The sequence below is a fragment of the Streptomyces zinciresistens K42 genome (assembly GCF_000225525.1).
Classification (GTDB): Bacteria; Actinomycetota; Actinomycetes; order Streptomycetales; family Streptomycetaceae; genus Streptomyces; species Streptomyces zinciresistens.
In genome coordinates this window covers 1-56,781 of the sequence record NZ_AGBF01000018.1, presented here as the reverse complement: position 1 = coordinate 56,781, position 56,781 = coordinate 1, and the positions used below count along the sequence as shown (strand labels likewise).

Annotated in this window: 51 protein-coding genes, 7 tRNA genes and 1 riboswitch (1 of these 59 only partly in view); of the genes, 27 read left to right on the top strand and 31 right to left on the bottom strand. The window is 71.8% G+C overall.

The features are described 5' to 3' along the window. The 7 genes from purL to purM all read left to right on the top strand — a co-directional run. On the top strand, positions 1-1,755 hold the 3' portion of the coding sequence (gene purL / locus SZN_RS09000) for a phosphoribosylformylglycinamidine synthase subunit PurL (RefSeq protein ID WP_007493506.1). 504 nt of this gene lie to the left of the window's left edge; 1,755 of the gene's 2,259 nt are visible here — the last part of the coding sequence; its start codon lies off the left edge, out of view; the stop codon is at positions 1,753-1,755. A gap of 131 nt (positions 1,756-1,886) precedes the next feature. Then, a complete protein-coding gene (locus SZN_RS08995) occupies positions 1,887-2,387 on the top strand; it encodes an ArsR/SmtB family transcription factor (protein ID WP_007493504.1) in 501 nt (166 codons plus the stop codon). Positions 2,388-2,409: 22 nt separating this feature from the next. Then, complete coding sequence (locus tag SZN_RS08990; RefSeq protein ID WP_007493502.1) at positions 2,410-3,243, top strand: M23 family metallopeptidase; 834 nt, start codon at positions 2,410-2,412, stop codon at positions 3,241-3,243. Positions 3,244-3,253: 10 nt separating this feature from the next. Continuing rightward, on the top strand, positions 3,254-4,051 hold the full coding sequence (locus SZN_RS08985; protein ID WP_007493500.1) for a maleylpyruvate isomerase family mycothiol-dependent enzyme: 798 nt from the start codon (positions 3,254-3,256) through the stop codon (positions 4,049-4,051). A gap of 66 nt (positions 4,052-4,117) precedes the next feature. Further along, positions 4,118-4,912, top strand: coding sequence for an META domain-containing protein (locus SZN_RS08980; protein ID WP_007493499.1), 795 nt, complete (start codon positions 4,118-4,120; stop codon positions 4,910-4,912). Positions 4,913-4,973: 61 nt separating this feature from the next. Beyond that, positions 4,974-6,503 carry an amidophosphoribosyltransferase gene (gene purF, locus SZN_RS08975; protein ID WP_007493498.1) on the top strand — a complete coding sequence of 510 codons (1,530 nt, stop codon included), beginning with the start codon at positions 4,974-4,976 and terminating at the stop codon, positions 6,501-6,503. A gap of 31 nt (positions 6,504-6,534) precedes the next feature. Beyond that, the gene (gene purM / locus SZN_RS08970) at positions 6,535-7,611 is read left to right on the top strand and encodes a phosphoribosylformylglycinamidine cyclo-ligase (protein ID WP_043729423.1); all 1,077 of its coding nucleotides are present in this window, start codon (positions 6,535-6,537) and stop codon (positions 7,609-7,611) included. Positions 7,612-7,697: 86 nt separating this feature from the next. Here purM and SZN_RS08965 read toward each other — a convergent pair whose 3' ends face one another. Together SZN_RS08965 and SZN_RS08960 are read right to left on the bottom strand one after the other, a co-directional pair. Continuing rightward, positions 7,698-7,955: a DUF3073 domain-containing protein gene (locus tag SZN_RS08965; protein WP_007493496.1), complete on the bottom strand. Its 258-nt coding sequence runs from the start codon at positions 7,953-7,955 to the stop codon at positions 7,698-7,700. A gap of 317 nt (positions 7,956-8,272) precedes the next feature. Continuing rightward, positions 8,273-9,361 carry a Leu/Phe/Val dehydrogenase gene (locus SZN_RS08960; protein ID WP_007493495.1) on the bottom strand — a complete coding sequence of 363 codons (1,089 nt, stop codon included), beginning with the start codon at positions 9,359-9,361 and terminating at the stop codon, positions 8,273-8,275. Between the two features lie 221 nt (positions 9,362-9,582). Here SZN_RS08960 and SZN_RS08955 point away from each other — a divergent pair, with 221 nt between their 5' ends. Both SZN_RS08955 and bldC read left to right on the top strand, forming a co-directional pair. Then, positions 9,583-10,425 (top strand): DUF8083 family protein, encoded by an 843-nt coding sequence (locus SZN_RS08955; protein WP_007493494.1) that lies wholly within the window; start codon positions 9,583-9,585, stop codon positions 10,423-10,425. A 565-nt stretch (positions 10,426-10,990) separates the two neighbouring features. Further along, the gene (bldC, locus tag SZN_RS08950) at positions 10,991-11,197 is read left to right on the top strand and encodes a developmental transcriptional regulator BldC (RefSeq protein ID WP_003949541.1); all 207 of its coding nucleotides are present in this window, start codon (positions 10,991-10,993) and stop codon (positions 11,195-11,197) included. 528 nt (positions 11,198-11,725) lie between these two features. On the opposite strand, the gene SZN_RS38390 is transcribed toward bldC, so the two are convergent. From SZN_RS38390 to SZN_RS08915, 7 genes are all read right to left on the bottom strand, one after another. After that, positions 11,726-11,920, bottom strand: a complete 195-nt coding sequence (locus SZN_RS38390) for a DUF6274 family protein (RefSeq protein ID WP_078508508.1) — start codon at positions 11,918-11,920, stop codon at positions 11,726-11,728. Positions 11,921-12,148: 228 nt separating this feature from the next. Then, a tRNA-Asp gene (locus tag SZN_RS08940) sits at positions 12,149-12,223 on the bottom strand. 93 nt (positions 12,224-12,316) lie between these two features. Next, positions 12,317-16,294, bottom strand: coding sequence for an ATP-dependent RNA helicase HrpA (hrpA, locus tag SZN_RS08935; protein ID WP_007493492.1), 3,978 nt, complete (start codon positions 16,292-16,294; stop codon positions 12,317-12,319). A gap of 163 nt (positions 16,295-16,457) precedes the next feature. After that, positions 16,458-16,531: transfer RNA gene (locus SZN_RS08930), tRNA-Phe, on the bottom strand. Positions 16,532-16,556: 25 nt separating this feature from the next. After that, positions 16,557-16,631 (bottom strand) — tRNA-Asp (locus SZN_RS08925). Between the two features lie 37 nt (positions 16,632-16,668). Further along, a tRNA-Glu gene (locus SZN_RS08920) sits at positions 16,669-16,741 on the bottom strand. A gap of 80 nt (positions 16,742-16,821) precedes the next feature. After that, a complete protein-coding gene (locus SZN_RS08915) occupies positions 16,822-18,384 on the bottom strand; it encodes a metallophosphoesterase family protein (RefSeq protein ID WP_043729418.1) in 1,563 nt (520 codons plus the stop codon). Positions 18,385-18,466: 82 nt separating this feature from the next. Between SZN_RS08915 and SZN_RS08910 the strand changes: the two genes are divergently transcribed. The 4 genes from SZN_RS08910 (at position 18,467) to SZN_RS08895 (ending at position 22,308) form a co-directional block, all read left to right on the top strand. After that, complete coding sequence (locus SZN_RS08910; protein WP_007493488.1) at positions 18,467-18,817, top strand: metallopeptidase family protein; 351 nt, start codon at positions 18,467-18,469, stop codon at positions 18,815-18,817. A 146-nt stretch (positions 18,818-18,963) separates the two neighbouring features. Further along, positions 18,964-19,494: a hypothetical protein gene (locus tag SZN_RS08905; RefSeq protein WP_043729415.1), complete on the top strand. Its 531-nt coding sequence runs from the start codon at positions 18,964-18,966 to the stop codon at positions 19,492-19,494. Positions 19,495-19,825: 331 nt separating this feature from the next. Then, positions 19,826-22,045 carry a DEAD/DEAH box helicase gene (locus SZN_RS08900; protein WP_043729412.1) on the top strand — a complete coding sequence of 740 codons (2,220 nt, stop codon included), beginning with the start codon at positions 19,826-19,828 and terminating at the stop codon, positions 22,043-22,045. Positions 22,046-22,235: 190 nt separating this feature from the next. Next, a tRNA-Lys gene (locus SZN_RS08895) sits at positions 22,236-22,308 on the top strand. Positions 22,309-22,476: 168 nt separating this feature from the next. Here the strand turns inward: SZN_RS08895 and SZN_RS08890 are convergent. From SZN_RS08890 to SZN_RS08860, 7 genes are all read right to left on the bottom strand, one after another. Continuing rightward, on the bottom strand, positions 22,477-22,575 hold the full coding sequence (locus SZN_RS08890) for a hypothetical protein (protein ID WP_007493483.1): 99 nt from the start codon (positions 22,573-22,575) through the stop codon (positions 22,477-22,479). Positions 22,576-22,884: 309 nt separating this feature from the next. After that, positions 22,885-23,259: a hypothetical protein gene (locus SZN_RS08885; protein ID WP_007493480.1), complete on the bottom strand. Its 375-nt coding sequence runs from the start codon at positions 23,257-23,259 to the stop codon at positions 22,885-22,887. Between the two features lie 19 nt (positions 23,260-23,278). Further along, complete coding sequence (locus tag SZN_RS08880) at positions 23,279-23,866, bottom strand: class IV adenylate cyclase (protein ID WP_007493478.1); 588 nt, start codon at positions 23,864-23,866, stop codon at positions 23,279-23,281. An 11-nt stretch (positions 23,867-23,877) separates the two neighbouring features. Beyond that, positions 23,878-24,540: a class I SAM-dependent methyltransferase gene (locus tag SZN_RS08875; RefSeq protein ID WP_007493476.1), complete on the bottom strand. Its 663-nt coding sequence runs from the start codon at positions 24,538-24,540 to the stop codon at positions 23,878-23,880. After that, complete coding sequence (locus tag SZN_RS08870; RefSeq protein WP_007493474.1) at positions 24,458-25,030, bottom strand: P-loop nucleotide/nucleoside kinase family protein; 573 nt, start codon at positions 25,028-25,030, stop codon at positions 24,458-24,460. The genes SZN_RS08875 and SZN_RS08870 overlap by 83 nt, the downstream gene beginning before the upstream one ends. A gap of 61 nt (positions 25,031-25,091) precedes the next feature. Then, positions 25,092-25,994 carry a radical SAM protein gene (locus SZN_RS08865; protein ID WP_007493470.1) on the bottom strand — a complete coding sequence of 301 codons (903 nt, stop codon included), beginning with the start codon at positions 25,992-25,994 and terminating at the stop codon, positions 25,092-25,094. Between the two features lie 105 nt (positions 25,995-26,099). Beyond that, positions 26,100-26,792 (bottom strand): HAD family hydrolase, encoded by a 693-nt coding sequence (locus SZN_RS08860; protein ID WP_007493468.1) that lies wholly within the window; start codon positions 26,790-26,792, stop codon positions 26,100-26,102. Positions 26,793-26,888: 96 nt separating this feature from the next. Here SZN_RS08860 and SZN_RS08855 point away from each other — a divergent pair, with 96 nt between their 5' ends. Next, entirely contained in the window at positions 26,889-27,662 is a 774-nt protein-coding gene (locus SZN_RS08855) for a helix-turn-helix transcriptional regulator (protein WP_208865775.1), read from the top strand. Beyond that, positions 27,649-28,116 (top strand): NUDIX hydrolase, encoded by a 468-nt coding sequence (locus SZN_RS08850; RefSeq protein ID WP_007493464.1) that lies wholly within the window; start codon positions 27,649-27,651, stop codon positions 28,114-28,116. Before SZN_RS08855 ends, SZN_RS08850 begins: the two co-directional genes overlap by 14 nt. Here SZN_RS08850 and SZN_RS08845 read toward each other — a convergent pair. Further along, the gene (locus SZN_RS08845) at positions 28,104-28,667 is read right to left on the bottom strand and encodes an HD domain-containing protein (RefSeq protein ID WP_043729447.1); all 564 of its coding nucleotides are present in this window, start codon (positions 28,665-28,667) and stop codon (positions 28,104-28,106) included. The two genes, SZN_RS08850 and SZN_RS08845, sit on opposite strands and share 13 nt — an antisense overlap. 191 nt (positions 28,668-28,858) lie before the next feature. Here SZN_RS08845 and SZN_RS08840 point away from each other — a divergent pair. From SZN_RS08840 to SZN_RS08820, 5 genes are all read left to right on the top strand, one after another. Next, positions 28,859-28,932, top strand: a tRNA-Met gene (locus tag SZN_RS08840). A gap of 172 nt (positions 28,933-29,104) precedes the next feature. Continuing rightward, positions 29,105-29,383, top strand: coding sequence for a hypothetical protein (locus SZN_RS41295; protein ID WP_167546295.1), 279 nt, complete (start codon positions 29,105-29,107; stop codon positions 29,381-29,383). Positions 29,384-29,957: 574 nt separating this feature from the next. Next, positions 29,958-31,331, top strand: coding sequence for a hypothetical protein (locus SZN_RS08830; RefSeq protein WP_007493458.1), 1,374 nt, complete (start codon positions 29,958-29,960; stop codon positions 31,329-31,331). Further along, a complete protein-coding gene (locus SZN_RS08825; protein WP_007493456.1) occupies positions 31,328-31,912 on the top strand; it encodes a hypothetical protein in 585 nt (194 codons plus the stop codon). Before SZN_RS08830 ends, SZN_RS08825 begins: the two co-directional genes overlap by 4 nt. Positions 31,913-31,926: 14 nt before the next feature. Beyond that, positions 31,927-32,673: an ABC transporter ATP-binding protein gene (locus tag SZN_RS08820; RefSeq protein ID WP_007493454.1), complete on the top strand. Its 747-nt coding sequence runs from the start codon at positions 31,927-31,929 to the stop codon at positions 32,671-32,673. Positions 32,674-32,740: 67 nt separating this feature from the next. Here SZN_RS08820 and SZN_RS08815 read toward each other — a convergent pair whose 3' ends face one another. Together SZN_RS08815 and SZN_RS08810 are read right to left on the bottom strand one after the other, a co-directional pair. Next, the gene (locus tag SZN_RS08815; RefSeq protein WP_007493452.1) at positions 32,741-33,382 is read right to left on the bottom strand and encodes a GTP cyclohydrolase II; all 642 of its coding nucleotides are present in this window, start codon (positions 33,380-33,382) and stop codon (positions 32,741-32,743) included. 135 nt (positions 33,383-33,517) lie between these two features. Continuing rightward, positions 33,518-34,033: a MarR family winged helix-turn-helix transcriptional regulator gene (locus SZN_RS08810; protein ID WP_007493450.1), complete on the bottom strand. Its 516-nt coding sequence runs from the start codon at positions 34,031-34,033 to the stop codon at positions 33,518-33,520. 66 nt (positions 34,034-34,099) lie between these two features. Between SZN_RS08810 and SZN_RS08805 the strand changes: the two genes are divergently transcribed. From SZN_RS08805 to SZN_RS08795, 3 genes are all read left to right on the top strand, one after another. Next, positions 34,100-35,233 carry a dihydrofolate reductase family protein gene (locus SZN_RS08805; protein ID WP_007493448.1) on the top strand — a complete coding sequence of 378 codons (1,134 nt, stop codon included), beginning with the start codon at positions 34,100-34,102 and terminating at the stop codon, positions 35,231-35,233. 381 nt (positions 35,234-35,614) lie between these two features. Next, positions 35,615-36,274: a formylglycine-generating enzyme family protein gene (locus tag SZN_RS08800; RefSeq protein WP_007493447.1), complete on the top strand. Its 660-nt coding sequence runs from the start codon at positions 35,615-35,617 to the stop codon at positions 36,272-36,274. 123 nt (positions 36,275-36,397) lie between these two features. Continuing rightward, positions 36,398-37,033 carry a maleylpyruvate isomerase N-terminal domain-containing protein gene (locus SZN_RS08795; RefSeq protein ID WP_007493445.1) on the top strand — a complete coding sequence of 212 codons (636 nt, stop codon included), beginning with the start codon at positions 36,398-36,400 and terminating at the stop codon, positions 37,031-37,033. An 8-nt stretch (positions 37,034-37,041) separates the two neighbouring features. On the opposite strand, the gene SZN_RS08790 is transcribed toward SZN_RS08795, so the two are convergent. Genes SZN_RS08790 through SZN_RS08780 form a run of 3 tightly spaced genes read right to left on the bottom strand, consistent with a single transcriptional unit; the run spans position 37,042 to position 40,834 of the window. Then, positions 37,042-38,370 carry a LysR family transcriptional regulator gene (locus tag SZN_RS08790; protein WP_139063539.1) on the bottom strand — a complete coding sequence of 443 codons (1,329 nt, stop codon included), beginning with the start codon at positions 38,368-38,370 and terminating at the stop codon, positions 37,042-37,044. After that, entirely contained in the window at positions 38,367-40,085 is a 1,719-nt protein-coding gene (locus tag SZN_RS08785) for a DDE-type integrase/transposase/recombinase (protein ID WP_007493441.1), read from the bottom strand. The genes SZN_RS08790 and SZN_RS08785 overlap by 4 nt, the downstream gene beginning before the upstream one ends. After that, entirely contained in the window at positions 40,082-40,834 is a 753-nt protein-coding gene (locus SZN_RS08780; RefSeq protein ID WP_063741742.1) for a TnsA-like heteromeric transposase endonuclease subunit, read from the bottom strand. The genes SZN_RS08785 and SZN_RS08780 overlap by 4 nt, the downstream gene beginning before the upstream one ends. 221 nt (positions 40,835-41,055) lie before the next feature. On the opposite strand from SZN_RS08780, the gene SZN_RS08775 reads away from it, so the two are divergent. The 3 genes from SZN_RS08775 (at position 41,056) to SZN_RS08765 (ending at position 43,741) form a co-directional block, all read left to right on the top strand. Beyond that, positions 41,056-41,129 (top strand) — tRNA-Met (locus SZN_RS08775). A gap of 103 nt (positions 41,130-41,232) precedes the next feature. Beyond that, complete coding sequence (locus tag SZN_RS08770) at positions 41,233-42,348, top strand: PP2C family protein-serine/threonine phosphatase (protein WP_007493436.1); 1,116 nt, start codon at positions 41,233-41,235, stop codon at positions 42,346-42,348. A 210-nt stretch (positions 42,349-42,558) separates the two neighbouring features. Beyond that, a riboswitch (cyclic di-AMP (ydaO/yuaA leader) is annotated at positions 42,559-42,716 on the top strand. 11 nt (positions 42,717-42,727) lie between these two features. Further along, positions 42,728-43,741: a M23 family metallopeptidase gene (locus SZN_RS08765; protein ID WP_007493434.1), complete on the top strand. Its 1,014-nt coding sequence runs from the start codon at positions 42,728-42,730 to the stop codon at positions 43,739-43,741. A 148-nt stretch (positions 43,742-43,889) separates the two neighbouring features. Here SZN_RS08765 and SZN_RS08760 read toward each other — a convergent pair whose 3' ends face one another. The 4 genes from SZN_RS08760 to SZN_RS08745 all read right to left on the bottom strand — a co-directional run bounded on the left by SZN_RS08760 (position 43,890) and on the right by SZN_RS08745 (position 49,385). After that, positions 43,890-45,281, bottom strand: a complete 1,392-nt coding sequence (locus tag SZN_RS08760; protein ID WP_078508505.1) for a PrsW family intramembrane metalloprotease — start codon at positions 45,279-45,281, stop codon at positions 43,890-43,892. Between the two features lie 120 nt (positions 45,282-45,401). Then, positions 45,402-46,253, bottom strand: a complete 852-nt coding sequence (gene trmB / locus SZN_RS08755; protein WP_007493430.1) for a tRNA (guanosine(46)-N7)-methyltransferase TrmB — start codon at positions 46,251-46,253, stop codon at positions 45,402-45,404. A 246-nt stretch (positions 46,254-46,499) separates the two neighbouring features. After that, positions 46,500-47,708, bottom strand: coding sequence for an L-2-hydroxyglutarate oxidase (gene lhgO, locus SZN_RS08750; protein ID WP_007493427.1), 1,209 nt, complete (start codon positions 47,706-47,708; stop codon positions 46,500-46,502). Between the two features lie 249 nt (positions 47,709-47,957). Then, complete coding sequence (locus SZN_RS08745) at positions 47,958-49,385, bottom strand: NsdA family TPR-like regulatory protein (protein WP_007493426.1); 1,428 nt, start codon at positions 49,383-49,385, stop codon at positions 47,958-47,960. 758 nt (positions 49,386-50,143) lie between these two features. Here SZN_RS08745 and SZN_RS08740 point away from each other — a divergent pair. Next, complete coding sequence (locus SZN_RS08740; protein ID WP_007493423.1) at positions 50,144-52,237, top strand: asparagine synthase-related protein; 2,094 nt, start codon at positions 50,144-50,146, stop codon at positions 52,235-52,237. Between the two features lie 67 nt (positions 52,238-52,304). On the opposite strand, the gene SZN_RS08735 is transcribed toward SZN_RS08740, so the two are convergent. The 5 genes from SZN_RS08735 to SZN_RS08715 form a co-directional block, all read right to left on the bottom strand. Continuing rightward, complete coding sequence (locus SZN_RS08735) at positions 52,305-53,573, bottom strand: hypothetical protein (protein ID WP_007493421.1); 1,269 nt, start codon at positions 53,571-53,573, stop codon at positions 52,305-52,307. After that, on the bottom strand, positions 53,570-54,787 hold the full coding sequence (locus SZN_RS08730; protein ID WP_007493419.1) for a bifunctional glycosyltransferase family 2/GtrA family protein: 1,218 nt from the start codon (positions 54,785-54,787) through the stop codon (positions 53,570-53,572). The genes SZN_RS08735 and SZN_RS08730 overlap by 4 nt, the downstream gene beginning before the upstream one ends. A gap of 288 nt (positions 54,788-55,075) precedes the next feature. Continuing rightward, positions 55,076-55,630, bottom strand: coding sequence for a hypothetical protein (locus tag SZN_RS40390; RefSeq protein WP_007493417.1), 555 nt, complete (start codon positions 55,628-55,630; stop codon positions 55,076-55,078). 8 nt (positions 55,631-55,638) lie between these two features. Continuing rightward, positions 55,639-56,145 (bottom strand): SigE family RNA polymerase sigma factor, encoded by a 507-nt coding sequence (locus SZN_RS08720; RefSeq protein ID WP_007493416.1) that lies wholly within the window; start codon positions 56,143-56,145, stop codon positions 55,639-55,641. Between the two features lie 173 nt (positions 56,146-56,318). After that, the coding region (locus SZN_RS08715) for an NPCBM/NEW2 domain-containing protein (protein WP_007493413.1) at positions 56,319-56,781 on the bottom strand (463 nt) is incomplete at its 5' end.

The window sequence follows — 56,781 nt, the reverse complement described above, 5'->3', positions numbered from 1 at the left end:
GGCAACTGCCTCGGGCTGCCCAACATCGGCGGCGAGGTCGTCTTCGACGCCTGCTACCAGGGCAACCCGCTGGTCAACGCCGGTGCCATCGGTGTGATGCGGCACGAGGACATCCACCTCGCGAAGGCGTCCGGCGCGGGCAACAAGGTCATCCTGTACGGGGCCCGGACCGGCGGCGACGGCATCGGCGGCGCGTCCATCCTCGCCTCCGAGACCTTCGACGACGCGAAGCCCTCCAAGCGCCCCGCCGTCCAGGTCGGCGACCCCTTCCAGGAGAAGCTGCTCATCGAGTGCACCCTGGAGGCGTTCGCCGAGAAGCTGGTCGTCGGCATCCAGGACCTCGGCGCGGCGGGCCTGTCCTGCGCCACCTCGGAGCTGGCGTCGAACGGCTCGGGCGGTATGCGCGTGACGCTCGACGACGTCCCCCTGCGCGACTCGACCCTCTCGCCCGAGGAAATCCTCATGAGCGAGTCGCAGGAGCGCATGTGCGCCGTCGTGGAGCCGGCGAAGGTCGACCGCTTCCTTCAGATCTGCGAGAAGTGGGACGTCATCGCGACCGTCATCGGTGAGGTCACCGACGGCGACCGCCTGGAGATCTACTGGCACGGCGGCAAGATCGTCGACGTCGACCCGCGCACGGTCGCGCACGAGGGCCCGGTCTACGAGCGCCCCTACGCCCGCCCGTCCTGGCAGGACGAGCTCCAGGCCGACGACGCGAACAAGCTGGCCCGGCCGGCGACCGGCGAGGAGCTGAGGGACCAGGTCCTGAAGCTGGTCGGCTCCCCGAACCAGGCGTCCAAGAAGTGGATCACCTCGCAGTACGACCACTTCGTGCAGGGCAACACCGTCCTCGCCCAGCCCGAGGACTCCGGCATGATCCGCATCGACGAGGAGAGCGGCCTCGGCGTCGCCCTCGCGACGGACGGCAACGGCCGCTACGCCAAGCTGGACCCGTACCACGGCGCCCAGCTGGCCCTCGCGGAGGCGTACCGCAACGTGGCGACGACCGGCGCCAAGCCGCTCGCCGTCTCCGACTGCCTGAACTTCGGCTCGCCCGAGGACCCGGCCGTCATGTGGCAGTTCGCGGAGGCCGTGCGCGGTCTGGCGGACGCCTGCCTCCAGCTCGGCACCCCGGTGACCGGCGGCAACGTCTCCCTGTACAACCAGACGGGCGAGGTGGCCATCCACCCCACCCCGGTGGTCGCGGTCCTCGGTGTCATCGACGACGTGTCCCGCCGCACGCCGGTCGCCTTCCAGGAGGACGGCCATCTGCTGTACCTCCTCGGCGACACACGTGAGGAGTTCAGCGGGTCGGCCTGGTCCCAGGTGATCCACGACCACCTCGGCGGACTGCCCCCGAAGGTCGACCTGGAGCGCGAGCGGCTGCTCGCCGAGATCCTCATCTCGGCCTCCCGGGACGGCATGATCGACTCCGCGCACGACCTGTCCGACGGCGGTCTGATCCAGGCCGTCGTCGAGTCGGCCCTGCTCGGCGGCAGGGGCGCCCGCCTGATCGTCCCCGACGGCCTGGACGCCTTCACCCTCCTGTTCTCCGAGTCGGCCGGCCGCGCGATCGTGGCCGTCCCGCGCTCGGAGGAGGTCCGCTTCAACGACATGTGCGGTGCCCGCGGCCTGCCCGCCACCCGCGTCGGCGTGGTGGACGGCGACACGGTGGAACTCCAGGGCGAGTTCACCCTCCCCCTGACCACCCTCCGCCAGACCCACGAGGAGACGATCCCGGCGCTGCTCAAGTAGGCGGCGGTCAGCAGTCGTCGTACGGCTCAGAAGCCCCCGTCCGGTCCGCCGGGCGGGGGCTTGCCCGTGCGGGCGGACGATCCCCCGCGGGGACACTTGAACGGTATTACGTAGTTTCGTAATATCGAGGAGTGGAACTCGAACAACGCGTCGCCGACCTGGAGCGACGAGTGGCGGCGCTGGAGACCGCGCCGCACGTCGTCCCTCGCCTCGGTGAAGGGGACTTCTGGGCCCTGGAGGGGCTCAAGGAGCAGCTTGCCGCGCTGCGGACGCCCGACGGAGGCGTGCTCTTCACCGGCACCGTACGGCTGCCGACCGGGGAGCAGTACGACTGGCAGCACGGCTCGCTGACCGAGGGCCTGCTGGAGGCCGACTGGACCGGGTGCGCGGAGTCGTTCGCGGCCCTCGGCCACCCCGTCCGGCTGCGGCTGCTGCGCGAGATCGTCGGCGGCCGGCGCACCGCGGCCGAACTCGCCGAGCTGGACGAGATCGGCACGACCGGCCAGATCTACCACCACCTGCGCCAACTGACCGGCGCGGGCTGGCTCCACACCACGGGCCGGGGCCGCCACGAGGTCCCGCCGGGGCGGGTCGTACCGCTCCTGGTGGCGTTGGCGACCGCTCGTCCGTGACACCGACCGAACCGGGGGAACGATGTCCGCACGCAAACTCGTCAAGATCGTCCACCGCGCCCTGCGACTGGCCTTCGTCGGCCTGGTGATCGCCCACACCCTGCTGGACCCGGGATACCCGTGGTGGTGGAACTTCCTGCCGATCGCCCTGTCCTACGGGCTCCTGATCGTGCTCCACCGCTGGGGCGGTGCCCGGGACAGCCCCCGCGCCTCCCGGGAGCCGGTCGAGGTCGAACCGCCCTTCACCGGGCGCTGGTCGGCGCTGAACAGCCCGGCCGACCGCACGCCGAGCCACGGCACGCACGCCTACGCCCAGACCTTCGCCATCGATGTCGTCGCCGAGCCCGCGGAGGGCGCGCGCCCCGGCTTCCGGTGGCTGTGGCCGATCGCCCGCCGCAACGACGCCTTCCCCGCGTTCGGGGCCCCGCTGCTGGCGGTCGCCGACGCCACCGTCGTACGCGCCGTCGACGACCAGCGCGACCACCTCAGCCGCACCTCGCTGCTCGCGCTGATGTACCTCATGATCGTGGAGGCGTCCGTACGCGACCTGTCCGGCGTCAAGCGGGTCGTCGGCAACCACGTCGTCCTCGACCTCGGCGCCGGCACCTTCGCGCTCTACGCCCACCTGCGAAACGGCTCGCTCACCGTCCGGGAGGGAGACCGGGTGACCGCGGGACAGCGGCTGGCCCGCTGCGGCAACTCGGGCAACTCCACCGAGCCCCACCTCCACTTCCAGCTGATGGACACCGCGGACCCGGACACCGCCCGCGGCATCCCCTTCACCTGGCGCGGCCTCGGAGTCCCCCGCAACGGCGAGACGTTCGCGGCACCCGCGACGCGGACGCAGGCCGCATAGGCTGCCCCCCATGCCCCCGGCCAAGAAGCGTGTGCGTGCCTATGACTCCGTCAAGATCCGTGCCGCGGTGCTCGCGCAGTTCGGGTATGTGCGGGAGGGCGTGCGCGGGCTCGGCGACGAGCAGCTCGCGCTGCCCACCCGGCTGACGGGCTGGAGCGTGCGGGAGCTGGCCGTGCACGTGGCCATGGCCGTGGGGGCCGTCGGCCGCGGCCTGGCCGGCGAGGCGCCCGCCAAGGCGGAACTCGCCCTCCTGGACTGGCCCTTCGCCACCGCCGGCCGTGCCGGCGACATCGCGGAGGGCACCCGCGCGCTCGCCGCCGCCCACCCGGATCTGGACGCGCTGTACACGGACACCGCCGAACGCCTCGCGCGGAGCCTGCAGGACGCCCCCGAGGGGCGGGTCCTCGGCGTCCGCACCGGCAGCATGACCCTGGCCGACCACCTGGTCACCCGGGCCGTCGAACTCACCGTCCACACCGACGACCTCAACGCCGCCGTGCCCGGCCTCGGCATCCCCCAGGACCGCCAGGCCCTGGCGGCCTGCACCCGCCTCCTGGCCGACGCGCTCGCCGTGAAGGCGCCCGGGGGCTCCACCGAGGTGCGGGTGCCGCCGTACGCCGTCGTGCAGTGCGTCGAGGGCCCCCGGCACACCCGCGGCACCCCGCCCAACGTCGTCGAGACCGACCCGCTGACGTGGATCCGGCTCGCCACCGGGCGGCTGACCTGGCAGGAGGCGCTGGACGCGGCCGCGGTGCGCGCGAGCGGGGAGCGGGCCGACCTCGCCGGGCTGCTGCCGCTCATGGGCTGACCCCCCGCGGCGCCCCCGGCGACACCCCCTGCGGAACCGGTCCGCCGTCTCCGCCGTCCCATCCGCATGGACACTCTCGGGACATCCGGCAGGGACAAGCAGCGACTGGCCGCGCTCGCCGCACTGACGCTCCTCCCGCTCGCCGCGGGCTGCGGCGGCGCGGACGCGGGCAGCCGGTCCGTGGGGTCCGGACCGGCCGCCTCCGTCACCGGCGTGCGCTGGGCGGTGGACCGGGTGAGCGTCGACGGCAGGAAGAGCACCGCCCCCGACGGCGCCTATCTGCGGATCGCCGAGGGCGGCAAGGTCGACGGCAACCTCGGGTGCAACACCTTCGGCGCCGACGCCGAGTTCACCGACGGCAGCGTCACCTTCGACGGGGTCCGGGCGACGGAGATGGCCTGCGACGGCGTCCCGGCGGCCTTCGAGCAGACCCTCGCCCGCACCCTCGGCGACGGCAGCCTGACCGCCCGCGTCGACGGCGGCACACTCGTCCTGACCACGGCAGGCGGGGACCGGATCGACCTGACCGAGCAGAAGGCGGCCCCGCTCAAGGGCACCAAGTGGACGGTCAGCACCCCGGACGCCGGAGGCAGGGCCCACCTCACGTTCGACGCGAAAACCGGCCAGGTCAGCGGCAGTCTCGGCTGCAACAAGGTGCGGTCCACCGCGACGTTCCGCGACGGCAGTATCACGCTCGGCAGCGCGTCCACCACCCGAATGATGTGCGACACCTCACTCATGAAGACGGAGAAGGCCCTCCTCGGGCTCTTCGACAGCACCGTGAAGTACCGGGTCGACGGCCGCACCCTCACGCTGACCAGCGAAAACGGCGAGCGGGTGAACGCGGTCGCCGCACGGTGACCCTTCACGGTCGCGTATCCCCAATTCGGACCAGTGGTCGATCTCGCCTACACTCGGAGCCGTGCCACGTGGTGACGGTCGACTCAATCACGATCTGCTCCCCGGCGAGAAAGGCCCCCAGGACGCGTGTGGCGTCTTCGGTGTCTGGGCTCCGGGCGAAGAGGTCGCAAAGCTCACGTACTTCGGGCTCTACGCCCTCCAGCATCGAGGCCAGGAATCCGCGGGGATCGCGGTCAGCAACGGCTCCCAGATCCTCGTCTTCAAGGACATGGGCCTCGTCTCCCAGGTCTTCGACGAGACCTCGCTCGGTTCGCTCCAGGGTCATATCGCGGTCGGACACGCCCGCTACTCGACCACCGGCGCCTCCGTGTGGGAGAACGCCCAGCCGACGTTCCGGGCCACCGGCCACGGTTCCATCGCGCTCGGCCACAACGGCAACCTGGTCAACACCGCCCAGCTCGCCGAGATGGTCGCCGACCTGCCCAAGCAGGAGGGCCAGCGGCCCCCGCGCGTCGCGGCCACCAACGACACCGACCTGCTGACCGCGCTGCTCGCGGCGCAGGTCGACGAGGACGGCAAGCCGCTGACCATCGAGGAGGCGGCCCACGAGGTCCTCCCGCGGGTCAAGGGCGCCTTCAGCCTCGTCTTCATGGACGAGCACACCCTGTACGCCGCCCGCGACCCGCAGGGCATCCGCCCGCTGGTCCTCGGCCGGCTGGAGCGCGGCTGGGTGGCCGCGTCCGAGAGCGCGGCCCTCGACATCGTCGGCGCCAGCTACGTCCGGGAGATCGAGCCGGGCGAGTTCGTCGCCATCGACGAGAACGGCCTGCGCACCTCCCGATTCGCGGAAGCGAAGCCCAAGGGCTGTGTCTTCGAATACGTGTACCTGGCCCGCCCGGACACCGACATCGCCGGCCGCAACGTGTACCTCTCCCGCGTGGAGATGGGCCGCCGCCTGGCGAAGGAGGCCCCGGCCGAGGCCGACCTCGTCATAGCGACGCCGGAGTCCGGCACCCCCGCCGCCATCGGCTACGCGGAGGCGAGCGGCATCCCCTTCGGCGCGGGTCTGGTGAAGAACGCCTATGTGGGCCGTACGTTCATCCAGCCCTCGCAGACGATCCGCCAGCTCGGCATCCGGCTCAAGCTGAACCCGCTGAAGGAAGTCATCAAGGGCAAGCGCCTGGTCGTCGTCGACGACTCGATCGTGCGCGGCAACACCCAGCGCGCCCTGGTGCGGATGCTCCGCGAGGCCGGCGCCGCCGAGGTCCACATCCGGATCTCCTCGCCGCCGGTGAAGTGGCCCTGCTTCTTCGGCATCGACTTCGCCACCCGCGCCGAGCTGATCGCCAACGGCATGACGATCGAGGAGATCGGCACCTCGCTGGGCGCCGACTCGCTGTCGTACATCTCCATCGACGGCATGATCGAGGCCACCGCCATCGCCAAGCCGAACCTGTGCCGCGCCTGCTTCGACGGCGAGTACCCGATGGAGCTCCCGGACCCCGAGCTGCTCGGCAAGCAGCTCCTGGAGACCGAGCTCGCGGCCGGTACGGCCGCCCCGGCTGCCGTCGACGCGATCCGTCGCCCGTAAGCCCTGTAACCGAACCGAAAGATCCCAGGCAATGTCTGAGACTGTTGTGCCCGGCGGAGCTTCCTACGCGGCGGCCGGCGTCGACATCGAGGCGGGCGACCGCGCGGTCGAGCTGATGAAGGAGTGGGTCAGGAAGACGCGGCGCCCCGAGGTCCTCGGCGGCCTCGGCGGATTCGCCGGACTCTTCGACGCCTCCGCGCTCAAGCGCTACGAGCGTCCCCTGCTGGCCTCCGCCACGGACGGCGTCGGCACCAAGGTCGACGTCGCGCGCCAGATGGGCGTCTACGACACCATCGGCCACGACCTGGTCGCCATGGTGATGGACGACATCGTGGTGTGCGGCGCCGAGCCGCTGTTCATGACCGACTACATCTGCGTCGGCAAGGTCCACCCCGAGCGGGTCGCGGCCATCGTCAAGGGCATCGCCGAAGGCTGTGTGCTGGCGGGCTGCGCCCTGGTCGGCGGCGAGACGGCCGAGCACCCCGGTCTGCTGGGCGAGGACGACTTCGACGTCGCCGGCGCCGGTACGGGCGTCGTGGAGGCCGACCGGCTGCTGGGCCCGGATCGCATCCGTACGGGTGACGCGGTGATCGCCATGGCGGCCTCCGGCCTTCACTCGAACGGGTACTCGCTCGTCCGGCACGTCCTGCTGAACCAGGCCGGTCTCGCCCTGGACGCGCGGATCGACGACCTCGGCCGCACCCTCGGCGAGGAGCTGCTGGAGCCCACCAAGATCTACTCGCTGGACTGCCTCGCCCTCACCCGCACCGCCGAGGTGCACGCCTTCAGCCACGTCACGGGGGGCGGTCTCGCCGCCAACCTGGCCCGGGTGATCCCCGACGCGCTGCACGCCGTCGTGGACCGCTCCACCTGGACCCCCGCCCCGATCTTCGACCTCGTGGGCCGCACCGGCCGGGTCGAGGGCCTGGAGCTGGAGAAGACGCTGAACATGGGCGTCGGCATGATCGCGATCGTGCCCGAGGAGTCCGCCGACGTGGCCCTGGAGACGCTGGCCGACCGCGGCGTGGACGCCTGGGTGGCGGGCGAGATCACGGACCGCGGCGACCACACCACGGGTGCGGAGCTGGTCGGCGCCTACTCACGGTAAGGGCACCGGGTGCCGGCGGCCGCTGAGGCAGCGCAAAACCCGGCCCGGCGGACGACCGCCGGACCGGGTCAGGCACTGCTGGGCAGTCAAGCGCCGCGGCGTTGATGCGACGTGGGACCGGACTCGTCGTCCTCGTCATCCTCGTCGTCGTTGTAGAGATCCGCGTACTGGGCGTACGGGTCGTCGTCGTCTTCGTCATCCTCGAACGGCTCGCCGTTCGGCGGCTGGTTCGAAGTCGAAGCGCCCAGCTCGTTGGCCAGACGCGACAGGTCAGTCCCGCCGCTGTTGTACTTCAGCTGGCGGGCGACCTTCGTCTGCTTGGCCTTGGCCCGGCCGCGCCCCATGGCTCGACCCCCTCGGTGACGGGGCTCGACGGCCCCAGAGTCTTGACACGCGTTCATGATCTGGAACGGGCTCTCCTCGGAGAGACCGGTCCGTAGGGCTTCCACGGTACCTGAGCCCACGCCCATACGGTACGTCGCCCGCAGCACGCGCGTGTGCACAGGACCTTCGAGGCGCCCCGTCCTCGCTGGTCAATCGCGATTTTAACCACTTATCGGCGCTCGACCCGCCGGTGGGAGTGAGAGTTCTCTCCAACCGCCCACCGGCGGGTACCCGCCGAACCCGTGCCGGGACTCCCGGCACGGCCGCCGGGGTCCCGTCAGCGCGTCGCGCGGGCCTCCGCGATCCGCTGCTCGGCGATCCGGTCGGCCGCGGCGGCCGGCGGAATACCGTCCTCCTTCGCACGTGCGAATATGGCCAGCGTGGTGTCGAAGATCCGGGCGGCCTTCGCCCTGCACCGGTCGAAGTCGAAGCCGTGCAGCTCGTCGGCGACCTGGATCACCCCGCCGGCGTTCACCACGTAGTCCGGTGCGTAGAGGACGCCGCGGTCGGCGAGGTCCTTCTCGACGCCCGGGTGGGCGAGCTGGTTGTTGGCCGCGCCGCACACGACGCGGGCGGTCAGCGCGGGAACGGTGTCGTCGTTCAGGGCGCCGCCGAGCGCGCACGGGGCGTAGATGTCGAGGCCCTCGACGCGGATCAGGGTCGCGGTGTCCGCCACGGCCGTCACCGACTCCGGGTGCGCGGCGACGATCCGGCCCACGGCCTCCTCGCGCACGTCCGTGATCACGACCCGGGCGCCCTCGGCCACCAGGTGCTCCACCAGGATGTGGCCCACCTTGCCGACGCCCGCGATGCCGACCGTGCGCCCGCGCAGCGAGGGGTCGCCCCACAGGTGCTGGGCGGAGGCGCGCATGCCCTGGTAGACGCCGAACGCGGTGAGCACGGAGGAGTCGCCTGCGCCGCCGTTCTCCGGGGAGCGCCCGGTGGTCCAGCGGCACTCGCGGGCCACGACGTCCATGTCGGCGACATAGGTGCCGACGTCGCACGCGGTGACGTAGCGGCCGCCGAGCGAGGCCACGAACCGGCCGTAGGCCAGCAGCAGCTCATCGGTCCTGATCTTCGCCGGATCCCCGATGATCACGGCCTTGCCGCCGCCGTGGTCGAGTCCGGCCATGGCGTTCTTGTAGGACATCCCGCGCGCGAGGTTCAGGGCGTCGGCGACGGCCTCCTCCTCGGTCGCGTACGGGTAGAAGCGCGTACCGCCGAGGGCGGGGCCCAGCGCGGTGGAGTGGATGGCGATGACGGCCTTGAGGCCGCTGGCGCGGTCCTGGCAGAGCACGACCTGCTCATGACCGCCCTGGTCCGAGTGGAACAGGGTGTGCAGGACGCCGTGTGTTACGTCGGTCACTGTGGTGACTCCTGAGTACGGTGCGGCGAGAGGAGCGGGCTCCCGTGCGGGTGGCGGGGGCTGTCGAGCACGAGATTAGACCCGTGGCGGCCCGTGCGACCCGCAGTGCTCAGGATCACCTACGACCGGAGTAGGGCCGTGCGACGATTTGCATAGTTTTCCCGCTCGTTTGTGATCGGGTTCGCAGGTTTTCCCGGCGGACGGCGGGGGAGGGAGCAGGCGTGCCCAAGGTGTCCTCGCTGATCGTCCCGTACGCGACCTATCTGCGGGTCTACGAACCGCTGGCCGCCTTCCCCGAACCGGAGCGCGACCACTGGGCCCGCTACGCGCGGCGGGCCGACCGGCCGTCGTACCAGGTCGAACTGCGCCGCGCCCTGGCCGACTTGCTGCCGACCCCGCCCGTCCCGGTGCCGGTGCACGAGAGCGGCGACGCGTTCGTGCTGGAGTCCGACGGGGTGCTGTGCGTGTGCCCGTGGCGCACCCGGCTGCGGGGCTGGCAGGCCCTCGGGGAGCTGGGCGACGAGCTGCCGCGCCCGGTCCTGGAGGCGGTGCTGCCGGAGGTCGTACGGCGGCAGGCGGCCCAGGACTACGAGCGCTGGCTGGCCCGCAACCCCGACGCGCGGCCGTGGATCCGCACCTCGACCTGGCAGGTGCCGCTGCACTGGTTCGTGCTGGTGTCGGACGAGGAGCGGACCTTCGAGAAGGGTTCGGGGGAGACCCCGCCGGCGCTGCGCTACCGGACGCCGATGGTCCAGGCGCGGCGCCGGGTCGCGCGGGCCCTGCGCACGCTGAAGGACACGATCGACGAAGGGCCGCTCATCGACGGCCTCGTGGAGGTCGGGCGCTGGCTGGAGGAGTTCCACCCGCGCTCCCTGGTCGAGCTCGACTACGGCGGTCTGGTCCACGCCCTGCCCGCCGGTGAGCTGGAGGACGACCACTCGGCGGCCGACGTGGCCGACGGCATCGAGGCCCTGCGGCAGGGCGACGGTGCCGCCGCGGGGGCGGCCTACGGGCGGCTGGTGGAGCGCTGGCGGTCCGTGCGGGACCGGCGGTCGGCCAACTGAGCGACCCGCCCGGCGAGGCGGTGTGATCCAGCCCACGCTGTGAGGTAACGAACTGGCGTTTGACGATCCGCCCGTTCTGGGGTTTCGTGCTCGCTCTGAGGCGCTTGATGTCTCGTCAACAAGGGGCGTAGAGCGCGATCCGGACGTATCCATCGAGGCTGTGTCAACGGACCCAAGCGTGATGGACCGCACTTACGCGGGCCTTGCGCCCCTAACCCCCCCTCGTGCCAAAATAGGACAAGGAGTCCGGGGAGGACTCTCTCTCGACATTGCACGCTTTGGGGGGTCTTGTGACTCCTGCGCGCCACTGTGACTGATCGTCACAGTGGCGTGACTGTCCGCTATGGCATGGTCCATCGGCTTCCGTCGCTGATGACTACCTGGGAGGGCAATTCCATCGGTTTGGCCGACGCGGCTGGACAGATGGTGTAGTTGTAGTGCCGAGGACAAGCCGTTCGTCCTATAACCGACTCGACCCGCGTCCGCCATTTCGGGCAACGCGGGTCAAGGTGCAGAATTTAGAGGAAAGAACCGAGAAGGTTCGGTTCTCCCGAGGAGGCCGCTCATGACCGCTCGCACCCCTGATGCCGAGCCGCTGCTGACCCCGGCTGAGGTCGCCACCATGTTCCGTGTGGACCCGAAGACGGTCACGCGGTGGGCGAAGGCCGGGAAGCTCACGTCCATCCGTACGCTCGGCGGGCACCGCCGCTACCGCGAGGCCGAGGTGCGCGCTCTGCTCGCGGGCATCCCGCAGCAGCGCAGCGAGGCCTGAACAACTCCATAAGCGGGCAAAGCGGCAGTTCCCCCAACTCGCCGAGGTGCCCGCACCACAGCTCCACACGACGCGGGTTCTGCCCCAACAGAGCCCATGCCCGAGCCGATCAGAGCTCTTCAGGCAAGCAACGTGGGTGTGTCGTCGATCGCGCTGGACTCCGCCGGGTCCAGCGCGATCTTTTTTGTGCGCCGACCGCGGCCTGCCGCGGGGCCGGCCGGTGGGTCGTGGGCGGCCTTGCCGGAGTCCGGAAAGGGGTGTCGGATCTCCCTCGGGAGCGGCCGGAGATCTCCCGCGGGCCCGCCCCGGGCGGTCGCTCGGCGTGTCCGGGCGACCGGTGGAACCTGGTGCAATTGCACATATTAAATTGACCAGTTGTAGGTGAGGTGTAAGGGGAGCGCTCCCGGAAACTGATGCCGTGACACCCGTCACATACCGGAGCGCTTGTTGCCGCTGGCCTATGTGCGCTAAAGGGAGGAGCAGACTCCAGTTCCCCGCGGTGGAACGGGAGTTGACCTTGCCCCGGGCTCACGCGGGGGTCGGCGCCTCGCCCTCGGCGGTCGGCTCCGCGGCCGGCCGTGACGTGCCCGGCGGGCTGTCCATCGCCAGCCGCAGCAGGCGGTGGCAGATCGGGCAGTGGCGGGTGCGATGCCGATACGAGGAGGCGGCCGACAGGTGGGCGCGGAGCAGGGCCCGCGTTTCGTGCCTAGTCGATGCCGCCATACGCCACCTCCAGGGGGCCGCACGGGAAAGGGGGCCCTGTCTTCTGGGTACCCAGTGAATGTGACTCCGTCAAGGCCGCGGGAGCCCGCGCCGGCGGCGCCGGGGCCCCTGGGGGCGCGGGTGCCGCTGAGGCGCCGCCGCGGGCCTGCACGACCCCGAGCGGGGGTGCGGCAGCGCGGACATGACGAAGGCCCGCCCCCTTGCGAGGGGCGGGCCTTCGTACTGCTGCGGTCCTGACGGGATTTGAACCCGCGGCCTCCACCTTGACAGGGTGGCGAGCACTCCAAACTGCTCCACAGGACCTGGTTTCGCCGCGCCATTCGTGCGGTGCGCTGCGAGAAGAGACTGTACAGGAGGGTGGGTCCCGGGTCGAACTCACCCTCTGTGCAAGTCCCGTCACGGAGCAAGTGCGTCGATCGCCTTCACGATCCGCTTGTCCGAGACCGGGTACGCGGTGCCGAGCGCGTGGGCGAAGTAGCTGACGCGCAGCTCCTCCAGCATCCAGCGGACGTCCAGCACCTGCTGCGGCACCGGGCGCCCCTGCGGCATCTGCTCCAGCAGCCAGGCGTACTCGTCGCGCATCTCGTGGACCTTCTGCATCCGCGTGGTGTCCCGCTGGACGTTCGTCGGCATCTGCTGCAGACGGCGGTCCACCGCGATCAGATAGCGCATCAGATCGGGCAGCCGACGCAGTCCCGCGGCCGTCACGAAACCGGGCTTCACGAGGGCGTCCAGCTGCTCCCGTACGTCCGTGAGGTTCGCCAGCAGGGCGGGGCTGCGCAGGGCCTTCAGACGGCGCTCGGCGGCCTGCCAGGCGGCCAGCACCTGCTGCACCTGGCCCACCGCGCGCACCGTCGTGTCCACGATCTCCGCGCGCACCTTGTCGTACAGCGCGCGGTACGACTCCTCGTCCCACGCCGGGCCGCCGAAGTCGCCGATCAGCTTGTCCGCCGCCGCCGTCGCGCAGTCGTCGAACAGCGCCTGGACGGAACCGTGCGGACTGGCCGACAGACTGAGCTTCTGGGCGTTCGTCAGCTTCTCGGATGCGAACTTCGCCGGACTGACCGGAATGTTGCGCAGGATCAGCCGGCGGGTGCCCCGCCACATCGCCTGCCGCTGCTCCGCCTCCGTGTCGAAGAGCCGCACCGAGACGGTGTCGCCGTCGTCCACCAGCGCCGGGTACGCCCGGACCGGGTGGCCGGCCCGGCGGGTCTCGAAGACCCGGGTCAGCGAGCCGATCGTCCAGTCCGTCAGCCCCTGGCGCTCCAGGGACGGCCCGCCCTCCCGGGAGGCGGTCGCCGCGGCGGCCTGCGACAGCGCCTGACGGGCCTTCGGCCTCAGCCGGAGCTTGAGCGCCTCCAGGTCCTTGTCCTCGGCGAGCTTGCGGCGCCGCTCGTCGACGATCCGGAACGTGACGCGCAGATGGTCGGGGACCTTCGCCCGGTCGAAGTCGTCCGCGTCGAAGGGCACGCCGACCATGCGCCTCAGCTCGCGCGCCATCGTCACCGTCAGGGGCTCCTGGAGCGGCACCGCCACGTCCAGGAACCGCTTGGCGAAGTTCGGCGCGGGCACGTAGTTGCGGCGCACGGGCTTGGGCAGGGACCGGATCAGCTCGGTCACCAGCTCCTCCCGCAGCCCCGGGATCTGCCAGTCGAAGCCCTCGCCGGTGACCTGGTTGAGGACCTGGAGCGGGACGTGGACCGTCACCCCGTCGGCGTCCGCACCCGGCTCGAACTGGTACGTCACCCGGAACGTGAGCCGCCCCTGCCGCCAGGAGTCGGGGTAGTCGGCCTTCGTGACCGCCTCCGCCGACTCCCGGATCAGCATCGCGCGCTCGAAGTCCAGGAAGTCCGGCTGCTCATGGCGCTTGCGCTTCCACCACGAGTCGAAGTGGGCGCCCGAGACGACGTGCTCGGGGACCTTCTCGTCGTAGAAGTCGAACAGCGTCTCGTCGTCGACCACGATGTCCCGGCGCCGGGCGCGGTGCTCCAGCTCCTCGACCTCGCCGAGGAGTCTGCGGTTGTCGGCGAAGAACTTGTGGTGCGTGCGCCAGTCGCCCTCCACCAGGGCGTTGCGGATGAACAGCTCGCGGCTGGCCTCGGGGTCGATCCGGCCGTAGTTCACCTTGCGCTGGGCGACGATCGGGACGCCGTACAGCGTGACCTTCTCGTAGGCCATGACCGCCGCCTGGTCCTTCTCCCAGTGCGGCTCGGAGTAGGTGCGCCTGAGCAGGTGCTCGGCGAGCGGCTCGACCCACTCCGGCTCGATCCGCGCGTTGACGCGGGCCCACAGCCGGGACGTCTCCACGAGCTCCGCCGACATCACGAACCGCGGCGGCTTCCGGAACAGCGCCGAGCCCGGGAAGACCGCGAACTTGGCGCCGCGGGCGCCGAGATACTCGCCCCGGCCGCCGTCCTTGCGCCCGGCCGCGCCGGAGTCCTTGGACTCCTTCACGTCCTTCATGCCGATGTGGGACAACAGGCCGGCCAGCAGCGAGACATGGACGCGGTCGGCGGGGGCGTCGTCCTCGTTGAGGTGGATGCCCATCTGCTTGGCGACGGTGCGCAGCTGGGTGTAGATGTCCTGCCACTCGCGGATGCGCAGGAAGTTCAGGTACTCCTGCTTGCACATGCGGCGGAACGAGGACGAGCCGCGCTCGCGCTGCTGCTCGCGCACATAGCGCCACAGGTTCAGGAAGGCGAGGAAGTCGCTGGTCTCGTCGCGGAAGCGGGCGTGCTGCTGATCGGCCTGGGCCTGCTTGTCGGCCGGGCGCTCGCGCGGGTCCTGGATGGAGAGCGCGGCCGCTATGACCATGACCTCGCGGACACAGCCGTTGCGGTCGGCCTCCAGGACCATCCGGGCCAGCCGCGGGTCGACGGGCAGCTGGGCCAGCTTGCGGCCGGTGTCCGTCAGCCGCTTGCGGACGTCCTGCTGCGCCGGGTCGAGCGCGCCGAGCTCCTGGAGGAGCTGGACGCCGTCGCGGATGTTGCGGTGGTCCGGCGGGTCGATGAACGGGAACCTCTCGATGTCGCCGAGCCCGGCCGCGGTCATCTGGAGGATGACGGAGGCGAGGTTGGTGCGCAGGATCTCCGCGTCCGTGAACTCCGGGCGGCCCGCGAAGTCCTCCTCGGAGTACAGCCGTACGCAGATGCCGTCGCTGGTGCGGCCGCAGCGGCCCTTGCGCTGGTTGGCGCTGGCCTGCGACACCGGCTCGATGGGCAGCCGCTGCACCTTGGTGCGATGGCTGTAGCGGCTGATCCGGGCGAAGCCGGGGTCGATGACGTACTTGATGCCCGGGACCGTCAGGGAGGTCTCCGCGACGTTGGTCGCCAGCACGATCCGGCGGCCGGAGTGCTGCTGGAAGACGCGGTGCTGCTCGGCGTGGGACAGGCGCGCGTACAGCGGCAGCACCTCGGTGAACCGGTACCTCTTCTTCTCCAGCGCGTCGGCGGTGTCCCGGATCTCCCGCTCGCCGGACAGGAAGACGAGGATGTCGCCCTGCCCCTCGCCCATCAGCTCCTCGACCGCGTCCGTGATCGCGGTGATCTGGTCGCGGTCGGAGTCCTCGGAGTCCTCTTCGAGCAGCGGGCGGTAGCGCACCTCGACCGGGTACGTGCGCCCGCTGACCTCCACGATCGGGGCGTCGCCGAAGTGCCGGGAGAACCGCTCGGGGTCGATCGTCGCCGAGGTGATGACGACCTTGAGGTCGGGCCGGCGCGGCAGCAGCTGCGCGAGATAGCCCAGCAGGAAGTCGATGTTGAGGGACCGCTCGTGGGCCTCGTCGATGATGATCGTGTCGTAGGCGCGCAGCTCGCGGTCGGTCTGGATCTCGGCGAGCAGGATGCCGTCGGTCATCAGCTTGATGAAGGTGCCGTCCGGGTTCACCTGGTCGGTGAAGCGCACCTTCCAGCCGACGGACTCCCCGAGCGGGGTGTCCAGCTCCTCGGCCACCCGCTCGGCGACGGTACGGGCCGCGATCCGGCGGGGCTGGGTGTGGCCGATCATGCCGCGCACCCCGCGGCCGAGTTCGAGGCAGATCTTCGGGATCTGCGTGGTCTTGCCGGACCCCGTCTCGCCCGCGACGATCACCACCTGGTGGTCGCGGATCGCGGCGGCGATCTCGTCCTTCTTCCGGCTGACCGGAAGCTGCTCGGGATAGCCGACCGCCGGGACGCGGGAGCGCCGCGCGGCCATGCGCTCCTCACCCCTGGCGATGTCCGTCTCGATCTCGGCGAGGACGGCGGCGCGCGCCTCGGGCTTGCGGATCTTGCGCGCGCCTTCGAGCCGCCGCCCGAGCCGGTGCGCGTCGCGCAGCGAGAGCTCGGTCAGACGGGAGGCGAGGGCGCCGACGGCGGGGGCAGGGTGCGTAGACATACGCGGTCCAGGATCTCATCCCGCCGAAATCCGTGGCGAACGCTTTTGTCGGCGCGGTCGGGGAGGTCCGGACACCGCCGGAAGCGCGGCCTGCCGTGCGGCCTGAAGCGTGCCCGGACATGCGAGAACCCCCGCCGATCGCTCGACGGGGGTTCTCCCGGTGTGGCTGGGGCCGGGGTCGAACCGGCGACCTATCGCTTTTCAGGCGATCGCTCGTACCAACTGAGCTACCCAGCCGTGAGAGTCTCGGAAGACCTCACTGCGGTCCTGACGGGATTTGAACCCGCGGCCTCCACCTTGACAGGGTGGCGAGCACTCCAAACTGCTCCACAGGACCTTGCGTTGCGTGCAACAGTGTTGCACACCGTACTGCGTGCCCCCAACGGGATTCGAACCCGTGCTACCGCCTTGAAAGGGCGGCGTCCTAGGCCGCTAGACGATGAGGGCTATCGGCCCGCCTGGGCGCTTCTCAGCGCGTCGGGGACGTGAGAAGCATATGGGATGTCGGGAGGTATCGCCAAAACGGTTTACCGGCCGGGGCTCGGCGACATCGTGCCCCCCGCGGGGGCGCCCGGCTGGTTCTCCTCGACCAGGTTGCGCCGCACCTCCGCCGTGGTCAGGCCGAGGCCGCCGAGCTCGATCTCGTCCCACGCCTGGAGGCGGCGGCTGTCGCGGTCGAAGTAGAGCACCGACGTCTGGATGGGGTCGGGCTTCGCGCCCTCCACCGCCCGCAGACCGCTGCCGCCGGTGGAGCCCTCCAGACGCAGGCGGGTGCCGTACTTCATGACCTCCGTGCGCTGGCGGTGGAAGTGCCCGGCCAGGGCCAGCGGGACCTCGCCGTCGGTCCGGGACACGGCCGCGGGTTCGTGGGCGACGGCCACGTCGACGGGGGTCCCGGCGGCCTTCTGGTCGCGCAGCGCCGAGGCCAGGCGGGCGCCGGCGATCTCGTTGGCGGCGTCACCGCCCGCGGGCCGGGAGCGGTTCGGGGTGAACTGGGGGTCGCCGATGCCCGCGAAGCGCAGGCCCGCGATCGTCTTCGCCCTGCCGTCGTCGAGGACGTGGACGTTCTTCAGGCCCCGGATGTAGCGCTGGGTGGCCTGCGAGTCGTGGTTGCCGCGCACCCAGACGTAGGGCGCCCCGAGGTCCTCGATCGGGTCCAGGAAGCCGTTCTCGGCGGTGGAGCCGTGGTCCATGGTGTCGCCGGTGTCGACGATCACGTCCACCTTGTACTGCCGGACGAGCGAGGCGATGATCTTCCAGCTCGCCGGGTTGAGATGGATGTCGGACACCTGGAGGACGCGGATGGTGCTCGGGTCCGGGGCGTACGCGGGGAGCGTGGAGGTGGCGTCGTAGAGCTTGGTCACGTTGGTGACCAGGCGGGCCAGCTCCTTCTGGTAGACGTCGAACTCGGTCACGATGCTGCGCGCGTTGCCGACCAGGGACGGGGCCGAGGTCAGCAGGCCCGAGAACTTCGGCTCCAGGACCGACTCCGGGTTCCAGGTGGCGTACGCGGTGCCGCCCGACGCCGCGAGCAGGGCCAGGGCGAGGCCGCCCGCCGCGAGGGCGCGGCGCGGGCGCCGGTAGACGGCGAGGCCGAGGGCGGTGGCGCCGGTGACGACCGCGACACAGCTGCGCAGGGCCAGGTCGCGGGCGCCGTGGGAGACGTCCGAGGCGACCTCGTCCTGGAGCCCGGAGAGCCGCTCGGGGCGGTCGACGAGGGCCTGGGCGCGCTCGGGGTCGAGCTGGTCGACGTTGACGTCCAGGCGGACGGGGGCGGTGTGGCTGTCGAGCTGGAGCGCGCCGAGCGGGGAGACGTTGATCTTCGTGCCGCCGGTGAAGGAGGGGCGCAGCGTCATCGTCGTGTTCATGGGGCCCACCGGGACCCGGACGTTGCCGACGACCAGCAGGCCCAGCCACGCGCCGACGAGGACGACCGCGACCAGGCCCAGGGCGCGCGCCCAGGGGCGGGAGCGGGGGCCGGGCGCGGGCAGCGGCCGCGCCCGGCCGCGCGCACGGCGGGGGACGGGGGCGCGCACGGCCCTGGAAAGACGTCCGGTGACGTTCAGGACTGCGGCGGGGACGCGGGCCATTGGTCCCGTATGCCCAAGTGGGCGGGCGGATATGCGGGGCCGTTCGCGGTCGCGCGGCGGTGCCGTGCCCGACAATGGGCGGGTGCTGGAGATGACGCGCGAGGAGTTCGAGGAACTGGTGGCCGAGGCGCTGGACCGGATCCCGCCGGAACTGACCCGCCTGATGGACAACGTCGCGGTGTTCGTGGAGGACGAACCGCCCGCCGACGACCCCGAACTGCTCGGGCTGTACGAGGGCACCCCGCTGACGGAGCGCGGCGAGTGGTACGCGGGGGTGCTGCCGGACCGGATCACGGTCTACCGCGGGCCGACGCTGCGGATGTGCGCCTCGCGCGAGGAGGTCGTCGAGGAGACCGAGGTGACGGTGGTGCACGAGATCGCGCACCACTTCGGGATCGACGACGAGCGGCTGCACGCGCTCGGCTACGGCTGAGCGGGGCCGGGCGGGGCGTGGCCGGACCGTGTCCCGCGGCGCGTGTCCTCTTGCGGGCGGCGGGAGTTGGGCAGGTTGACTTCTTCGCCCTTCCCCCCGGCGCACGGCCGCGCCTGGGCAGGGGACCCCAACTGGAGGTGGCTCCCGTGCGCCCCTTGTACGTACCCGTCCGTCTGGCCGCCACGGTCGTGGCCGTGGCGGCCGCCGCCGGCTGCATGAGCGTCGGCGACGACGACGGCGGGGGCGCGAAGCCGTCGCGGTCCGCCGGTCAGCGCGCCGGCGAGGCCCCGGACGGCGGCCCCGCGTCCTCGGGCGGCGGCGTGGGCCACGGACCGCACACGGAAGCCGGCGGCAAGCACGGGAAGAAGAAGGGCGACGGCAAGGACGGGAAGGACGCCGACGCGTCGGCGTCGCCCTCGGCCGCCGCCTCGGCCGGGGCGAGCGCGTCCGCGCCGGGCCGGCCGCAGAACCCCGGCGGGACGCCGAAGCCCGGTCCCACCCGGACGGCCGAGCCGACGCCCACCCGGCCGGCGGAGCCCCAGCCGACGCCGACCGAGCAGCCGCCGACGCCCACGCAGACGCCCACGGCCGAGCCGTCGTCGTCCGCGCACGGGGAGGCGGGGCCGCAGCTGGGCGAGCGCGAGCCCGCGCCGGCGGCGGGGTCACCGGCGGGGTGAGGGCCGCGGGGAGGCGGCGGGGCCGGGGCCACCGGGAGGGTGAGGGCCGCGTGATCACCGGCGGGGCGGGCTGTCGGGAGGGGCGGGGCCACCCCGTCGGGACGGGGTGGGAAGTGACGTTGCCTACAGGGGAGGCGGCCGGTTTGCCTTGGGGGGCCTGGGGTGCGTATGGTGGTAGATCGTTTGATCCCATTTGCCCGGCGCCAACGCAGAGCGCGCCGTGTGGCGCGTTCTCTCCCTTGCCGTGGCTGACCGCATTGAGGCGGTCGTATTGCGAATCACGGAGTTGACGGGCGCGTGCCGACGAGACTCCGGAAGGTTTCGCATACGCATGTCCATTTCCAGTACTGATCACGCCGTCGTGCCCTCGAACGACGAGGCGACCGACGAGACGGCCGTGGTGACCGAGACGGCCGAGGCCCCCGCGGAGGCCACCTTCGGCGACCTCGGCCTCCCCGAGGCCGTCGTGCGCAAGCTCGCGCAGAACGGCGTGACCACCCCCTTCCCGATCCAGGCCGCGACCATCCCGGACGCCCTGGCCGGCAAGGACATCCTGGGCCGCGGCCGCACCGGCTCCGGCAAGACCCTGTCGTTCGGTCTGCCGGCGCTCGCGCGGCTGTCCGGCGGCCGGACCGAGAAGCACCGCCCGCGCGCGGTCATCCTCACGCCGACCCGCGAGCTCGCGATGCAGGTCGCGGACGCCCTCCAGCCCTACGGCGACCAGCTCGGCCTGAAGATGAAGGTCGTCTGCGGCGGCACCTCGATGGGCAACCAGATCTACGCCCTGGAGCGGGGCGTCGACGTGCTGGTGGCCACCCCGGGCCGGCTGCGCGACATCATCAACCGCGGCGCCTGCTCGCTGCAGGACGTCGAGGTCGCCGTCCTCGACGAGGCCGACCAGATGTCCGACCTGGGCTTCCTGCCCGAGGTCACCGAACTGCTCGACCAGGTCCCGGCCGGCGGTCAGCGCATGCTCTTCTCCGCGACCATGGAGAACGAGATCAAGACCCTCGTCGACCGCTACCTGAACGAGCCGGTCCTGCACGAGGTCGACGCCGCGCAGGGCGCCGTGACGACCATGTCGCACCACATCCTGATCGTGAAGCCGAAGGACAAGGCACCGGTCACCGCCGCGATCGCCTCGCGCAAGGGCCGCACCATCATCTTCGTGCGCACCCAGCTGGGCGCCGACCGCGTCGCCGAGCAGCTGCGGGACGCGGGCGCGAAGGCCGACGCGCTGCACGGCGGCATGACGCAGGGCGCGCGCACCCGCACCCTCGCGGACTTCAAGGACGGGTACGTCAACGTCCTGGTCGCCACCGACGTCGCGGCCCGCGGCATCCACGTCGACGGCATCGACCTGGTGCTGAACGTGGACCCGGCCGGCGACCACAAGGACTACCTGCACCGGGCCGGTCGCACCGCGCGCGCGGGCCGCACCGGCACGGTCGTCTCCCTGTCGCTGCCGCACCAGCGGCGCCAGATCTTCCGGCTGATGGAGGACGCGGGCGTCGACGCCTCGCGCCACATCATCCAGGGCGGCGCCGCCTTCGACCCGGAGGTCGCCGAGATCACCGGCGCCCGCTCGATGACCGAGGTGCAGGCGGAGTCGGCGGGCAACGCCGCTCAGCAGGCCGAGCGCGAGGTCGCCCAGCTCACCAAGCAGCTGGAGCGGGCGCAGCGCCGTGCCGTGGAGCTGCGCGAGGACGCCGACCGGCTCGTCGCCCGGGTGGCGCGCGAGCGGGGCGAGGACCCCGAGACCGCGGTGGCCGAGGCACAGGCGGCGGAGTCGGCCGAGCCGGTCGAGGCGGCGGTGCCGGAGCAGGCGGCGGCGCAGGCCGCCGACCAGGGCGACCGTGGCGACCGGGGCGACCGTGGCGGGTTCCAGCGCGACCGTGACCGCGACCGCGGTTTCGAGCGCCGGGACCGTGACGGCGACCGGGGCGGCTTCCGCCGCGACGACCGGGGCGACCGGGGTGGGTTCAACCGCGACCGCGACCGTGGCTTCGAGCGTCGTGACGACCGTGGCGACCGGGGCGGTTTCCGTCGTGATGACCGGGGTGACCGTGGCGGCCGTTCGTTCGAGCGTCGTGACGACAGGGGTGGCCGTACCTTCGAGCGTCGTGACGACGGCGGTGGCCGTTCGTTCGAGCGTCGTGACGACCGTGGCGACCGGGGCGGTTTCCGTCGTGACGACCGGGGTGACCGTGGCGGCCGTTCGTTCGAGCGTCGTGACGACAGGGGTGGCCGTACCTTCGAGCGTCGTGACGACGGCGGTGGCCGTTCGTTCGAGCGTCGTGACGACCGTGGCGACCGGGGCGGTTTCCGTCGTGACGACCGGGGTGACCGTGGCGGCCGTTCGTTCGAGCGCCGCGACGAGCGCGGCGGTCACCGGGGCAGCGACCGGCCCTTCAACCGCGAGCGCCGTGACGACCGTCCGGGCTTCCGCTCCGGCGGCCACGAGCGTCCCTACGGCCGCCGTGACGAGCACCGCGGCGGCGGCTCCCTCGGCCGCCGCGACGACAAGCCGCGCTGGAAGCGCAACGGCTGACGCACACCGGTCGGTGACCGGCGCCGGCTGAGCATCCGCGAGGGCCCGTACGACTTGGTCGTACGGGCCCTTCGCGTCCCCCGCGCGGCCCGGCCCCGCCACCGCCCCGCACGGCCGACGCGGCCGTGACCCCGATACCCGATCGGAACGGCGGCCACGTGCAGCTATGCTCGGGGTGGCAACATCGCCTGGGCCCTTAGCTCAATTGGCAGAGCAGTGGACTTTTAATCCATTGGTTGTGGGTTCGAGTCCCACAGGGCCTACCGGCGGTAGGCGGGGGATATGCCCTCTGACCTGCTACACAGCGTCCGGGTCGACTTCGGTCGGCTCGGGCGCTGACTCGTTTTTGGGGTCGTGCGTGAGCGGATGTGCTGGTGAAGGCTGTCTGCCCGGCGAGCGCGGTGCTGAGGAACAGAGGTGGCGAGAGGACGTCATCCCAAAGCGCGTTCGTCGGTGGTCAGCCGGTCGTCGCGCTCGCCGGCGTCCGCCTCGGCCTGGCGGATCCACCCGCGCAGGGCCTCGGGATGCACGCCGAGATCGACCGCGAGCTTCTTGATCTGCGGCTTGGGACCGGAGCTGCCTTACATCCGTACCGCACGCTCACGCAACTCCAGCGAGTACTTTCTGGGGGCGGCCATGGTCGATGTTCCTCTCATGAGTCCCATCTGACCTTCTGTCAACACACTCCGCATCTCGGGGGAACCTCAGTGAAACGGTCGCTGCGTTGTCAGGCCGTTCGTCTCGGGGCCTCCGTCGAAGGCGCGCACGCCAAGGACCCGCCCCGGCCACGGGCTCTCGCTGCGGGGGACAGCTGGCACCAGCGTGACCGGGGCGGGGGCTTAATTACGGCGGAAGAGCCTGCTCTGGCCCCGATGCCTGCCGGTTCTCCTGCCGGAGGCCGACTGCCCCACCTCGGCGGATTCGCTCGGCCGGGTGGAGCGGGCCGGGCGGTTCTCGTTGAAGAAGGATTGCCAGACCCGTTCCTGCAGCGCGCCGATGCAGGCGCCGCACGCGTACATCGGGGCTTGGGCCCCGGCGACTCTGGCGGGGCCGATCCACAGGACGCGCGTCCACCGCTGTCCGCAGTAGAGCCAGCAGGGTCCGTCGACCCACTCGTTGCCGTCGTCGGTGGCCGCCGGTGAGGGCAGTCCTCCTCGGGCGAACTCGGCGATCCCGGGGATCACCCTGTGCTGTAGGGCGACTTCCGTCAGCATCGCTCGTCTCCCTCCCCGTTCAACGGTCCTGGGCCGTGGGAGAAGCGTCCTTCGGCTTCTCGGCTTCGGAGAACAGGAGCGTGGGCTCGGCGAGGATGTCGCGGCCGGACTCGCTCTTGTAGATCTCGTCGACGCTGCCGAACCGGGCCTCGGAGTAGTCGAGGTCCAGCAGCGCGGCGGCCTGGCGCACCGATGCCTCGTCGGGTCCCTCGATCTCCAGGAAGGTGGGCAGGTCCGGCCAGGTGTCGAAGTCGAAGGCGACTTCGCCCAGGCGCCATTCCTCGCGGTAGTTCTCCTGGTACCTAACCTCGGTGAGGCCGACCCGGCGCAGGATGTCGGCCATGGCGTGCAGGTCGGTGACCTCGGTCTCGATCTCCTTGGTGCCGTCGATCGTCGTGGCGTCGGTGACCTGCTTGAGCGTGAGCGTCGAGCGGGTGCCCTCGTCCCGCAGACGGATCCAGGCTCCACCGTCGAGGGAGTCGTTCTCGAAGATCTTGCGGGTGAGGAGCGTGCGGGGGAATGCCTGGACCGCATTGAGGGCGCTCAGTTTGTTCTGGAGGCCGGCGACGTCGACGGCCAGGAACTTCGCCTCGTATTCGTGCTTCATGGGGTCTTCTCTCAGAAGTGGTCGGTGAGGGTGGACGTCCGGGCCGCGAGCAGGAGGCCCATGCGGTGGGTGTGGTCGTGCAACTGGCCGACGTGGGCGCGTTCCGTGAACTCGGTGGTGCGCAGGGTGAGCAGGACCTCCCAGTCGCCGATGAAGTGGGGGTGAAGGCGTTCCGGGGAGGTGTAGTGCTCGATCATGTGGTGGCGTCTTTCGACGGGCATCATGAACTCCGCGCCGAACATGCCGCCTGGGCGGACCAGGCGCTGCATGCGGTCGACGAACTCGCCGAGCGGGCGGTGGTGGTTGGCACTGTAGTGCCACGAGCAGCTCGTCCAGACCGCGTCGCACTGCAGGCCCAGGGGCTCGCCGTCCAGGAAGTCGTCCTCAACGACCTCTACGCGTTCGTGGAGTTCTTCGAGCTTCAGTCGATCGATCAGCCCCAGCGCGTGGGCCTGGCTGTCACCCGGGAGGTGGACGTCGCCCCCGTGGAGGGCGACCGCGTCGCGTTCGATGGCGACGACGCGGTAGCCGGCGGCGGCGAGGGGCAGGACGAACTTGCCGTCACTCGCGCCGACCACCGCGACGGTGGCGTCAGGGGCGACACGTTCCCGCAGCGTGGCGAGGAACTGCGGGAAGAACGTGAGCGTGTGCTCCCACAGGCTCTGAGTCTGCATGGGGGTGCGCTCCTTGCGTCTCGGTATCCATGATCACTCGGAGGACCTCGTCGGGGCTGTGCCCCGTGGTGTCGACGCGATGCATCGGGAACGATGCGTAGGCGTCCGTCACTCGTTCCGTAACGGTCTCGATCAGTGAGTCCCACCGCGACACCGGCTTGTTCCGCCCAGCGAGTCGGCGTTGTCTCTCGTCGTCGTCGCAGACGAGGTGGTAGGTAGCGGGTGTCGGCAGCCAGCTCGGCAGGGTGATACCGAGTTGTGCCCCCAGGGCCCGGTGAGTGGTGAGGCACCGGGCGAAGTAGCTCTCGACGACGACCGGGACGCCGGCGTCGAGGTGGTGCTGGATCTCCTCGGCCGCGGTGAACAGGCCCGAGAGGTAGAAGCACATCCGTGCCTCTACGTTCGTCCGCTTGTCCAGCGCCTGCCTGAGCGGCTGGTAGGGCAAAGGGACGGTAGCGACGAGGGCGGCCTGCCGGGCGGCGGCGAGCATGGGCGCCAGGGTGGATTTTCCGGTGCCGGGTAATCCCTCCAGGCTCTCGAAGCGAGGGCGATCAGGCACGGCCGTACACCACGTCCGGTACCGCGAGGGTGAGCTCGTCGACGGACGAGGGCTTGTGGACGATGCGTCCTGCCGTCTTCTCGTACCAGAAGGCGTGCGCGTCCTTGCCCACGGCCTTGCAGGACATGGTCAGCGCACCGCGCGGGTCGACCTCGATGCGGTCGATTTCGCGAGGACCATCGGAGGGGGCGCACGCCTGCGGGGCACCGTCCTCGGAGAGGTCCTCGTCGACGATCACCTCCAAGGGCAGATCGGCTGACGCCAGCTCGTCCCGGAGCCGGCCGTAGGCGGAAGGGGAGGTGACCAGCAGCTCGGGATGATCGGCGGCGTTGCCGACCGGCCGCAGGTGGTGGAGCTTGAGCTGCCGGACCCCGAGCTGTGCCAAGGCCCGTCCGAGGGGCAGGACTTCGGCGATGTTCCGCGTGGTGACGGTCATGGTCGCACCGGTCGGAACGCCGAGATCCCGAGCCAGCCGAAGCGCCTCCAGGGCGCTCTGGTAGCTGCCCTGCTTTCGGATGCCGTCGTTGGTCGACCCGACGCCCTCCAGCGAAACCCTGAGCAGGTCCAGGGAAGAGGCGATCTCGGTCAGACGGCGCTCGATCCGGTACCCGTTGGTGCAGATCTCGACGCGCAGGCCCAGTTCCTCCTTGGCATGGCGGACGACCTGCGCGAGGTCCCGGTGGACGAAGGGCTCTCCGCCGAGCAGGGTCACGGCCTCGGTGCCGTACTGATCCCGCATCAGGGTGAGGAGATCGGCAGCTTCGTCGACGGTGAAGGCGTCGGCGTACTGAAGCCGCTTGCCGTGGAAGCAGTGCAGGCACGTGAAGTTGCAGCGGTAGAGCAGCTGCAGGTACAGCATGCGGATCTTCTTGATCCCGGTGACTTCCTCGATCACTTCGGCTCCTTCGGCTGGTTGCCTGGTGGGAGCCTGATAGTGGCCTTCTGCTCGGGGACCTCGACACCGCGTTCGGGGACGGTCCAAGGACGTCCGGGGACGTTTTCAGTGACCTGCGAAGGACCCCAGGATGCCGAGGACACGCTTCGTGTCCGACAGGTCGGGCAGGACTTCGACGGCTCCGGCGGCGGTCAGTTCCTCCTGGGTGTGGATGCCGGAGGCGACGGCGAGGACGCCGGAGCCTGTGGTCAGAGCCGCTTCCACGTCTCGAGGGGTGTCCCCGACGAGGACGGTGGGGATGTCGGCCGCAACACCATGAAGCCGCTGTGCACGCTCGCGGGCGACAGCGACCAGGTGGGGGCGGAGTTCGGCGTCCGCTCCGTAGGCGCCGACCGGCAGATCAAGCAGGGAGTCGAGACCGAACGCGGCAAGCTTCACACGGGCGTTGGCGGAGATGTTGCCGGTGAGTACGGAGGAGACCCAACGGGTCTGAACCGAGGCGGCTTTCAAGGCGTCGTGCACACCGGGCAGGGCGGTCCCACGCCTGCGCAGCTCCTCCAGGCGCGCCTCCCCTGCCTGGGCGAGCGCCGTCTCGACGAAGTGCCAGTCGGGCACGGGCAGCCCTTCGCGGACGAACATGTCGCGCATGATCAGCCGATCCGTACGCCCCTCAGTGCGCGCAGGCTCCGTGGGCTCCCGACCTGAGAGGGCACGAAAGGCAGCGGCGTAGATCTCCTTGCTGACCCCCGCGTTCTCGATGAGGGTGTGGTCGATGTCCCACAGGACGAAGAGCTCCATGCCGCCAGAGTAGGCAGTCCGCGAGGTTCCACTACAGCGGACCGCGTCCCAAAACGTCCTTGCGCGATCACGCGCCGTGCCGATTCGATAGCTGCTGTGAACAACCGACTGCGCACCGTGCTCGGCCAGCGCGGCGTCTCTCCTGATGCACTCGCCGAGATCTGCGAGGTAGATCCCAAGACGGTCAGCCGATGGCTGGGCGGACGGATTCCTCATGCACGGCACCGCTTCCGCGTCGCGCGACACCTGCGCGTCGAAGAGACCTTTCTCTGGCCCGAGCCGTCCAAGCGTCCAGGCCGGCCGAGGGACGGGTTAGGCACCGAGCTGGTCGGCACCTACCGGAACCGGGCCAGCGTGCCCCGGGACGTATGGCTCGCACTGCTGCGAGAGGCGCGGCACGAGATCGGCGTCCTCGTCTTCTCCGGCACCTTCTTCGCCCAGTCCAACCCCCACGTTGCCAAGATGCTCTCCGAACGTGCCGCCGAGGGCGTCCGGGTCCGCTTGTGCTTTGGCGACCCCGACGGACAGGCAGTCGCCGTACGGGGTCGCGAGGAGGGAATCGGCGACACCCTCGCCGCCAAGATCCGCGCATCACTGACGTACTACCGCCCGCTGCTGGGCGAGTCCGGGTGCGGCCTGCGACTCCACGACACCACCCTCTACACGTCTATGTTCCGCTACGACGACAACCTGCTCGTCAACCCGCACATCTGGGGCCAACCGGCCAGCGCGAACCCCCTCCTGCACCTCAAGAGGGCAGGCGATACAGGGTGGTTCGACAACTACGCTGAAAGCTTCGACGCTGTCTGGGCCGCAGCGAGGCAATGGGCACCCGACCAGGAGAGGACCGCCGACCATGGGCAGGACTGAGTACTACAACGACCCCTCTGCCCCGAAGGCGAACACCCTCATCCCGGCCAGCAACCTGCTCGTCGCCGACGAGACCGGCGCCATCCTCCTCCAGCGGCGCCGCGACACCGGCCAGTGGGCTCTCCCCGGCGGCGCCCAGGACATCGGCGAGACCGCGGCCGAGTGCGCGGTGCGCGAGTGCCTGGAGGAGACCGGGATCATCGCGGAGCTCACCGGGTTCCTCGGCGTCTACACCAACCCGAACCACATCGTCGCCTACACCGACGGCGAGATCCGCCAGCAGTACGAGAACACCTACATCGGCCGGCCTGTCGGCGGAGTGCCCACGATCAACGAGGAGGCCGACGGCGTCCGCTTCGTCCAGCCGGCCGACCTCGACCAGTACGACATCCACCCGAGCATGCGCCAGCAGATCGGGGACTACCTCGCCGGCACCTACCCCTACCTCGGGTGAGCAGCCAGGGCTGCTTCCACTCGCTGCACGGAGGCAAAGATCTCCGGAGCCGCCCGGCGGATGAACCGCCCGACCACGCTGTCGTCCCCGTAGCGGCTGCGGATCTCCGCGACCCGGTCCTGCGCGGTGGTCCGCTCGCCGTCAGGTGTGGTCGTCATGTCGCAGTACACGAGGGCGTCCACCAGCAGCGGCTCCTTCAGCAACGGAAACTCGCTCGCGAGCTCATTCCGCAGCCCTCGTTCCTCGGCCTCCAGAAGCGCGAACGAGTGGTTGGCCACCAGCCGCACGAGCCGCTCGTCGGCTTCGCGCTCGTCGCGAAGGAACCGGGCCCCGTCGAGCGGGTGGAAGCCGGTCGCGGCCAGGCGCGGCGCGTACCCGACATCATGCAGCGTGGCGGCAGCAATGAGGAGCCCGGCATCCTGGCCGAGAACCTGACTTACTTCGAGCGCGCTTTTGGCCACTCCCTGTGTATGCGCCCACCTGCGTGGAAGCGTGCTGCTGAGCTCGGTCTCCGCGATGTGCGTCGCCCACTTCTCGATGTGATCACCCACGCCTGGCTCTCTGCCCAGGACGTAGTCGGGCCAAGCCACCGCGCTTGCTGTCAGCTGCACGTGACTTTCGCTACCACCTCCAGACCCTCCCGATTTGAGCGAGAATGCCGACGCCACAGCCCAGAGGCACCAGCCGCATCTGCCAAGGGGCCTGATAGAGGTTGAGCCTGGAGTAGGGTCGATCCCACCGACGCGGGGTGGAGCAGCTCGGTAGCTCGCTGGGCTCATAACCCAGAGGTCGCAGGTTCAAATCCTGTCCCCGCTACGAGATGCGGCCCAGTGCATGTGCACTGGGCCGCATTATTTCTAACTGCTTCAGTACTCAGGTTGAACTCGTAGACATCGGGTGAGGCAGCCGTCGATTGCTCGGCGGGAAGGAGGGGGCGGCTGGGGAGGGCGTACTCGGGGTACCAGGCGGCGGGATCGCAGCCGGGGACATGGCGCAGGACGACCGCGATGAGATCGTCGGGTACGGAGCCGGTGATGCGCACCGCCGCACAGGTCTCATGGCCGTCGTCGGCGCGTACGAGGATGCCGAGGCGGAAAGCGGGGAAGTCGGCGGCGTGAGCCGAGGCAGGTCCTCGTGGGACCAGACCGCTCCGCGCCAGCGTCGCACCTTGACCTTGAAGAGCACCTCGTCATCGATCGAGCGGATGCGCTCCTGCCCGGCCCCTTCGTCGGCGAAGCGTTCCCGGGCCTTGACCAAGATCGGATGATCCAGTTGGTCGAACGGCTCCCGGGCTGATGGAAGCGGCAGTTTCAAGTCCTCGCGGAGCGCGCGGAGGGCAGGTCGAGCGGGCCGCACGGATCAGTCGTCCCCGCCCACTTCGCCGAGTTCCTTGATCCGCTCCGGTGACAGCCCGGTGAGCAGCGAGACGCTCGACTCCGTGGATCCGTCCCGGGCCGAAAGCGACCCCGCCTCCCGGCCTCCCCGCCTCCCGGTCGGGGCAGCGTCCCTTGATGTTGGCCGCGGTCATCCCTCGACTGAGCGCGATCTGAAGGGGAATTGTGGCTTCCGCCATACCTTCAGGCCATCCGTTCCTTGATCATATGTACGCGCAACGCCCCGTGCAGACAGCGGATCGGCGCAGGACGAGGTGACGGCTCGCCCCGTACGACCGGTGGTTCGCGATCACACGGATGCGGAACTCCGGCCGCCGACCCCTGCATGGCGCTCTTCGCCGACACCGTGTACGTGCGGGCACCGGCAGGGCGGTAGCCCACGCGGACCAGGAAGTCGTCCGTCGGGCGCTTCCTGGTCCGCCCCGTATACGGAAGACGAGTACCGCCTTGAGACTTCGGACCCGCCTGCTGTCCTCCAGCGCGCTGTGGACAGCGCCGCTGTGGCTCGGCATCGTCCTCTTCTACTACGCCTGGGCCCTCCACTCGGTCACGGGCACGTTCAGCCGTCCGCGCGCGGAGCTCCACTGGGCGGCGTCCGTCGTCCTGGACGCGACCGAGCACTTCTACGCCTTCGCCTACGCCCTGGCCGCCGCGCTGGGGGCGTGGGAGGCCGGACGCATCCGGAAGGACGGCGTCTGGGACCTGGCCCCGGCCAGGTCCCGATACCGGATCGCCGCGGGCGTCCTCGCGCCCACGGTCGCGGCCGCGTCCCTGATGCTGGTCGTCCCCACCGCGATGGCGCTGGTCGAGTTCCGTCCGGCGCTCGACCCCAGGGCCCTCCTCCCGGTCGCCGTGGGCATCGCGCTGGTCTGCTCGTTCACGGTCGCCGGATTCGCGATCGGCCTGCGAGTACCGCGAGCGATCGCCGCGCCGCTGCTCGCGGCCGGCGGTTGGTACCTGGTGGCGTTCACCGTCACCTACGCGGAACCGGCCTGGCCCGGAAACGTCCTCACCCAGCGCTGGTACCTGGACTTCGGCGCCTACCTCAAGGGCGAGGCGCTGCTGATGCCGGTGCTGTTCTGCGGCGGCATCGCGGCGGCGATCGCCGTCTGGTGGATACGCGGTCCGGCGCCGTTCGTCCGGTACGCCCTGCGGACCGTGGCCGCGGCCCTGGCGGTCCTCCTCGCCACGGTTTCGGCGGGTGCCGCCAACGCCTGGTCGATCGATCCGCCGGCGACCGCCGGGCACGCGCCCGAGACCTGTACTGGTCGGCTGCCCACGGTGTGCATGGCGTCGTACGCGGGAGCCGCCGACCGGCTGCCCCAGGTGCGCTCCAGTCTGGTGGCCACCCTCACCGGCCTGCGCGAGGCGGGTGTGGAGGTCGCGATGCCGCGGAGCGTCCGCGACACGGAGGGGCGGCCCGGTGGCCGGTCCAGCGACCGGGAGTGGTGGCTCCCGCTGACCCGGCAGGTCGACCGCAACGACGGCCGCACCGTCTACGTCCGCTACTCGGCGGCCATGATGGCCGTGCGGTTCCCGTGCAGGCTGCCCGACTCGTTCGGCGCGGCGAAGGAACCCGCGTACATCGTCAACGCCGACGCCGCGAAGCTGTGGGTGGCCCGCAGGGCCGGGGTGCAGGAGCCCTTCCTCAAGTGGCGCGAGAGCCAGTACCAGGAACTTGAGAACGGCGACGAGGTCCTGGCGAAGGTGAAGGAGCGCGCGGAGAGCGCCGAGCGTCTTCGGCGGGACGAGCAGAAGGAGTGGTACGGCCGCGAACTGGCGAAGGCGTGCCGTCTGGCCACCGGGAGGCCGGCGCCATGATCTGGTGGTTCAAGGCCCGGCGCATCCCCGCGGTGCTGCTGCCCCTGTGCGCGGCCTTCGCGGTGGTGCTGGTGCTGGCGTACGACTGGACGGCGACACTGCCCGCACTGGCCAGCGGAAGCAGTACGGTCAGGTTCCTCACCTTTGTTCCGGTCATCGTCGTCGCCGCGCTCCACCACTGCCTCAGCCAGCGCCTGGACGCGGCGGAGGTGCTCTCCCGGCGGCCCGTGCCGCGCTACGACGTAGTGCTCGTCCTGGCGACGGTGGGGTTCACCGTGCTCGCCGGACTGGCCGTGGGGGCACTGACCGGGGACGACGCCGCCCGAGCCGTGGGCCGCAACGTCGCCTTCCTCACCGGCCTGATGCTCCTCGCCCACCGGTTCGTCCCGCAGGCCGCGGCCGGTGTCCCGGTCGGCTGGGTGTTCCTGTCCGTGTTCGCCGGCAGCGACGCCTACCGCCGTCCTCGCTTCTGGTCCGTCCTCGAACACCCCGCTGCCGCAGTGCCGGCCCTCGTCGAGGCGCTGCTGTGCTTCGCCGCCGGTCTCGCCGCGCTCGCCCTCGCCCGTCCCCGCACCCTGTGAAAGGTCCACCCGCTGTGTCTGTCGAACTGGATTCGGTGTCGTTCTCGTACGGACGGAGGAAGCCGCGCATCCTCGACGCGCTGTCGTACACGGTCCCCGAGGGCTTCACCGTGCTCCTCGGCCCGAACGGGGCCGGAAAGTCCACCCTGCTCAAGCTCGCGTGCGGTCTGAACCAGCCCGCCACCGGAGCCGTGCGGCTGGGCCCCCACACCTCCCGCGACCGCGGGTTCCTCACCCGTGTCGCGTGGATGCCGCAGAACATCACCGCCATGACCGGGCTCACCGCGCGCGAGCAGGTCGCCTACACCGGCTGGCTCAAGGGCATGAGCCGCGCGGACGCGTGGGACGCGGCCGAGGCCGCTCTCGACCGCGTACAGCTGCGGGACCGGGCGCAGGTGAGGACCGCGCAGCTCTCCGGCGGTCAGCTGCGCCGGGTCGGCGTCGCCTCCGCACTCGTGCACGACGCCGATGTCCTGCTCCTCGACGAGCCCACCGCGGGCATGGACCCCACCCAGCGGCGGGTCTTCCGTGATCTGATCCGCACGCTCGCCACCGGTGAGGTCCGGGTGCTGATGTCCACGCACGACGTCGCCGACCTTGCCGAGGAAGCCGACCACGTCACCGTCCTCACCGGCGGCGCGGTCACCTTCACCGGTCCCACGCGGGAGTTCCTGGCCTACGCCCCCGCCGGGACCGCCGGACCCCGGCGGGCCGAGGCCGCGTACACGGCCGTGGCCAGTGCGGGTGCCGTCCTGCACTGACGCGGTCGCGGTGGGGAACAGCCGCCCGGCTCAAGCCTGTTGGAGAGCCCGGGGCGGGCCGAGGCGATCATCCCGCCGTCAAGTCCGCCAGGGCGCCCAGGGGGAGGGTGTGCTGGGTCTGGAGGACCTTCGCGCGCAGGTAGCGGACGTTGTCCGGGGTGGCGAAGACGCCGGTCGGGACGCGGTCGCGGACGTCGAGGCCGAGGGTGCGCAACTGGTCGGCCTTGTCGGGGTTGTTGGAGAGCAGTTCCAGTTCGCCGATGCCGAGGGCGGTGAGCATCTGCGCGGCGGCGGTGTAGTCGCGGGCGTCCTCGGGGAGGCCGAGGGCGGCGTTGGCGGCGTAGGTGTCGAGGCCCTCGTCCTGGAGGGCGTAGGCGTCGAGCTTGTTGTAGAGGCCGATGCCGCGGCCCTCCTGGCGCAGGTAGAGCAGCACCCCGCCGCGTTCGGCGATGCGCTCGACGGCCTCGCGCAGCTGGGGGCCGCAGTCGCAGCGGGCCGAGCCGAAGACGTCCCCGGTCAGGCACTCGGAGTGCAGCCGGACCAGCGGGGCGGTGCCGGGGGCGGGCTCGCCGAGCACGACGGCGATGTGCTCCAGGCCGTCGGCGAGTCCGTGGAAGGTGACCAGCTCGGCGTCGGCGCGATAGCCGTCCTGGAAGCGCAGCGGGACCCGGACACGGGCGCGCTGGGTGGCGGCGGTGAAGTCGGGCATGCGGGTTCTCCGTGGTCCGTTCGGCGCGTCTGCTTCAGATTTGAAGCAGAGCCTCGGCCGGAACCCTACCCTCTGCTTTAAATTTGAAGCAATGGGGACGGGGAAGTGATCAGTGCTGCGTCGCTGTGGCGTGTGTCACGGACAGGGCTTGCCGGAGCGCCGCCGCCAGGGCACGTCCTCGGCGGTGGCGTGCGGGCCCTCGCCCTGGAAGCCCGCGCCGATCGCCGTGAAGATCTCCTCGAGCTGGCGGACCTGCTCCGGGTTCAGCCGGTCGAAGAGCAGCGACCGCACGGTCTCCACATGGCCGGGGGCCGCCCGCTCCAGCACCCGGTATCCCTCGTCGGTGAGCGCCGCGACGCTGCCCCGCCGGTCCCAGCGGCAGTCCTCGCGCCGCACCAGGCCGTCCTTCTCCAGCCGGGTGACGCCGTACGTCAGCCTGCTGCGGGTGATTTTCAGCCGTTCCGCGAGGTCGGTCATGCGCAGCCGGCGCTCCGGGGCCTCGGACAGGGTGGCCAGGATGGAGTAATACAGATGCGGCATGCCGGCCTCCTGCTGGAGCTGCCGGTCCAGCGCGTCCTCCACGAGCGAGGCGGCCGCGATGTACGCGCGCCAGGCGCGCTGCTCCTCGGGGGTGAGCCAGCGAGTCGTCATGCCACCAGTGTAGGTTTGTTTCAAACTTGAACCAAGATCGAGAGTGCCGAGCCGGAGAGCGCGCCGATGCCGTCGTACCCCTACGTCCTGCTGTCCGCCGCCGTCTCCCTGGACGGCTACCTCGACGACACCACCCCCGAGCGCCTGCTGCTGTCCGGGCCCGCCGACTTCGACCGGGTCGACGAGGTGCGCGCGTCCGCGGACGCCATCCTGGTCGGCGCCGGCACCATCCGCGCGGACAACCCCCGGCTGCTGGTCAACTCGGCCGAGCGGCGGGCGGCGCGGGTGGCGTCCGGGCGGCCCGCGTACCCGCTGAAGGTGACCGTCAGCGCCTCCGGCGAGCTGGACCCGGCGGCCGGCTTCTGGCACACCGGCGGCGAGAAGATCGTCTACACCACCGACGAGGGGGCCCGCCGGCTGCGGCGGACACCGGTCGCGGCGGACGTCGTCGCGCTCGGACCCGAACTGGACTGGCGGGCCCTGCTCGCGCATCTGGCACGGGTGCGCGGCGTCGGGCGGCTGATGGTCGAGGGCGGCGGCACCGTCCACACGCAACTGCTGCGGCAGGGGCTGGCGGACGAGATCCAGCTCGTGCTGGCCCCGCTGTTCGTGGGCGATCCGACGGCACCGCGGCTGTTCGGTCCGGGCGGCTACCAGGACGGCCGGCTGCGGCTGGTCGAGACCCGGCGGATCGAGGACGTGGTGCTGATGCGCTACGAGCCCACGGCCCCCGGCACCGGCCCGCTCCCCGCCGCCGCGGACCGGCACTGGCTGGCGCTGGCGTGCGAGCTGGCCGAGCGGTGCCCGCCCTCGGGCACCGCCTTCAGCGTCGGCGCGGTGGTGGTGGCCGCCGACGGCACCGAACTGGCCCGCGGCCACTCCCGGGAGGGCGGCGACCCCGTGGTGCACGCGGAGGAGGCGGCGCTGGCGAAGATCGCGCCCGGTGACCCGCGGCTCGCCGCCGCGACCGTGTACAGCAGCCTGGAGCCCTGCACCCGCCGCGCCTCCCGGCCCGCGCCCTGCGCGCGGCTGATCCTCGACGCGGGGGTGCGCCGGGTGGTGACGGCCTGGCGGGAGCCGGACACCTTCGTGACGGGGGCCGACGGCAGCGGCGTACTGGCCCGTGAGGGCGTGGAGGTCCTCGTCCTGCCCGAGTACGAGGACCGGGCCAAGGCGCCGAACGCGCACCTGCTGCCCTGACGGCGGGGCGTCGAACGCACACCCGGAGCCCCGAGAACCGGGGCCGGGTGCCCCGAGAACCGGCGCCGGGTGCCCCGAGAACCTGCGCCGGGCCCGGTGACATCCCTGGTGAGGGCGGGGGCTGTAGGTTGAGCCGCTCCGTTAGCAGCGAGTCCTGCTGAGACTCCGGATTCCATGTTGCGCTAGCAGCGGGCCGATCGGCTGATCTTTAGCAATTGTCGTCCACTGGGACGGACCGTAGGACTGAGGTCCGGTGCAAGGAGCCGGAGAACCGGCCCCGCTTCTTGGGGGCGTTGCCGTGCACCGCCGATCGGAAAGATCGGTAGCGGTGGGCAGACGCCGGTAGGGTGGCCCGTTGTGGACGCGGGGGCAGGAAACGAGATGGTTGCGGTCCCGTCGGGACGGGTGACGCTGTCGGACCGGCGGACGCAGAGCAGCTGGCCGGTCGAGGTCGCGCCGTTTCAGATGTCGGCGTTCCCGGTCACGCAGTCCTGGTACGCACGAGTCACGGGCCGATGGCCGAGTAGCGCCCGGGGTGAGCGGCTGCCGGTTGAGAGTGTTTCGTGGTGGGACGCGGTCCAGTTCTGTAACGCTTTGTCCCAACGGGATGGGCTGACGCCCGCGTATCGCCTGTGCGTCGATGCCGAGACGGCCGAGTGGGACACCTCCGCAGACGGGTACCGGTTGCCGACCGAGGCCGAATGGGAGCACGCCTGCCGTGCGGGCACTACTGGCCCGCGGTACGGACAGCTCGACGAGGTCGCCTGGTACCAGGACAATTCCGATGGGCGGATCCACTCTGTCGGCGACAAGCAGCCCAACCCATGGGGCCTGTACGACATGTTGGGCAACGTGTGGGACTGGTGCTGGGACGTCTACGACGCCGAGGTGTATGGGGCCTATCGGGTGCTCCGTGGTGGTGGATGGGCCGATGCGCACTGGAGCTGCCGGGCGTCGGTGCGGCGGCGCAGTCACCCGACCTTCCGGATCGACGACGTGGGATTTCGCGTCGTGTGCTCCCCACCACTGCGTCGGCCGTAACAGCCTTATTCCGAATCGGTCAGTTAGAAACGACCGCGCTGCGTGGGTGGTCGTGTGACATCTCGCTTCCTACCTCAGCGGCACTGCGTAGGGTTGGGATTCAGGACGGATCATGGGGGTCTTGTGAGTCTGAAGAACGCCTACTTGGAGACCGCCGCGCAGGCCGTAGCCCTGCTGGACGCGCCAGAAGTGGCCGCCTCGTGGAAGAAAACCAGCGCGTTGGCGCAGTGGACGGTCGGCGGTCTGGCCGGCCACCTCGCCTATCAGATTTTCAGCGTGGATCCGGCACTGGAAGCACCCGCCTCTGAGCAGGAACCCATTCCTGTGCTGGAGCACTACGCGCGGGCCGTGTGGATCGACGCGCCGCTCGACGGCGAGATCAGCTCTGGAATTCGAGCGAAGGGTGAAGGTATCTCGTCCGAAGGCGTGCGGCTGCTGGTCGAGCGCGTCAATGCCGCGCTCGACCAGCAGCGAACCGACCTTGAGGAGGTGCATGGCGACTGGGTGGTGTTCATGCCGCAAACAGGGTGGGCGCTGAGTCTCGACGACTTCCTCGTGACCCGGATGGTCGAGCTCACTGTGCATATGGATGACCTCGCGGTCAGTGTGGGTCTCAGTGCGCCGGATCTGCCGGGTGCGGCCCTCGATGCCGTGGTTGCGCTGCTGACCGGGCTTGCCGTCCGGCGTCATGGCCAAGCGGCCCTGCTGCGTGCCCTGACGCGTGCGGAGCGGGCACCAGCTGCGATCAACGTGTTCTGAACGTTGCGTCAGCTCGCGTCAACCCGTTCGGCCTGGGCTTTTGGTGTAGGCGAGGTGGTAGGACTCGGTGCCGGTCTGGATGATGGCGTCGCTGCGTCCAGGAGGCTGAGGAGGTGCTCTGCTTCATGGATGAGAGCAGTGCCCGCGTGAGTGGCTGCGAGGGGGCTGGTCCGTTCGATCAGCTGAACGCCTGCGGCCTTCTCTAGGGCATGGAGCTGATGCGTGAGCGTCGCCGGTAGCGTTCCGAGGCTCCTGGCGGCCGCGCAGAGGTTTCGTTGGCCGGGCAGTCGGACCAGGCGTCTGAGGCGTTCGACACAGTTGCGGACGTTGCTGATGGCCGCCATCGGCTCGGACAGGGCCGGTGCGTCCGGCAGGAGCGCGAACGGGTTGCTGGTGGTGCTGTTCGGGCGGATCTCGATGCCCCACTTCTTGGCCAGCAGGTTGAGGCGGTGCCTGTCGAGACCGAACTGTTCGGCGATGTCGGGGATGCTGAGGCGTCGGTGCAGGTAGGCCTGTTCGAGTTCCTCGCGGGTGATGCGAAGGCTGAGCGGTTCGGGGCGTGGTGTGGCGGGGATCCCGGCTTCTTCCAGGGCGTTTTGGACGGTTGAGAGGCTGCAGTCGGCACTGCGGGCGATCAGGCTCTGGTTGAGGGTTCCGCTGGAGTGAGTGGTGCGGAGGAAGCCCGGGTCGAGCATCCCGCGTCGAGGCCGGCGCCGGCCGAGGCCGGGAGTCGTGGGAGGGGGCGGCGGTTGGGTGGTGCCGGTGGCGTCGCAGTAGAGCCGGATGTGCTCTGTAGTCAGTCCGAGGGCGGCGGCCGTCTCCTCGGCCGGGGTCCGGTCGGCGATCAAGGTATCGAAGTCGCTGTCGGCGATCTGTTCGGGGGTAGCCCCGGGCCAGTCGGTCCAGTCGCACCATGCGGTGGGGGGCTCCCAGAGCACGGGTTCGTCGATCCGGTGGGCAGCGAGGTTTGTGGCCGCCTGTTCCTGCAGGAACGCGCGCATCAGCGGCGGGACCTGGTAGCGGAACTGGTCACGGGCGTGGATGGTCTTCGGAGGGAGGTCCGCGTGGGTGCCGAGGAGGAAACTCAGGAGCATCCACCTGAGCATGTGGATTCGCCCTGTCCCACCGCGGGCCCAGCCTTGCTGGCGGCAGAGCTGCGTGTACTCGTCGAGGTTGAGCGTGATGCTCTCAGACGTGAACAAGTGGCGTCGTCTGCCGTAGTCGATCGGGGAGCCTTCATCGTCGAGGTGACTGGCGAGCTGGGTGAGGCAGCTGGCGATGGCGGTCTCGTGCTCGGGCGAGGCGATCACGCGTCGGAAGGCCATCTTGATGATCAACCGGTTGGAGGGCTGGGCCCAAGGGTGGTGCTGTGACTTGGCGCCGGCAAGCAGCAGCTTGCTGCGGCAGCCTCGCCTGAAGCCGTCGACGGTTCGCGGGTCGATGGGGGTGTTGGGGAGAAGCCGGAGAGTCCAGGAAGGCCACAGGGCTGTCGGGATCTTGTCCGCCCGTTTCCGGATGTCGGCATCTGCGAGGTCTGGCCTGCGGGCAGGGCGAAGTTCGGCCGTGCCGGGATCCGCAGGTTGCCCGCCCGGGCGACACCGTGGTCGAACATGTCCAGCGGGCTCAGCTTCAGACCCGGGACCTCCGGGATCACCAGACCCCTGTGGCGGCGCCGGTGGTAGGTCAGATCAATCCACTCCCGGATGATCATCTCCAGCTCGTCGACGAAGAAGAACGCGAAGTCCTCCACCGACTGGCCGCGGCTGTGGACATCAGGGCCTTTGTAGCCCGGCAGAGCCGCCAGCAGGCCCTGGTTCAAGGTCTTGAACCAGCGCTCGATGGGGGCTTTGTCCGTCGGCGTCATCGGCCGGGCCGGCTGCAGCGAGATCTCGAACCGGGCGCAGACGCTGCGGACGTGGTTGGACAGGTAGATCTTCCCGTGGTCGTAGACCACCGTCTCGGCTGCGACCGACGGAAGCAGCGGCCTGCCCTCCGCGTCGACCAGTTTGTCCGCAGGGACGACCACCGTGGACGGGACGCCAAGGCGGGGCAGGTTCCTTCCCGGCAACAGCTCTGGGCGCGTCCGTACCGTCTCGAAGAGCACCGCGGCGACGTCCACGGCCTTCGTTGACACCGGGGTGAGCCGCAGCCCGGTGATGCACCGGCTGTAGAGATCCATCGCCACCGTCAGCTCGCACTGCACCCAGCGGCAGGTCACCGGCTCCATCGCGAACACGTCCAGCCGGGTGGTGTCCAGCAGCACGTACTCACCCGGCCGGGTCGCCCGCAGGCGGCCGTAGACGGTCTGCGGACGGTTCGCGATCGACCGCTTCCCCTTGGTGCTGCCCGTGAACGCGTTCGTCCCCGCGTCCAGCTCACGCAGCACCTCGTAACCGGTCGACTGGGCGGGTATCTTCACCGTGCCCCGGCCGTGCTCGGCCGCGACACGCTCCTCGATCTCCAAGAGGATCAGCCCGCGGACCGGCCGGCTGGCGTTCGTGTAGCTGTCCAGGACCGTCCGGGCGCTCTCCAGCCAGCGGTGATCCACCCTGTCCTGCGCGTTCCGTCGCAGCTTGCTCGCGCGGACCAGGCCCGCCGGACCGGACTTCTTCACCTGCTTGACCCACAGCCGGACGGTGCTCTCGCCGACCCCCAACTCGCGGGCCTTGGCCAGGTAGCGGTGCATCAGCGGGACGCCCGGAGCGTACTCCGGCCGCGGCTCGCCCTCCTGCGCCAACTCCGGCGAGCCCAGCCGGTAGCCGCAGAGGACTTCCTGCACGTGCTGGAAGCGCTGGGTGACCTCGCCCTCCTCGGCCTGGTCGAGCAGCCCCAGAGCGACGGCCGTGGACTCCTCCTCGTCCGGCAACTCGCCCAGCAGCTGGGTCGTCGGGTCCGCCAGCAGGCCGGCCACGTCGACCAACCTCCACCGCACCCCGCCGGGCCCGGACTGCTGGAGCAGGACCTCTCGGCCTCGCACCTCGGACACCGTGAACGGCTCACCCTGGAAACTCAGGGCGAGTCCCGCCCGCAACGGAACCGTCCAGTTGCTCATGCCGCCCTCCGCAGCACCGAGTCACCGTCGATCGGGCGGCTCAGATCGACCGAGAGCCGCCCCGACCACACCAGCGCGAGGACGGCGGGCCGCACGTCCTCGACCGGCCGGCCAGCCGCCAGGCGCCGTTCGGCGACCGTGAGGGGATCCCCGTCCTGCACCACCTCCCAGGCCTGCGCGATGTCCTCGTCCGGCACAAGCCCGGCCCGCCGGTAGGCGGCCAGGAACCGCACGTTGGCCAGCAGCACCGGATCCGCCCCCGACCAGATCTCGTACTGCCAGCCGTGGCCCTCCACCAGGTCCCCGGGCCAGGCCAGAGCCTCCGCGATCTCCGGATCAAGAAGGCGGTCGGCCGGCTTCACGTTGACCACCCGCACGTTGCCGTCCCCCAGCACCAGCAGGAAGTCCGGCACGTGCAGCCGCCACCGCCCACCCACCCGCGCCCGCAGACGGCACGGCTGGGCAAAAATCCCGACCACCTGCGGGTCGAAGTCCGCCAGCAGCAGCCGAGCCAGCTCCAGACGGCTCTCATAGACCACCAGCCCACGCGTCGTCGCCGACGCGTACTCCCCGGGATGATGCTTGTGACCCTTCGCCGACCTGACCTGCCGCCACGGCACGGACCCGCCGAAACTGCCCCGGCGCAGCTGGCTGAACTCCACGCTGCGTATCGAGTCGTCCCCGTACCGGATCGAAGCCGTCGCAGACTCCTGACTGCCAGCCCTCACGCTTGTACGCTTGGTGACCATGAGCTGACCGTAGGAAGCCGACCAGGGCCAAGAAGCCGGATGTTCGAGAAGTCCCCGGGACTGACCGCCACCGACCGCAGGTGCTGCTAACGCGACCCGGAAGATTGCTAGTCGACTGCTAGAGATCGACCGACACTGCTAACGCAGACCCGGAACCTACAGGGGGCCGGGGAGGCGGGTGTGCTTCGGACCCCGCGGATGGCGTACTATGGACTCATCGACGCGGGGTGGAGCAGCTCGGTAGCTCGCTGGGCTCATAACCCAGAGGTCGCAGGTTCAAATCCTGTCCCCGCTACTGAAGACCCAGGGCCGGAACTGACTCAGTTCCGGCCCTGGGTGTTTTCCCCGGTCGGACGCCAGCGTTCGCCCGCCGCCGCTCCTTCGGCAACCCTGGTCAGGTGGAGGAAGGGCGGATCTCATGGACGCGTCGGCTCGGGCGGGCGCTGCCCGCCCTGCTGATCGCGGCCGGGGCGGTCTACGACCTCGCCACACCCCTGCACTTCACCGGCTCCCCCTTCCTCACCGCGGCGCCGCTGGTCGCCGCCCCGCTGTGGTCCCTGCGCGGCACCGTGTGCACGGGCCTCGTGGCGGTGGGCGTCCTGCTCGTCCTGCGGGTCCTGCGCAACGGACTCGGCAGGGCGGAGGCGGTCACCGAGCTGGTGACGATGGTCGTCGTCAGCGTCCTCGCCGTCCTCATCAACCTGCTGGTCCGGCGCAGCGACGAACGGCTCGCCTCGGCCCGCCAGATCGCCGAGGCCGCCCAGCGCGCCGTGCTGCCCCCGCCCTCCGAGCGGATCGGCGGCTTCCGGATCGCGGCGCGCTACGAGGCGGCCCAGGAGGGCGCCTCGATCGGCGGCGACCTGTACGCCGTGCAGGACAGTCCGCACGGGGTGCGGCTGATCGTGGGGGACGTGCGCGGCAAGGGCATGGGCGCGGTCGGCGCGGTCGCCGTCGTCATCGGGACGTTCCGGGAGGCCGCCGAGCAGGAGAGCACCCTGGAGGCGGTGGCGCAGCGGCTGGAGCGCGCCCTGGCCCGCACCCGCACCCGGCGGGGGGCGGCCGAGGCCGATGTGCAGGAGGGGTTCACCACGGCCGTCCTCGCCGAGCTCCCGCACGGCGGGGGCGCCGTGCGGCTCGTCAACCGCGGGCACCCCGCCCCCCTGATGCTGTACGCCGACGGGTCGGTGCGCCCGCTGCCCGCGTCCGAGCCCGCGCTGCCGCTCGGCATGGGCGACATCGGCGCCTGGCCGGACCGGGCCGACGAGGCCGGCTTCCCGCCCGGCGCGACCCTGCTGCTCTACACCGACGGACTCTCCGAGGCGCGTGACGCGCACGGGCGGTTCTACGACCCTGAGGCCGGGCTGGGGGGCCGCGCCCACGCGCTGTGCGATCCGGACTCCCTGCTCGGGGTGCTCGCGGACGAGGTGCGCCGGCACTCCGCGGGCGGCATGGCGGACGACATGGCGCTCGTCGCCGTACGCCGCCCGATGATCGTTGTCACCGAGGGTGAATGAGTCGGAGCTTTCCGCATAGCGCCTGATGCACCGTCAACAGCTGTGTCAAACCTGTGTCTTGGTCAACTCGCCCGAATTAGGCGACTCATGTCCAGTAAGTCCCGCCGAAAATTGTTAATGATCAAGAGGAACAACTTGGAATCCGACCCCTGCGTCTATTAACGTTCGATAACGCAGCGCGGTCGTCCCAGCCGTCACAAGAGGCGGCTCCGTGCGCACGCGCCGAGTCCCGCAAGGGAGCCGGGGAACCACCACCCTGGGGTGAATCGCGCGGATGCCACCGTGAACTCACGGATGGTATACGCGCGTAGGAGACCTTCCTGCTCCGAACCCGTCAGCTAACCCGGTAGGCGAGAAGGAAGGAAAGGAGTACGCCCACGTGGCGTCCAACCGGCCTGCTACGCAGACCCAGTTCGTGCCCGGCCAGCGCAGCACGGACACCTTCGGATACGACCGCCTCGGCCCCGACGAGGGCCCCTTCGAGGAGTGGAACCCCACCGCGGAGACCGTGCGCCCCCCCCGGGGCAAGCACCGCGTGGCCAAGCAGCGCGGCGGGGGGCTCGCCCGCAGCTCCACCGTTCTCGGCGTCGGTGTCATAGCCGCCGTCGGCGCGGGCGGCATCGCGACCGCCCAGAGCGGCAAGGCTCCGGTCGCCATCACGATGCCGGACCTGCCGTTCTCCGGCGACGACTCTTCCGCCGGGGACGACGGGACCGCGCTCAGCACCATGGGCGCGACCACCCAGGAGGCCGCGCAGGGCGACGCCGGTGAGGCGCTGCGCAACCGGATCATGGCGCAGGCCGAGCTCCAGCAGGACCAGCTCGACGCCAAGGCCGCCGCCGACGCCGCCGCCGCCGCCGAGAAGGCCGCCGCCGAAGCGGTCGCCAAGGCGGAGAAGGACGCCAAGGCCAAGGCGAAGGCCGAGAAGGAGGCCGCCGAGGAGAAGGCCCGCGCGAAGGCCGAGGCCGAGCGCCTCGCCAAGCTGGCCAAGCAGTTCACGGTGCCGACGTCCTCGTACACCATCACCTCCACCTTCGGTGAGTCCGGCCCCTACTGGTCCTCCGGCAGCCACACCGGTCTCGACTTCGCGGCACCCACGGGTACCCCGCTCAAGGCGGTCGGAACCGGCACCGTCACCTTCGCCGGCTGGGACGGCTCCTACGGCTACAAGACCGTGCTGACCCTCCCGGACGGCACCGAGCTGCTGTTCGCGCACCAGTCCTCGATCAGCGTCAGCGTGGGCCAGAAGGTCACCACCGGCGAGGTCATCGGACGCATCGGTGCCACGGGCAACGTGACCGGCTCGCACACCCACATGGAGGTCTACCCGGGAGGCGGGTCCACCGCCGTCGACCCGATGGCCTGGCTGCGCGCACGCGGCGTCAACCCCTGATCCACCGAAAACGCCGGGGCCCCGAAGGGACCCCGGCGTTTTCGTGTGCCCTGCCCCGCTCACCGGCGGTCCCGGCGGCGTCCCCCGACGTCGGGGCCGCCGGTCTCGGCGTCTCCCGGCCTGTGTCGTGCGCGGGCCGGGCGGGCGCTCAGGACCGGTAGGGGCGGTACGCCGGGTACGGCGCCCCCCGGCCGCCTCCCGGCCCGTCCGGCGGCTCGTGTCCCGGCTCCCGTCCCGGCCCGTTCAGCGGTCCGTGGACCTGGAGGCGGGGCTGCGGGTGGCCGGGCACCGGCGTGCCGTACCAGGGGCCCGGCCACGCCCGGACGGCCACCGCGTGCTCCAGGGCCGGGCGCGCCGTCTCCCGGCGCCGCCACAGCGCGTGCAGCAACTCCCGCTCCCGCTCGACGAAGTCCGCGCGCGCCCGCCCGCGGCGCCCGCCGTGCCGCAGGAGCGCCAGCGACGTGGCGTACGCCTCGTACCGCGCGACCGTCCGGGCCGCCGCCCGTCCCCCGTGCCGCCGCGCGAACCGCCGTGCCGTGCGCCGGTCGCGCATCGAGCCCAGCGCGAACGGCTCGGCGGGCGACAGCCAGTCGGCGGCGACATAGGCGGCCAGCTCCTCGCGCACGGTCCTCAGCTCGCGCTGCCGGGTCCAGATCGCCAGCCAGGTCAGCAGGCCGAACGCGGGCACCATGAAGGCCGCGTACACGGCGAAGAAGCCGAACTCGCCGAAGTTCGACGAGCCGTTCCACAGGGCGTGCATGCCCATGGCGAGCAGCAGCCCGAGCAGCGGGAGCAGGACACGGCGCGCGCGCCGGCGCTCGCCGGACTGCGCGGCGACGCCGAGTCCGATGCCGGTGAAGACCGTGAAGAGCGGGTGCGCGAAAGGGGACATGACGACGCGGACGAAGAACGTCGCCGCGGTCACGGAGGCGAGGCCGCTGCCGCCGGTGAGCTGGTCGGTGCCGAACGCGGTGCCGAGGTAGAGGATGTTCTCGGTGAAGGCGAAGCCGGCGCCGGTGACGCCCGCCATCACCACGCCGTCGAGGACGCCGGTGAAGTCCCGGCGGCGGAAGAGGAGGATGAGGACGACGGCCGCGCCCTTGGCGCTCTCCTCCACGACGGGCGCTATGACGGTCGCGCCCAGGGTGTCCGCGCGGGACGGATCGGCGGTCGCCGTCGCTATCCAGCGGGTCGCGAAGCTGTTGGCGACGATCGCTATGAGCGCCGCCGCGCAGGCCCCCCAGGCGAAGGAGAACACCATGGTGCGCCACGGGCAGGGCTCGACCCGGTCCAGCCAGCGGAAGACGGCCACGAGCAGCGGCACGGGCAGGACGGCGAGGCCGAGTCCGACCAGGAAGCCCTCGGGGCCGGTCTGTTCGCGCACCATGGCGAGGATGACCAGGCCGCAGAGCACGAGCAGGGTGCTCAGGGCGGCGTGGCGCACCCAGCGCCGCTGCCACCAGTGCGCGTGCCGCAACGGCCCACCGGACGGGACGGGGGGCTGCGCCGGATGCGCCGGACGCGGGGGACAGGTGGCCACGGCATCGACCCTAACGAGACGGGGGCGCCGCCCGCAGCGGCACGAGGGCTCGGGCGCCGGTGGGACCGCTGCCGGTCCGCTCGCCGCCGCGACGGCGACCGGGGCGCACGGCGGCCGCCCCTACCGCTGCGCGCGGCGGAAGAGCAGGTCGTTCACCACATGACCCTTTTCCAGTCCCTGGCCCTCGAAACGGGTGAGCGGGCGGAACCCGGGCCGGGGCGAGAAACCGCCGTCGGCCCGGGTGTTCTCGAACGCGGGGTGAGCGGTCAGCACGTCGAGCATCTGTTCGGCGTACGGTTCCCAGTCGGTGGCGCAGTGCACCAGGGCGCCGGGCTTCAGCCGGGTCGCCGCCAGGTCCAGGAACTCGGGCTGGATCAGCCGCCGCTTGTGGTGGCGCTTCTTCGGCCAGGGGTCGGGGAAGTACACGCGCAGGCCGTCGAGCGCGTCCGGGGTGAGCATCTCGCGCAGCAGGATGACGGCGTCGCCGTTGGCCACCCGGACGTTGGCCAGGCCGTGGTGGTCGGCCAGGGCGAGGAGGTTCCCCTGGCCGGGGGTGTGCACGTCGACGGCGAGGATGTCGGTGCCGGGGTCGTCCGCCGCCATCCGCGCGGTGGCCTCCCCCATCCCGAACCCGATCTCCAGCACGACCGGGTTGTCGTTCCCGAACAGCTCGCCCAGGTCGACGACCCGCTGCCCGTCGATGTCGAGCCCCCACGCGGGCCACAGCCGCTGCAACGCGTCCGCCTGCCCGGCCGTCACCCTGCTGCGCCGCGGCTGGAAGCTGCGGATGCGCCGCTCGAAGTGCGACCCGGCGGGGTCGGCCCGGGGGCCGTCGGGGAACCGGGGCTCGCCCTTGGCGCGGGTGTGCCGCACGGACAGTCCGGGGACGTGGTGGACCGGCTCGCCGACGGACTCGGACGCAGCGTGCGCGCCGGGCCGGGGGGCTTCGGGGGCGTTGAGGGATTCAGACACAGTGGGACCGATTTTACGTGCGGCCGGGGGTACGCCTCCGCGGAGCGGATCGCCCCGCCTCGCCCCGCCCGCCTGCTGTGCCTTGCCCGGTGCCGCCCGCCCGCCTTGTGTCGCCTTGCCCCGGCCGCCTTGCGCGGCCTCGCGTCCTGCGTCTCGGCCGCCTCGCGGCGTCCGCCTGGCGCCGCCCGTCCGCCTCGCGGCGTCCGCCTCGTGCCGCCCCCGGTGCCGCCGCCCGTCCGTGCCGGCTCAAGCCGCCGCCAGTACCGCCAGGGCCCGTCTGGCCACCTCGCGGCCGATCGGCAGGGACGCCGTCGCCGCGGGGCTGGGCGCGTTCAGCACGTGCACCGCCCGTGGTCCCTCGCGGATCAGGAAGTCGTCCACCAGCCCGCCGTCCCGAAGCACGGCCTGTGCCCGGACCCCGGCCTCGGCGGGCACCAGGTCGCCGGACGTCACGGCGGGCAGGAGTCTGCGCACCGCGCTCGTGAACGCCGCTCTGGACACCGACCGGCGCAGCTCCCCGGCGCCGTAGAGCCAGTGCCGGCGGGCCATGCGCCAGGTTCCGGGCCAGGCGAGGACCGCACCGACCTCCCGGGGCCGTACGACGCCCCAGCCGTATCCCTCGCGGGCCAGGGCCGGCACGGCGTTGGGGCCGATGTGGACGCCGCCGTCGATCCCGCGTGTGAGGTGCACCCCGAGGAACGGGAACGCCGGGTCGGGCACCGGATACACCAGGCCCCGCACCAGCTCGGGCCGGGCCAGCGTGTAGTACTCGCCCCGGAACGGGACGATCCGCACCTCCGGCTCGTCGCCGGTCATCCGGGCGATCTCGTCGCAGTAGAGCCCGGCGCAGTTCACCAGCACCCGGCCGCGGACGACGTCCCCGCGCGCGGTCCGCACCGCGACGCCCAGGCCGGTCCGGCGGTCGACGCGCTCGACCCGTGCCCCGTAGCGCAGCTCGGCCCCGGAGGACTCCGCCAGCTGCCGGGCGACGCCGGTGAAGTCGCACACGCCCGTCGTCCCGACGTGTATGGCGGCCAGGCCGCGCACCTCGGGTTCGTACTCCGCGATCTGCGCGGCGCCCAGCTCGCGGACCGGGATGCCGTTCTCCCGGCCGCGCTGGACCAGGGCGTGCAGCCTCGGCAGCTCCTCGCGGCCGGTGGCGACGATCAGCTTGCCGGTGACGGCGTGCGCGATGCCGTACTCGGCGCAGAACTTCACCATCTCGGCGGCTCCCCGCACCGCGTAGCGCGCCTTGAGCGAGCCCGGCCGGTAGTAGATGCCGCTGTGCACGACCCCGCTGTTGCGCCCCGTCTGGTGACGGGCCGGGGCCGCCTCCTTCTCCAGCACGGTCACCCGGGTGCCGGGCGCGGCCCGCGTGATCGCGTACGCCGTGGCCAGCCCGACGATCCCCGCGCCGATCACGAGCACGTCACTGTCGTAAGCGATCGCACGCACCTGCCCCACCTCCCGCTGTCGATAATGCACTGCGCCACTGACAGCGCGGCCAAACCCGGAAGGTGCGCCCGGCCCGGGGCCGCGGCTCCCCCGCGGCGGGCGCGGGCCGGTTCGGCCGGACGGGTGACGCCGGCGGGTGCGGCGGCGAGCGGGGCACCACCGCCGCGCCGGGCACGATCGCCGCCGGGGACGGCACGGCCGGCCCGGGAGGCGCCCCGCTCGCGCCGGGGCGGGCTCACATCCCCGCTGTCAGGCGGGCGCCATCATCAGCAGCGGCCTCGCCCGCTCCCGCAGCTCGACCACGCGCGGCTCGTCGCCGTAGGGCTCCAGGCGGTGCAGCAGGTCCCTCACGTACTCCGTGGTGCGCGCGGACGATATCCGCCCCGCCACCTCCACGGCCCGTACGCCCTGCTCGCAGGCGGCGTCGAGGTTGCCCGACTCCAGCTCGGCGACCGCCGAGACGACCAGCCGCAGCCCGTGCGAGCGCACGAACTCCTCCGTCGGCCTCGACAGGGCCTGCTCCGTGAACCGCCGGACCTGGCGCGGCGCCTTCAGGTCCCGGTAGCACTCGGCGGCGTCGGCGGCGAAGCGGTCGTAGGAGTAGAAGCCCAGCCAGGACGGGTCGTTGTCGCCCTCCCGTGAGCGCTCCAGCCAGCCCTCCGCCGACTTCAGGGCGGCGCCGGCCGCCTGCGCGTCACCGGCGCGCGCGTGCGCGCGTGCCTCGATCAGGCGGAAGAAGCTCATGGTGCGGGCCGTGGCGAGCCCCCGGTTGCGCTCCGCGGCGGCCTGGGCGAGATCGACGCCCTCGTCGCCGAAGCCCCGGTAGGTCGCCTGGAGCGACATCGACGCCAGCACGTAGCCGCCGAGCGGCACGTCGGCGGCGGCGCGGGCCAGGCGCAGGGCCTGGATGTAGTACCGCTGCGCGGCCTCCTGCTGCCCGGTGTCGAACGCCATCCACCCGGCGAGGCGGGTCAGTTCGGCGCTGGCACCGAACAGGGCGCGGCCCACCTCGTCGGAGTAGGAGCCGAGCAGCAGCGGCGCCGCCTCGACCCGTAAGCACTCCGGCACCATGGACGAACGCCAGTCGCCGCCGCCGTACTTGGAGTCCCAGCGCCGGGCGTCCTCGGCGGCCTCGCGCAGCTTCTGCACATCGCTGTGGCCGACCTTGAGCGGCGCCCCCGAGCTCTCCGCCGGGCTCACCTCGCGCGCGACCGAGCTGTCGGCCGGTGTGATCAGCCACCGGGACGCGGGCGTCGCGTAGGCGCTCACGGCGAAGGAGCCGGCCAGCGACTGCCAGATGCCGCCGGAGCCGGCCCGGCGGCCGGCGAGGTCGAGACGGTAGAGCTCCGTCGCCGACCGCACCGCCTGTCCGACGTCCCGGGGGAAGGCGAGGCCCACTTCGGGTGCGGGGTCCGCGTCCGCCAGGCCGATCTCGTGGAGCGGCACCGGGCGGCCGAGCTTCTGGCCGATCGCGGCCGCGATGAGGTGCGGCGCGGCGCCCTGCGGCACCATGCCCTTCGACACCCAGCGCGCCACCGACGTCTTGTCGTAGCGAAGAGTCAGGCCCCGCTGGGCGCCAAGGTCGTTGACGCGCCGTGCGAGTCCTGCGTTGCTGATTCCCGCGAGGGCGAGAACGGCGCCGAGTTTCTCGTTCGGCCCGCGTTGCTCCCTGGACATGCGCCACCCCTCGACACAGACGGCTGCCGTGCTGGCATAACCACCCGGCATTCGTAAAACCCAGCGTAGTTCGCCGCATCCCAAGCGTTAAGGGGCATTCTTCCGGATGGCGGGATTGTGGTCCGTACGCAAGTGCGCACCCAGTACGCACAGTTGTGGCGTGCCCCGGCCGTGTGGCCGTGCGCCCGTCCGTGCGCTCTTCTCCGGCCGGCGGGGGAGCGGTTCCATGGGTGACGCGTGGGTCGGCCCGCTGTACTGGATCCAGTGGGCTGGGGGATTCCGCCGCCTACATCCCCGCGGGCGACGGAACGGTCCGGGGGGCGCACTCCGTTCCCCGGACTGCGCGCGCGGTGAGCACGGCGCGTAGGCGCCGAGGGCGCACGGAGGCCGCGCCAGCCTGTCCCCATGCCACCGATTTGGCTGAAAACAGCCCCTGCCTCGAATGGGTGAATTCCGCTCCCACCATGGCAGTTGAGGGCGCGAAGGGCGTTTTTGGGGAGCGTATCGGGGGCGCATTCACGTCGCGGACGTCGGGGGATCTTCCACCCGGACGGCCCCCGCCGAGGTCCGCACGCCTGCGGTCTCCGGTGCACCGCAAGGCTGTTGGGGCCGCACCCGATCCGGCACGGGGGGCGCGGACACCGGCGCGTTCCCGTATCCCGAGCGGCTACGCCGCTGCTCCGGCGCGCGGCCTTCATGGCAGCATGGTGACCGGTTCGTACGGTGGCACTGGTTGTCCACAGCCTGTGGAGGCGTCCATGCGGTGGTTGGTGGGATGGAGCAGCACCACCGCGGTGGCCGCCGGGTTCGGCTCCGCGGGGGCGACCGGGAGCGACGGCGAGACCGTCCACCCGGTGGGCTCCCAGCTCCTGTGGGGCGACCCCGATCCGCTCTGGGCGGTCGGGGACTGGCGCCCTGACGAGGTGCGCGTGATCAAGGCCGACGCGCAGAACCGGATCGCGGTCCTCGGCACGTGCGGCGCGAGCGACGAGCAGCTGCGGCTCGGCCTGTTCGCCGCGCGCGGGGGAGCACTTCGGCATCTGACGGCCTGGCCCGGCAGTTACACGGCGGTCGTCCAGGCCGGCCGCAGGGTCACGGTGTGCGGCGATCTCGCGGGCGCGCGGCCGGTGTTCCACACCCCGTGGGCGGGCGGCACCGCCTACGCGACCGCCGCGCTCCCCCTCGCCGACCTCATCGAGGCCAACCTCGACTTCGGCCACCTGGCCGCCCTGCTCGCCGCCCCCGACGTCCCGGCCGCCCTGCACGACTCCACGCCGTACGACGGCGTGCGCCGGATCCCCCCGGGGCACGCGCTGATCCTGCGCGCCGGGTCCCGCGAGATCGCCGGCTACGACCCGGTCGCCTCGCTGGCCGTCGCCGCGCCCCCGGCCGATCCGCACAGCGCGGTGGACGCCGTACGGGACGCGCTGGTGGAGGCCGTCCGCGCCCGGCTGTCCGCGCCCCGCCACGTGCCCGGCGCCGACATAGACCCGGGACCGGTCCCGGGCATGGGCCCGGCCGAACGGCGCGCCGCGCGCGGGACGCCGGTCCCGGGCATCGGCGCCGACCTGTCCGGGGGACCCGCGTCGGGCACCCTGGCGCTGCTGGCCGCGGGGCTGCCGGGCATGCCGGGCACGGTCCTGGGCCACGGCACGGGCGCGGGCGAGCGCCTGCTGGCGGTGACCTTCAACGACCTGACCGTCGCCGGCCGCGAGGACGAGGTGCAGCGGGCGGGCACGCTGGCGGCCAACCCGCGCCTGCACCACGTGGTCGTCCCGGGCGACGAGGACACCCTGCCGTACGCCGACCTGGACGGCCCGCTCACCGACGAACCGGGACCGAGCCTGGTCAGCGCCGCGCGGCACCGCGCACGCCTGGCCGCGGGCAGCGCCGACCACTTCACCGGACACGGCGCCCGCCAGGTCCTCGACGCCCACCCGGCCCGCCTCGCCGACCTCCTGATGGACCGCAGGCGCCGCCATCTGGTGCGCCCCGTCGCGGCCCTCGCGAAGGCCGACGGCTCGGTGCTGGTCCCCGCGCGCGTGTACGGCGCGGCGCGCAAGCTCGCCCGCACCCCCTACCGCGCCGGCCTGGAGTCCCTGGCCGACCGGCTGCTGCACCGCCGCTTCGAGGAGCCCAGGGGCGCCGTCGGGGCGTCACTCGCCGCGCTCACCTGGGCCGGACCCGGGCCCGCCGCGCGCTGGCTGACGGGTGAGGCGCTGGCTGAAGTATCGGTTCGTCTCCAAGCGGCGGCCGACCGCAACGGCATCGGGCCCGGACAGCGCCCCGGCGACCATCGCGCGCGGGCCGCCCTGGCCCGTCACGCGGCCGATGCGCGCGTCCTCGAACAGGCCGCCGAGGTCCGCTTCCAGCGTCTGCACAGCCCGTTCCTCGACAACCAGGTCGTCCGCGCCTGCCGCGCCCTCCCGGAGGCCCTGCGCGTCCAGCCCGGCGCCCGCGCCGACATCCTGCGCACGGTCCTGGAGGGCGCCGGAGTGGCCGACCTCCCGCCCGGCTGGGGCGCCACCTCCCGGGCGTCGGCGGAGGTGGCCTCGCGCACCGGCCTGCGGGTCGCCGCGGACTCCCTGATGGCGCTGTTCGGCACCCCCCTGCTCGCCCAGGCCGGGCTGGTCGAGGCACGGGTCGTGCGCAAGGCGCTGCGCGCGGCGGCCGAGGGTGAGCCGCTGCCCCTGGACGGCCTCGCCGACCTGGTCTCCCTGGAGCTGTGGCTGCACCGCCTCCTGGCCCGCCGGGGCACCTGCTGGACCGGGACCCCGGCCCGCGCCCGCGCCGTACCGGAGGGCATCCGCCCCCAGCGGGGGGCACTGGGGGCGGGCGCGGCGGGACGGTAGCCCGCGCCCGCAGCCCACCGCGCCTGCCCACCGCCCGCCTGCCCACCGCCCGTCCGCCCACCGCCCGTCACGGCACGCCCAGTTCGAAGAGCACGTAGCCCGCGTACGAGCCCGAGGCGGCGGCCACCACGGCGAGCAGGCCGCACAGGAGCGGCATGCCCAGGGTGCGCAGCCGTACGGCGAGCGGCAGGAACAGCGGGAAGGCCGGCAGCAGATAGCGCGAGACGTTGCCGAAGATCTGCTGGCTGCCCAGGACCAGCACGAAGGTGCACAGGGTGTACACGATCAGCACCGACGGCGGGCGCAGCCGGATCAGCAGCGGGATCAGCAGCAGACCGAGCAGGACGACCAGCACCCCGATGAAGTCCTCCACGGGGAACGGGAAGAGGTAGTCGGTGCGGCCCACCGCGACGGACGTGAAGACGTCCAGCGTCTGCGCTCCGAAGTCGAACGAGCGTGCCCAGGCGCCCTTCTGGAGCTTGAAGTAGCCGGTGAGGTCCCCCATGCGCTCGCCGACGTAGAGCAGATAGCCGGCCAGCCCGAGCGGTGCGACGAGGATCGCGGTCAGCGGGCGGCCCACGTCGTCGTCGCGGCGGTGCAGCCGCCGCAGGGCGGCCACCGTGAGCGCGGCGATCAGCGCGACGGAGGTGGGGCGGCTCAGGCCCGCGGTGAAGGTGAGGACGCCCGCGGTGAGCCAGCGGTCGTTCATCACGGCGTGGCAGGCCCACACGGCGAGGGCGACGTACAGCGACTCCGAGTACCCCGACCACTCGGTGCCCGAGCCCGGCCACACGGCCCACAGCCCGGCCGCCGCGAGCCCGGCGCGCGGCCCGCCGAAACGGGCGGCGACCGCGTGGACGCCGAGCGCGGCGGCGAACGAGGCGACGACGGACACCAGCAGGCCGGAGCCGTAGAGGCCGAGTCCCGTGACGTCGGACACCAGCCGCATCGTGGCCGGGTAGAGCGGGAAGAACGCCGCCGAGTTCCCCTCCAGGGTGATCATGCCGGTGGCGCCGGGTATCGGGACGAGCGCGGGGTCGTAGCCGTTGGCGGCGATCTGCTGGTACCACCAGCCGTCCCAGGTGGCGAGGACGTCCCAGGGCTGCGCGCCGCCGCCGAAGCGGGGGTGCTTCCTGCGGAAGTCCCCGGTGGAGTCGAGCAGGTACATGAAGACGGCGAAGCCGATGAGCTTCAGCACGCCGTACACGAGCAGCACCGGCAGGTGGGGCCGGACCCGGCGCCACACGCCGCGCAGCAGGTCGGCGGACCGGGCGCGCCCGGTGCGTACGAGGTCGGCGGCGCGGGGGCGTTCGACCGGGTTCAGGGTGTCGCTCATGCGCCCGGCGATCCCGTCCCGCGCCGGGCCGGGGGGAACACCCAGGCCCGCAGCAGCAGGAAGCGCACCAGGGTCGCGGCCAGGTTGGCGGCGACCAGCACCGCGATCTCCGCGGACCGGGCCGAGCCGGGGGCCAGCCGGTGCAGCACGGCGAGCGCCCCGCTGGTCAGGGCGAGGCCGACCAGGAAGACCAGCAGCCCCTTGGCCTGGTGGCGCAGGGCACCGCCCCGGCCGCGCAGCCCGAACGTCAGCCGCCGGTTCGCGGCCGTGTTGGCCAGGGCGCACACCAGCAGCGCGACGGCGTTGGCGGTCTGCGCCCCCGTGGCGGGACGCAGCAGCGCGTACAGCAGCACATAGCCGAGGGTGCTGACGGCGCCCACCGCGCCGAAGCGCAGCAACTGGCCCGCCAGCGCGCCGGACCGCCGCTCCTCGCCGCGGCGCAGCCCGGCCGTGGGGAGGGTGCCGCGGGCCAGCGCCGCGCCGATCCGGGCGATGCCGCGCAGATCGGCCAGTGCCGTGGCCAGGATGTCGACCCGGCTGTCGGGGTCGTCGACCCAGTCGACCGGCACCTCGTGGATGCGCAGCCCGGCCCGCTCGGCGATCACCAGCAGCTCGGTGTCGAAGAACCACCCGGAGTCCCGCACCAGCGGCAGCAGCCGTTCGGCGACGTCGCGCCGCACCGCCTTGAACCCGCACTGCGCGTCGCTGAAGCCCACCGCGAGCGTGGAGCGCAACAGGACGTTGTAGCAACGGGAGATGACCTCCCGGCGCGGGCCGCGCACCACCCGCGCACCGCGCGCCAGCCGGGTGCCGATCGCGATGTCGGAGTGCCCGGAGATCAGCGGGGCGACCAGCGGCAGCAGTGCCGCGAGGTCCGTCGAGAGGTCCACGTCCAGGTAGGCGAGCACCGGCGCGCGCGACGCGGACCACGCGGTGTGCAGCGCCCGGCCGCGCCCCTTCTCCGCCAGCCGCAGCCACGCGGTCTCCGGCAGCTCGGCCGCCAGCCGGGCGGCTATCGCCGGGGTGGCGTCCGTACTGGCGTTGTCCGCGACGGTGATCCGGAACGGGTACGGGAACGTCTCGCGCAGATGCGCGTGCAGCCGCCGCACGCTGCGCTCCAGGTCCTTCTCCTCGTTGTGCACCGGAACGACCACGTCCAGGACGGGCTCGCGCTGATGCGCCGGGAGCGGCGTCCGCAGCGGCAGGTGGTCCATCAGTTCTGTCACGGTCCGTCCAGGTTCGGGTTCTTGGCGCAGGGCAGGGCACGGCAGGGCAGTGCGAAGGCGCCGGTGGTGCCACGGCCGTACGGCCTGTCGCGGGGGAGATGACTCAGGGGTGGTGAACGGGAGCGCGGGGGCGCGGTCCGGGGGGGCGTGCGCGGTGCGAGGGGCGCGGCTCCTGGGAGTGCGGGGCGGAAGGGCGGGGCGGAAGGGTGGGGCGGGGCTCCGGGGAGTGCGGGCCGGAAGGGTGGGGCGGGCCGGAGGGGCGGGCCGGCTCCCCGGCTACCCCGGGCCCTCCGAATACGGGGCCGACGGGCTCCTGGAGGGCGCACCGGTCGGTGACGTGGGCGGCGGCGGGGGCGCGGTGGTGCTCTTGTCCGGCGGCGGTGGCGTCGCGGTCTCCGTCCCGGACTCGGTCCCGGACTCGGTCGCGGTCGGATCGGTGGTCACCGGGTCGGCGTCGCCCGCCGCACCCGAGGTGCTGGTGGCGGGGGCCGAGGGGGCTTCGGCGGTCCCGGTGGGCGGCGCGGTGGCCGTACCGGTGGGGGAGGGGAGGCCGGGTGCCGGGGTGGGGCCGGGCGACACCGGCCCGGTCGCGGGGCGCGGCACCGGGGCCTGCGGGCGGTTCTCGCCCTGGTCGTGGGGGAGCACGAGGAAGCCGATGCCGACGCCGATCCCGGCGACCGCCAGGACGGACCCGGCGGCCCGGCGCACCACGCGGAGGCGGCGGTGGGCCCGCACCCCGGCCCGCAGCCGTGCCTGGTCCCCGGTCTCGAAGGGGGTGTACTCCCGGGCGTCGCGCATCATCCGCGCCAACTCCCGCTCGAAGTGGTCCATCAGCTCCTTCACCCCACCGGCTCGATGACGTCGGACAGGATGCGGCGCAGCCGTGCCACGCCACGCGAGGCATGGGAGCGGGCCGTGCCCACCGGGCACCCCAGCACCCCCGCCACCTGCGTCTCCGACAGGTCCTGGTAGTAACGCAGCACCACCGCGGCCCGCTGCCGCGGCGGCAGTTGGGCCAGCGCGGCCTCCAGCCGCGAGCGCTCGACCACGGCGGCCGACACGTCCCCCGCCTCCGGCAGGTCCGGCAACTGCTCGACCGGGCGCTCACCCCACCAGCGCCGCCGCGCCGACCGGGCCGCCGCCCGCACGAGCACTTTCCGTACGTACGCCTCCGGCGCCTCCTCCGCGATCCGGGGCCAGACGAACCAGAGCTTGACCATGGCCTCCTGGAGCAGGTCCTCGGCCCGGTGCCGATCCCCACCCACGAGCAGACGGGACAGGTGGAACAACGCCGACCAGCGAGCTGCCACGAACCCGTCGAACCCCTCGGCCCGACTCTGCTCCACGCACACCGTCCCCTGTCGCCACCGGCCCCTGCACCTAGGAGAAGACACTGGGCGGCGCACTTCGATGCGCTCGACGGGTGTGATCCGGGTTACACGGTGAAGGCGCGCGGCCCAGGCGGCCGTTCGCCCAGGCGGCCGTCCGCCCGGCGCTCAGCGGGCCGGGCGCCGGGCGGTCACGCGCACCTGAACCGGGAGTCCGCCCAGTCCGCCAGCAGCAGGGCGTCGAACGTGCGCAGCGGCTCGACGACCAGCCGTACGGTCGTGCGCCCGGCCAGGTTCACGCGGACGGGCACCGCGGGATCGCCAGCCCGCACCGCGCCGGACCGCCACAGACGGACGCCGTCCGCGTAGACCGAGAAGGAGAAGCCACCGAGGCCCAGGTTCTTGTCGTCGACACCGACCAGGGCGTCGTAGGAGTCGCACGCGCGGTTGAGGTCGATCGTGACGGAGGAACGGCCGCGCACGCTCACCCCGCGCGCGTACCGCTCCCCGGAGATCGAGACGCCGTAGCGCTGCCACACCCAGCTGCTCCCGGCGAGCCGCATCTCGGGCCGGGTGCCGTCGCCGGCGAGGTCGTACGACAGTTCGTTCCACGGAAAGACCGCCGGGGCCGGCGGCGGGGCAGGGGCGGGCGGC

Excerpts from the sequence above, each read along its gene's own strand:
- SZN_RS08990 (WP_007493502.1), top strand. The coding sequence starts at position 2,410 with ATGTCCGCACGCAAACTCGTCAAGATCGTCCACCGCGCCCTGCGACTG.
- SZN_RS08985 (WP_007493500.1), top strand. The coding sequence starts at position 3,254 with ATGCCCCCGGCCAAGAAGCGTGTGCGTGCCTATGACTCCGTCAAGATC.
- SZN_RS08980 (WP_007493499.1), top strand. The coding sequence starts at position 4,118 with ATGGACACTCTCGGGACATCCGGCAGGGACAAGCAGCGACTGGCCGCG.
- purM (WP_043729423.1), top strand. The coding sequence starts at position 6,535 with ATGTCTGAGACTGTTGTGCCCGGCGGAGCTTCCTACGCGGCGGCCGGC.
- SZN_RS08965 (WP_007493496.1), bottom strand. The coding sequence starts at position 7,955 with ATGGGGCGCGGCCGGGCCAAGGCCAAGCAGACGAAGGTCGCCCGCCAG.
- bldC (WP_003949541.1), top strand. The coding sequence starts at position 10,991 with ATGACCGCTCGCACCCCTGATGCCGAGCCGCTGCTGACCCCGGCTGAG.
- SZN_RS38390 (WP_078508508.1), bottom strand. The coding sequence starts at position 11,920 with ATGGCGGCATCGACTAGGCACGAAACGCGGGCCCTGCTCCGCGCCCAC.
- hrpA (WP_007493492.1), bottom strand. The coding sequence starts at position 16,294 with ATGTCTACGCACCCTGCCCCCGCCGTCGGCGCCCTCGCCTCCCGTCTG.
- SZN_RS08915 (WP_043729418.1), bottom strand. The coding sequence starts at position 18,384 with ATGGCCCGCGTCCCCGCCGCAGTCCTGAACGTCACCGGACGTCTTTCC.
- SZN_RS08900 (WP_043729412.1), top strand. The coding sequence starts at position 19,826 with ATGTCCATTTCCAGTACTGATCACGCCGTCGTGCCCTCGAACGACGAG.
- SZN_RS08885 (WP_007493480.1), bottom strand. The coding sequence starts at position 23,259 with ATGCTGACGGAAGTCGCCCTACAGCACAGGGTGATCCCCGGGATCGCC.
- SZN_RS08880 (WP_007493478.1), bottom strand. The coding sequence starts at position 23,866 with ATGAAGCACGAATACGAGGCGAAGTTCCTGGCCGTCGACGTCGCCGGC.
- SZN_RS08875 (WP_007493476.1), bottom strand. The coding sequence starts at position 24,540 with ATGCAGACTCAGAGCCTGTGGGAGCACACGCTCACGTTCTTCCCGCAG.
- SZN_RS08870 (WP_007493474.1), bottom strand. The coding sequence starts at position 25,030 with ATGCTCGCCGCCGCCCGGCAGGCCGCCCTCGTCGCTACCGTCCCTTTG.
- SZN_RS08860 (WP_007493468.1), bottom strand. The coding sequence starts at position 26,792 with ATGGAGCTCTTCGTCCTGTGGGACATCGACCACACCCTCATCGAGAAC.
- SZN_RS08850 (WP_007493464.1), top strand. The coding sequence starts at position 27,649 with ATGGGCAGGACTGAGTACTACAACGACCCCTCTGCCCCGAAGGCGAAC.
- SZN_RS41295 (WP_167546295.1), top strand. The coding sequence starts at position 29,105 with ATGGCGCAGGACGACCGCGATGAGATCGTCGGGTACGGAGCCGGTGAT.
- SZN_RS08825 (WP_007493456.1), top strand. The coding sequence starts at position 31,328 with ATGATCTGGTGGTTCAAGGCCCGGCGCATCCCCGCGGTGCTGCTGCCC.
- SZN_RS08815 (WP_007493452.1), bottom strand. The coding sequence starts at position 33,382 with ATGCCCGACTTCACCGCCGCCACCCAGCGCGCCCGTGTCCGGGTCCCG.
- SZN_RS08810 (WP_007493450.1), bottom strand. The coding sequence starts at position 34,033 with ATGACGACTCGCTGGCTCACCCCCGAGGAGCAGCGCGCCTGGCGCGCG.
- SZN_RS08805 (WP_007493448.1), top strand. The coding sequence starts at position 34,100 with ATGCCGTCGTACCCCTACGTCCTGCTGTCCGCCGCCGTCTCCCTGGAC.
- SZN_RS08800 (WP_007493447.1), top strand. The coding sequence starts at position 35,615 with ATGGTTGCGGTCCCGTCGGGACGGGTGACGCTGTCGGACCGGCGGACG.
- SZN_RS08785 (WP_007493441.1), bottom strand. The coding sequence starts at position 40,085 with ATGAGCAACTGGACGGTTCCGTTGCGGGCGGGACTCGCCCTGAGTTTC.
- SZN_RS08780 (WP_063741742.1), bottom strand. The coding sequence starts at position 40,834 with ATGGTCACCAAGCGTACAAGCGTGAGGGCTGGCAGTCAGGAGTCTGCG.
- SZN_RS08745 (WP_007493426.1), bottom strand. The coding sequence starts at position 49,385 with ATGTCCAGGGAGCAACGCGGGCCGAACGAGAAACTCGGCGCCGTTCTC.
- SZN_RS08740 (WP_007493423.1), top strand. The coding sequence starts at position 50,144 with ATGCGGTGGTTGGTGGGATGGAGCAGCACCACCGCGGTGGCCGCCGGG.
- SZN_RS08735 (WP_007493421.1), bottom strand. The coding sequence starts at position 53,573 with ATGAGCGACACCCTGAACCCGGTCGAACGCCCCCGCGCCGCCGACCTC.
- SZN_RS08730 (WP_007493419.1), bottom strand. The coding sequence starts at position 54,787 with ATGGACCACCTGCCGCTGCGGACGCCGCTCCCGGCGCATCAGCGCGAG.
- SZN_RS40390 (WP_007493417.1), bottom strand. The coding sequence starts at position 55,630 with ATGGACCACTTCGAGCGGGAGTTGGCGCGGATGATGCGCGACGCCCGG.